A 55820-nucleotide genomic window follows, 5' to 3' on the forward strand; every position below is an offset into this window, starting at 1 on the left:
GTTTTTTTTATGTCTCTGGAGACAGCCTTACGCCGCCGTCGCCAGCTTCTCCACCACCGGTTCCAGCGCGGCAGGACGGCAGCCATAGGCCGCCAGGCGGCCTTGCGCGCCTTCGGCCAGGTCCAGGTCGTACGGCAGGCGGCCGGCGACCAGCCACAGTTTGTCTTGCGGCAGCGCCGCCAGCAAGCGCCGCTGGCCTTCGACGAACATGGCGTTATAGGTTTGCACGACGATTTGCCGCGCGCCTTCGGCGAACGCGATCGCGCCGTTCACTTCCTGTTCCAGCGCTTCGGCCGACAAGGCGTATTCGCGCACGTCCAGTCCCGCCTGCCGCAAGGCCGGCAGCATCGAGCTGCGCGCTTCCTTGTTGCGGCCCAGCGCCACTTCATCGATCTCGCTGCGCGAACGCACTTCGACGGTGATCAGCGTCACCGGCAGCGCCGGGTCGAGCGGCCGGAAATCGCCTTGCACGTGCAGCGCGGCCTTTTGCAGTTTTTTCGACAGCGCCACCGCTTCCGGTTTCATCAGGTGCTGCGGCTCGACCGGACGATCGCGCCATGCCGACACCGCCTTGACCTGCTTCAGTTTTTGCACCCGCCGCAGCGCTTCATCGATGCGTGCTATCGCGATCTCGCCCTGCTCGACCGCTTTCAGCACGGTATCGATGGCGGCTTGCTGCTGTTCTTCGCGGTGCGAAATCAGCACGATGTCGGCGCCGGCCTGCAAGGTCGCGATGGCGCCTTGCGGGATGCCGATGCCTTCCGAAATCGCCGCCATTTCGAGGCAGTCGGAAATCACCACGCCCTGGTAGCCCATTTCGCCGCGCAGCAAATCGGTCAGCACGGCCTTGGACAGCGTGGCCGGCAGCGAGGTGTCCGGTTCGAACGCCGGGAACACCACGTGGGCGGTCATGATGGCGTCGACGCCGTTGGCGATCGCCGCCTTGAACGGGCTCAGTTCGACCGCGTGCAGGCGCGCCTTGTCGTGCGGCACCAGCGCCATCGCGTAATGGGTGTCGATGGCGGTGTCGCCATGGCCGGGGAAGTGCTTGGCGGTGACGATGACGCCGGATTCCTGCTGGCCGCGCATCGCCGCCATGCCGTATTTGATGACGGTTTCCGGCTCTTCGCCGTAGGCGCGCACGCCGATGACGGGATTGAGGCGGTTGTTGTTCACGTCGAGCACCGGCGCCAGCAGCATGTTGATGCCGATCTGGCGCATCTCGTCGCCGCTGATGAAGTTCATCTGTTCGCAATCCTCGACCGAACCGGCTTGCTGGAACGCCATCGCGGCCGGGATCGGCGTGACGCCCTGCTCGATGCGCATCACCATGCCGCCTTCCTGGTCGAGCGCGATCAGCAGCGGCACGTCGCTGACTTCGGCATTGATTTCCTGCAGCTCGCGGCACAGCGCGGACACTTGGGCCGGCGTGTGCACGTTGCGGCGGAACAGGATCACGCCGCCGATCTTTTGCTGCCGTATCAATTGCCTGATATGGTCGTTGGCCTGCAAGGCGTCAAAACCCACCATGAACAACTGCCCGACTTTTTGCTGCAACCCCTGTGCCATGATCAAACTCCTCCGGTATCCATTTATGATTATCCAAACAAAAAAACATTAATCCTGCCAGCCGCGCAGGCCCAGCAACCGTTCGCCCAGCGGGCTCAGTTGCGCCGCCTGGTATTTTGTCTGCTCCCAGCGGCGCGGGTCGCCGTGCAGGCTGTAGCCTTGCGGCGCCAGCCGTTCCGACCATGAGCGCACCCGCCAATTACGTAATTCCTGATTATCCTGTTGCGCCGGCATCATCGAAATGTATTGCGCCATGCGCACCTTGTCGCGCGACGTGTTTTGCCGGATGCCGTGGCACAGTTTGCTGTTGAAGATCAGCAGGTCGCCTTTTTCCAGCGCCACCGGCACATGCTCCAGGTCCGCCACATCGGGCCGGTACCAATCCCACTTGTCCGGCTGCGCCAGGCGCCATGCCCGGTAGTTGCGGAACAGCTCCGGAATGCAGACAAAACCGCCGACTTCGGGATCGGTCTGGTCGCTGACCGACAGCACGCCCTGGACGTTTTGCGGATCGGTGTCCGGGTCGTAATCCCAGTGCATGAAGCTCTTGAATTCAAAGCCCGGCTCCGGCGGCAAATTAAAATTCATGCGGTCGATCGATACCCACAGCTCGCGCGTGCCCCACACATCGGCAAACGCGTCATGCACCCGCGGCGTCTGGCGCGCATCCCACAGATACTGGTGATTATATAGCTCGATCATGCCGGCGTTGAAACTGAGCTCGGTTCTTTTGAGGCGCGCTTTTTCTGCCGGATACCAGGTGCGCTGGTCGGCCGGGTCCATCTCTTCGAATTCCCACACCAGCTGTTCCAGCCGCGCGATCTTTTCCGCTTCCACCGCCTGCTTGACGACGAGGTAGCCGTTGTCGCGCCAGAATGCCCAGTCGGCGTCGGACAGCACGCGCAGCGGACCGCCATCGGTCCGCTGGTTCAGCCGGAATTCCTGTTTCGCCACCGTCGACAGATTGCGTTCGGCGATGCTGTTCTTGTCGATGCTATCAATGGTGTGGTCCATCCGCTGCTCCATTCATCAAAAACCGTTTTTAAAATTCATCGTATTCAAGCAAATGCAGCCGGTCGAAAAACAAGGGGTACGCATAATCGAAGATGCCGCTGCTGCGGAAGCCTTTTTTCAGGTAGACCTGCAAGGCGTCGCTGTTTTCCCACACGGTCAGCACGATGCGCTGGCTGTTTTTTTCGCGTGCGCGGCGTTCGATTTCCTTCAGCATGATGTTGAACCAGCCCTGTCCGCGGCAGTGTTCGGCGACCGCCAGGCTGGCCACGAAAAAATCGCCGTCGCGCGCATGGGCCGCGATGAAGGCGTCGTAGGCGTCGTCCATCGGCTTCATCTCGTCGCGGTAGTGCGACACGCTGCCGACGTTGCCGAATTCGGCCAGGGTGGCGGCGGTAAAGAAACCGCTGAAGCGGTGCGCGCCGTCGAACAGGCCGGTGAGCTGGTCCAGGTAGGGATCGACATTCTGGCGCCGCTGCAATTGTCGCAGCGGCAGGTTCAGCTTGTTGCCGAACGAGCAGTATTCCAGATAGCTGGTTGAAAACAGCAGGCTGGCGATGTGGTTTTTATGCTCGTCGGCCAGGCTGCGGCCCGGCTTGAAAATCGCGGTGTCAGAGGACATGGAAAATCGGCGGTCAGGAGGGATCGTAGGCGCGCGCGCCGGAGCGGCCGCCGAGCTGCGGGTGTAAATGCCGCTGCCGTTCGCGGCCCTTGGTCTTGGACCAGAAATTGCCGCGCCGGATGCGCTCGGCATTCTTGCTGACCAGGTAGGCGCCAAACAGTGCATTGATGCGGTCCAGTTTTTCGTCGTGCGACAGGAAGGAATAATAGTGGCAGCTTGCCGGCTCGGCGCGCAGTTGCGGCGCGTACGCCATGCGCGGCACTTCCTCGCTGAAGCAGACGTCGGCGATCCGCTCCAGGTCGTGGATATGCTCCAGCTTCCAGTCCAGCCTGTCGAGTGCGGCCATGCATTTGTCGTAGCTGTGGCGTTCTTGCGGGTTCAGCGGCACGGCGGCGTTGGTGAAGGCGTCGACCACCAGCCGCATGCCGTGCAAGCCGCTGATGATGATATCTTTTTTCTGGTCGTGCAGCACCGAGTACGACTGCGCCAGGTCGTGGCAGGCGATAAAGCTGCGCCCCATGCCCTGGCGCCACACGCCATAGGTGGCGTCGTGCAGCAGCGCCGCATAGGCCCGGGCCGCGCCGGCATCGCGCTTTTTATCGGGTGCAGGCAGCGCCATCGCTTGTAACTGCCGGCGCATCTGGCCGACCATGGCGGCGACGGCGGGATCGTGTTTTTTTGCGATCAGCACGCCATTTTCATCGTGGTACAGATTCATCCAGCTGAGCTGGCATGGCTGCGCGGCGCCGCCATCCTGCGCCGGCAGCAAGTCCATATAGTCCGGCACTTCCGGCTTGGACAGGAAGATGGTGGCTGATTTATGCGGCATGGTGTCGGCGTCGAGATACAGGCCGCCGCATTCGCGCAAGACCAGCAGCCTGAAAAAATCGGCCAGGTTGACGTAGTATTTTTTTGCGTGCAATTCATCCAGCAGGCCGAGGATTTCGGGACACAGGCCGCTGGCCAGCGCGCGCAGCGAACGGACCGCATGCAGATGCCGGCCGGCCGCGTACGCGCCTATCGTGCAGCAAGGCGGGGTGCTGTCCAGGCTGGCTACAAACAGCGCATCGCCCTGCAATTGGCGCGCATCCCAGACCCACAGGATACTCTCGTAGCGGACGTCATGGATGGCCGACACTTCATCGATGGCGCCGTCCCACAGCTTGATCGCTTCCAGCGCGATGGACGGCGGCGGGCCGCCCATCCAGATGCGCTGGATGACTTTTTCATCCGGCGCCAGCGGCCGGGCCGGAATGCCCAGCAGCGAAGAGATGTTGCCGGCGTCGAAGCGGCTGAAATTGGAGCGCACGAATTTTTGCAGCCGCCGCAAGTGCTTGTTGTAGATATCGCGCGCGGCGCGCAGCCGTGTATCGCCTTGCCACTCCAGCTGTTTGCATACCAGAAAATCGGACTTCAGGTTCCGGATCAAGACTTCATACTCAAGATCGAAGTAACTCATTCGGCTCTTTTCCAAAGTGTAGATACTCGGCGCTTACACGGCGGCCTGGGGCAGTGCTTCCGGCCGCGGCTGGTGTTGTTGAACGAAACGCATCAGGCACACAAAAATCACCAGGCCCAGCGGCACATTGAACAGCGCGTAGGAGCCCAGCGAGTAATCGAACTGTTCGCCGACCAGGTTGTAGACCACCAGCCCGCCCGAGATATAGATGCAGTACAGCAGGCTCATGGCGGACGAGGTCAGGCTCATCGATTCGCCGGTGGCGGTCAGCGCAATGCGGATCAGCGCGCCATTGAACAAGCCGAAGCCGGCCGAAAAAATGAACATGCCTATGATGAACAGATGGCCGTGTTGCCACGCCAGGCCGGCCAGCATGAAACCCAGCAAGGCCAGCGCCGCGCCCTGGCGTATCAGGCGCGTCAGCGACAATTTGTCGCCCAGGCGCTGGATGCCGATGCTGCTGACGATGAAGCCGGAAAAAATCACGCACTGGTACACGATGTAGGTGGTATACGACGCTTTCATGTGCTCCAGCACGATCACCGGCGACAAGCCGATCCACGCGGTCAGCGGCGTAATCGAAATGCCGGCGACAAAAATGCCGAACATGAATTTCTTGTTGCTGAAGATGGCCAGATAACTTTTCCTGACCGTCTTGAAGTTGAACTGGCCGGCCGCGATGGCGCCGGCCGGCATGAATTTGTACAGCCCGATCCAGGCAATGCTCCCCAGCCCCAGCGACACGCCGAATACGTATTGCCACGGCAGCACGCTGATGATGCCGCTGCCGACCACCGGGCCGATCAATGGTGCGAACACCGTGGTATTGGACAGTATCGTGGTCAGTTTCACCGCCGCGCTGTCGTCGAACAGTTCGTGGATCATCGCGTAGCCGATGAAGATGAAGCACGAGCCCATGCCCTGGAAGAAGCGGGCGGTCAGGAATTGTTCGATGCTGTGGACAAATGGAATCACCAGCGTGGCCAGCAAGAACAGGGCGTTACCGAACAGCATGACCTTGCGCTTGCCGACCCGGTCGGCGATCGGTCCGAGGAAGATTTGCAGCATGCTGCCGCCGAGCACGTACAAGCTCAGCGAAAAAACGATGTTGCTGTTGGACGCGTTGAAGTCGCGCACCACTTGCAGCATGGCGGGCATGATCATGTCGTTGGACAGGTAGACAGTGAGCTCGTACAGGATAAAAAACATGGAAAAATACAAGAGGTGTCTTCTTTTTTCAAACATGTTTTTGCCTAAAAGATAATGTCAACTATCGTGATAAACCTGATCCATGCAGTCGGCCCGACCTGCAATTGGCATGCAATATTGCTCAATTTGGTATTGGACTGGATTCAATGATACATGAATTGGTCGCAAAGTGGTATTAATTTGGTTTGTGCTGTGGCATGATGAAATATTGCATTTTAAGCAAAAATTTCATGGGGTGGAGCGCTGGGACAGGGAGTAGATGGCCGGCATCCTGCCGGCCATTGATGCGGTGTTACTGCGGGGTTTTACTGCGCAGGCTGTGCCGTGAGGACCTTACTTCAGCGGGCAGAACGATTCGGCTTGCGCCATCGGCCAGTACAGGCCGAACACCGGCGGCAGGTTGGCGATCTGGTTCGGATCGAGCAATTGGCCGGCATCCAGGTAGGGCAGCAGCGCCGACGCCAGCTTGACCTGGTTCGGCGAAATGCGCCGCACCAGGTGGTGCGGTTTCAGGTCTTGCGGATGGGACAGGCCGGCGGCGGCGATCAGTTCGGCCAGTGCCTTCATGGTGTTCTGGTGGAAGTGCGCCACCCGCGCGCTTTTGTCGTCCACCACCAGCGCGCGCTGGCGCAGCGGGTCCTGGGTCGCCACGCCGGTCGGGCAGCGGTCAGTGTGGCAGCTTTGCGACTGGATGCAGCCGAGCGCGAACATGAAGCCGCGCGCCGAGTTGCACCAGTCGGCGCCCAGCGCCAGCAGCCGCGCGATGTCGAAGGCGGTGATGATCTTGCCGGAGACGCCGATCTTGATCTTGTCGCGCAGGTTGGCGCCGACCAGCGTGTTATGCACCAGCAGCAGCGCTTCTTGCAGCGGCGTGCCGACGTGGTCGGTGAATTCCACCGGCGCCGCGCCGGTGCCGCCCTCGCTGCCGTCGACCACGATGAAGTCGGGCGTGATGCCGCTGGCCAGCATGGCCTTGACGATGCCGAAAAACTCCCACGGGTGGCCGATGGCCAGCTTGAAGCCGGTCGGCTTGCCGCCCGACAGCGTGCGCAGGCGCTCGATGAAGGCCAGCATTTCCAGCGGCGTCGAGAAGGCGCTGTGGCTGGATGGCGAAATGCAATCCTCGCCGACCATCACGCCGCGCGTGGTGGCGATTTCGATCGTCACTTTCGGCCCCGGCAATACGCCGCCGTGGCCCGGCTTGGCGCCTTGCGACATCTTCAGTTCGATCATCCTGACTTGCGGCGAGGTCGCGTTGGCCACGAATTTTTCTTCCGAAAACGTGCCGTCCGGATTGCGGCAGCCGAAGTAGCCGGAACCGATTTCCCACACCAGGTCGCCGCCGTGCTGGCGGTGGTAGGGACTGATGCTGCCTTCGCCGGTATCGTGCATGAAACCGCCGCTGCGGGCGCCGGCGTTCAGCGCCAGGATGGCGTTGGCCGACAGCGCGCCGAAGCTCATCGCCGAAATATTGAACACGCTGGCCGAATACGGCTGGGCGCGCGGGCAGTCGGGATGGTTGCCGATGTCGATACGGAAGTTGTGGTCGGCCAGCCTGGCCGGCATGATCGAATGGTTGATCCATTCATAGCCGGCCTGGTAGACGTCGAGCTGGGTGCCGAACGGGCGCTTGTCGGTCTCGACCTTGGCGCGCTGGTAGACGATGCTGCGCTGGTTGCGCGAAAACGGCGCCGCCTCGGTATCGTCTTCCAGCAGGTATTGGCGGATTTCAGGGCGGATGCTTTCAAACAGAAAGCGGAAGTGCGCCAGGATCGGGTAGTTGCGGCGCAGCGCGCGGCGGGTTTGCAGCAGGTCGCTGATGCCCAGCACGGTCAGCGCGCCGGCCAGCAGCGGCAGCCAGTAATCATCGACAAGAAACAGGGAGAGTGCGAAGGTGGCTGCCGAGATAAAAAAAGCCAGGTAGCGGACAGAAAAAAAAGACATGGGCACTCCGGTAAAGGTCAGGCGGACACAAGCGAGTGTACCGCCGATTACCGGAGTCTGCCACGAGACTCCCCGGAGTGGTTAGCGCTGTTCGGCCGCGCGGATGCGGGCGATGCGCTCGGCGCCGGACGGATGGCTCGACACATACGGCGCCACTCCACCGCCCAGCTGTTCCAGTTCGGTGAATACCCGGACCAGGTGTTCCAGCGCAATGCCATTCTTTTGCAGCACCGCGATGGCGTAACTGTCGGCTTCGTTTTCGATATCGCGCGAATATTTCGAGTCCAGCATCAGCGTCGGCGCGGCGCTGATCAGCGCGGACACGTCGCCGAACAGCAAGGTAGTGGCGGCGGCGACCACTGAGCCCTGGATCACGCGGCGGCTCAGGTGGCGTTCGTGCAGATGGCCCAATTCATGGGCCAGCACGCCCATTAGCGCATCGTCGTCGGGCAGCAGGCGCACCATTTCATCGGTCATGACGATGTCGCCGGACGGCAGCGCAAACGCGTTCGGACCGATCTTGCTCTTGCGGAAGACGATGCGGTGCGACGAGATCTGGTCATCCGGCAAGGACAGGAGCCGGAAGCGGCCGGTCAATTGCTGCTGGCGCACCGCGCTTAATGCCGATGGCTGGAACACGTGCTGGTCGAGCAATTCCAGCATGCCCTGGCCCAGCTGGCGTTCCAGCCGTTCCGGCAAGGCCCGCGCCAGCCGGTCGGATGCTTGCGGCAAGATGAAAACATAGCCCAGCAGCAGCACCAGAATCGCGCCGCCCAAGGCCAGCAGGGCGCCGCGCCAGCTTTGCTGCATGCGCACGGTCCAGCTGTCGCGGTAACCGGTGGCGTGCAGCAATTCGAGGAAAGCCGCCTTGTCGCTGACTTCCAGGTAGGCGCCGTCCGGGAAGGTCACCTTGCGCGCCGCGTGGCTGCTGCGCTCCGACACCCGCATCTGTTGCAGCGGCGTGCTGCGCCGCAGCTCGCCGTCGACCACCACCTTGCCGTCGACCACGCTCAGGCTGACGTGGTACAGGCGCGAGGTCTTGCCGTCGAAGTAGCGCGCCGCCAGTGCCGAGGGCGTGGCGGCGGGGCGCAAGGTTTCCGTCTGCATCGTCAGATCGACAGGTCGAAGTCCAGCAAATCGACCATGCCTTCGCCGGCCGCGCCGACCTGTTGTTCGGTATCGCTGACGAAGGCATCCAGGCTGCCGCTGACATTCAGCGTGACCGATTCCAGGCGGTATTTCAGCCAGCGCACCTGGGCGAACGGCGTGAACAGGCCCAGCGTGAACACCACGCCGAGCAAGTTGGTCAGCAAGATGACGGTGCTGCGGCCCCACTGCAGGTTCGACTTGAATTGATGCTGCTGCAAGCGGGTATGATTCCAGATCAGGTTTTGTATCATGGTCAGGAACAGCGGCACCACCGTCAACATCCAGGCGTAAAAGACCAGCATGGCGATGATGATCGGGCCGGCGGCCGCGGCCGGATTGCCGGATGCCCTGGCGCTGGTCAGCGCGCTGACCAGGCCGAGCAGGAACATGCCGACAGTGCCAGCCAGTATCATGCCCAGCAACACGGCATAGGCCTTGTAAAAGCCGCCCACGCTGCCATTGAAGGAAAAAAGGCTGGTGCCGAAACGGCTTTCGGTATGCTGGAATTGCTTCAGGCGCTGATGCACGAACGGCGTCAGCAAACCGAGGGTCAGCAGGTTCAGGAACGGCAGCAGCAAGAACACCGTGTAGGCCTGGCGCGCGCTGCCGCCGAAACCGAAGCGGATGCCGCGGTAGCTGGAATTGTAGAGCTTGAATTGCAGGCTGCGCCAGATCAGCCACGGCAGCGCGGCGGCCATCACCAGCACCATCACGATGCTGGCCCGGATCGAGATTTGCGGCGCGATGCTGTACAGCAGGAATAGCAGCAGCGCGGCGATGCGGCCTTTCAGGATCGCGACCGGATTGCCGTGGTAGTCGAAGCTGCCGCCGGCCAGCTCGGTGCTGGAGTAGAAATACTGGTTGCGCCTGACCTTGGCCCAGGCGGAATAAATCCCCAAGGTGACGATCGACAGCAGCAAATTGACGATCCAGATGCGGAAATATTCGCCGCCGCTGGCGTTGAAAGTGATCGGGGTCGAGGTGATGGCGCTAGTGTCTGACTCTTTACGCAACAGATTATCCACGCTGTTCCTTTGGGATAGAGGAAATAGGAGACGGACAAGATGACAATGTACTGTCAGATTGTCAATTGCAATATTTGTATAAAGCAATGATTGGAATCAAGAGGAAGAGTTTTTCGCGGTTTTCAGCACTGTGCGGGGCGCACGCTGCGATGCGGCTTATACTGGGTCTTTACGTTTTGATACTTCACCAGGAAAAACGCCATGATCGTGGTCCACCATTTGAATAATTCGCGCTCCCAGCGCGTGCTCTGGCTGCTGGAAGAGCTGGGCCTGGAATACGACATCCAGCGCTACCAGCGCGACCCGAAGACGATGCTGGCGCCGGCTGCGCTGCGCGCCGTCCATCCGCTGGGCAAGTCGCCGGTGATCACCGACGGCGGATTGACGCTGGCCGAGTCGGGCGCCATCGTCGAATACCTGGTCGAGTCTTACGGCCGCGGCCGGCTGGTTCCCGCAGCCGGCACGCCGGAGCGGCTGCGCTGGCGCTACTGGCTGCATTTCGCCGAAGGCAGCGCGATGCCGCCGTTGCTGATGAAGCTGGTGTTCGACAAAGTCGAAAGCGGGCCGATGCCGTTTTTCGTGCGGCCGATCGCGCGCGCCATCGCGCACAAGGTCAAGAGCGGCTTCATCAATCCGAATATCAGGCAGCAGCTCGATTATATGGAAAGCGAGCTGTCCGGCCGGCAGTGGTTTGCCGGCGACGAATTTTCGGCGGCCGACATCCAGATGAGTTTCCCGCTCGAAGCGGCCGCCGCGCGCGGCGGATTGGGCGACGGCCGGCCGAAACTGATGGACTTCCTGGACCGCATCCACGCGCGTCCCGCCTACCAGCGCGCGCTGGAGCGGGGCGGGCCGTATGAGTTGATGCAGTAAAGCCTGCCAGGCCCATCGGATTGCCCGCGTCAGGTTTATTCGGGCAGGCGGCGCTTGGTTTGACTTTCATGTTTTTGTCGTTACTCTCAGTTTCATCGATTCCGCTGTTGACGATACGAGGAAAAACCGATGCCGAAAAAATCTGCAACCAGGCCGTTAGCGCCGCCAACTTCCAGCCAACAGCGCGACTCCATCAGCCAGGATGATGCGCATGGCTTGCCATCGCCAGCGGCGGCGCCGGTGAAACCCGTGCGCGTCCGCTCCAGGCCGGACAATTCCAAGGTCTTGCTGTCGGTGCGCTACAGCCCCGAAGTGGTGGCTTACTTCAAGGCCACCGGCGAAGGCTGGCAAGCGCGCATGGACGATGTGCTGCGCGACTACGTGGTGCGCCAGTCGCGCCAGTTATATTAGGAGCGGGCCTGCTATCGAGTTCAAGATCGGGCGGCGCCGGCTGGCGATACGTTAAAATGATCAATTGAACCAGTCATTGATCTCCCAGCATGGCCAGACTCCTCGCTATCGACGGCTTGAATATCGTACGCCGCGTCTATGAAGCCAGTCCCGAACCCGATTCCGACCTGAAGGCCGACATCGCGCTGCGGCACGCGCTGTCGTCGTTCCGCACCCTGATCAACGACCACGAACCGACCCATGTGCTGCCGGCGTTCGACTTTGGCGGGCCGACCTGGCGCCACGCGCTGTATGCCGGTTACCGCGAAGGCCGCCAGCCGATGCCGCAAGTGCTGCGCGATGCGCTGCCCGGCTTTTACGACACGCTGGCCAGCTTCGGCCTGCATGTGGTCACCATACCCGAAGTCGAGGCCGACGATGTGATCGGCACCGCCGTCACGCGCTGGCTGCACCAGGGCCGCGGCGCGGCCGTGATCGCCACCACCGACAAGGATTTGCACGGCTTGATCGCGCAGGGCGCGCTGGTGTGGGACCATTTCAAGGGCGAGTGGCACGACGCCGCGTGGGTCGAGCGCAAGTTCGGCGTGCCGCCCGAGCAGTTGCCGGACTTGCTGGCGCTGATGGGCGACGCCACCGACAGCATTCCCGGCGTGTCCAAGGTCGGCTTGAAGACGGGCGCCAAGCTGTTGCGCGCCTACGGCTCGCTGGACGCGGTGATGGCCGGCGCCGGGATCCTGCCGGGCCAGCTGGGAGAAAGCCTGCGGAAAGACCGCGAAATACTGTATCTTTCTCGTCAGCTTGTACAATTGAAAACGGATGTGCTGCTGGGCGTGACGTGGAACAAGCTGGCCTGGGACAAACCCTGAGCGTCATGCCGCCAGCCGCGCCGCCAGACTATAGAAAAACAGATCAACCAGGGGTTACTCATGATGTTAAAGGCAGTCCTGATCGATAGCAGCGCGGTGGCGCGCGGTTTGCTGAACACGGTCTTGAGCGATGGCGGTTACGATGTCTGCGGCCAGACCCATACCAGCGCGCTGGGCCTGGCGCTGATGGTCAAGCATCAGCCGCATTTCGTCTGCATCGCGCGCGAGCAGGTGGAAGACGGCAGCAATGTGGTGCAGACGATACGCGAGACCTACCCGAAGACGCTGATCTTCATGATTTCGGGCGGCATCGACGCGGCCAGCCTGCAGGCGGCCCACGCCAGCGGCGTCAGCGGCTTCATCGTCAAGCCGTTCAATGCCGATACGGTGTTGAAAACCATCCGCAACACGGTGATCGCGATGGTGCGCAAGCAGCAGGCGCTGAGCGCCGCCGCTGCGGAAAACAAACAGGCCGGCCAGCTGTAGCGAGCGGCATGGCGCCAAGCCCAATCAATCAGGAAATTGCGGTATAGTGGACGGCAAGCTGAATACCGCCGCCGTGCATGCCACGCCGGTGTTCATCGTCCACCGATATTGAAGCGCTGACCTGGAAATAAAGCATGTACGCCGCCGCCTGGCCTCCATCGATGCATTGAACGTCCCCCGCGGGAGTGGCTGCGCGGCCTGACTGCCGCGCAGCGCTGCTGCCTCTTGCCGTTCCCGCCCACGCGGGCCGGCTGATTCGCTTCGTCCCTGCTGTTTCGCCGCCTGCCGGCGGGGGGATGCGGCTGACCGTTCTTCATCCTGGATACAGACATGCAATTTTTCAATACCCTGCTGGCGCGCGCCATCCCTTGGCTTCCCCGCGCGGCGATTCATGCCATCTCGCGCCGCTACATCGCCGGCGACACGCTGGCCGATGCGCTTGCGCGCGTGCGACGGCTCAATGCCGAAGGCTTTCGCGTCACGCTTGACGTGCTGGGCGAAACCGTCTCGGCCTTGCGGCAGGCCGACGCCACGGCCATGGAATATATCGATATGCTCGAAGCCATTGCCGCCGATGGCTTGCAGGCGACCGTTTCCATCAAACCCAGCGCGCTGGGGCTCTTGCTCGATACGGCACATTGCGAACGCCTGGTCCGGCGCATTCTCGCTTCAGCGCAGGCGCACGGGAATTGCGTGTGCATCGACATGGAAGATGTGCGCTGCACCCAGCTGGAAATCGATTTGTTCCTGCGCCTGCAACGCGACCATGACAACGTCAGCCTGGCCTTGCAGGCCTATTTGCAACGCACCTACCAGGACATCGAGATACTCGCGTCCACTGGCAGCAGCCTGCGCATTTGCAAAGGCATCTATGTGGAAGAGCGTCGCCACCTGGTCGACCTGGCCTGGCATGACCGGCGCGCCATCAACGCCCATTACCTGAACCATGTGGCGCGCTGTTTCGACGCCGGCAGTTTCGTCGCCATCGCCACCCATGACGCCGCGCTGGCCGGACAAGTCATCGCGCTGGCCCGCAGCAAGGGGATCGACCGTACCCGCTTCGAGTTTCAGTTGCTGCTGGGCGTGTGCGAGCCTTTGCGCGACCGGTTGCGCGATCTGGGCTACAGCGTATGCATCTATGTCCCATTTGGCGCGGACTGGTACGGTTACAGCACCCGCAGGCTGAAGGAAAACCCCGCCATCGCCGGTCACGTGGCCAGGGCGCTGATCGGGTTCCGAGACCGGCAGGAATAGGTTCTTAGCGGCGGTTCATTTCAGGCGGCGCTGGCGCCGCTGATGATGCCGCCGCCGAGGCACACGTCGCCGTCATACAGCACGGCCGACTGGCCCGGCGTGACGGCCCATTGCGCATCGCTGAAGTTCAGCGCGAAATTGCCGTCGTCAAGCGGCGCGATGGCGCACGCCACGTCGGCCTGGCGGTAGCGGGTCTTGGCCGACAGGCTGCCGGCTTGCGGCGCGGCGCCGGCGATCCAGCTGGCCTGGTCGGCGCTCAGCGCCGCCGACAGCAGCCACGGATGGTCGTGGCCCTGCACCACGTACAGCGTGTTGTTGACGATATCCTTGCGCGCCACATACCACGCGTCGCTGCTGCCGTCGGCGTTCTGGTACGACTTGACGCCGCCGATGCCGATGCCCTTGCGCTGGCCCAGCGTATAAAAACTCAAGCCGACATGTTCGCCGACGGTCTTGCCGTCGTCGGTTTTCATCGGCCCCGGCTGGTACGACAGGTAGCGGTTCAGGAATTCGCGGAACGGCCGTTCGCCGATGAAGCAGATGCCGGTCGAATCCTTTTTCTGGGCGTTCGGCAAGCCGAGTTTTTCGGCGATCTTGCGCACTTCGGTCTTCGGGATTTCGCCGAGCGGGAACAGCGTCTTCGACAATTGCGCCTGGTTCAGGCGGTGCAGGAAATAACTCTGGTCCTTGCTGGCGTCGACCGCCTTCAGCAATTCGAACTTGTCGCCATTCTGGCGCACGCGGGCATAGTGGCCGGTGGCGATCAGGTCGGCGCCCAGGTGCATGGCATGGTCGAGGAAGGCCTTGAACTTGATTTCAGCGTTGCACAGCACGTCCGGGTTCGGCGTGCGGCCGGCCTGGTATTCGCGCAGGAAGTCGGCGAACACGCGGTCCTTGTATTCGGAGGCGAAGTTGACCGCCTCGATATCGACGCCGATCACGTCGGCCACGCTGGCCGCGTCGATCCAGTCCTGGCGCGTCGAGCAGTATTCCGAATCGTCGTCGTCTTCCCAGTTTTTCATGAACAGGCCGACCACGTCGTAGCCTTGTTCCTTCAGCATCCACGCCGCGACCGAGGAATCGACCCCGCCCGACATGCCGATCACGACTTTTTTCTTGCTCATCTTGCTTTCCAGTGTACTTGGTTGATTCCGTGATGCTTCAATTTTTAAAGATGGTTGAATACCGAACCATGGGTATGCAGCAGCCCCAGCGGCGCGCGCTTGCCGGCCAGGTATTCATCGACGCATTGCAGCATCAGCGGGCTGCGGTGGCGTTCCTGGCACGCGGCCATGTCATCGCGCGACATCCACAAGGTGCGGATGATGCCCTGGTCCAGCGGCCGGTCGTGGCGCATGCCGACTTCGCCGCAAAAGGTGAAGCGCAGATAGGTCACGTCCTCGCCGGTGCGCACCGACTTGTAGCGCGACATGTACATGCCGACCAGCGCGGTCGGCGTGAAATCGTGCGCCGTCTCTTCCAGCGTTTCGCGGATCACCGCCTGTTCCAGCGATTCGAACGGGTCGAGATGGCCGGCCGGCTGGTTCAGGCGCACGCCTTCGCTGGTTTCTTCTTCGATCAGTAAAAACAGGCCGTCGCGCTCGATGATGGCGGCGACAGTGACAGAGGGTTTCCAGATTCTCGGCATGATCCATCCTTGAAAGAGCCGACATTTTATCTTGTTCTGCGTATCAAGTTCGCCACGCCATGCGCTGCAGAGTGCACGATTTGATCAATGTCTATGTTTTGGCAGTCAAATCTTGCATGTAATTCACAACTAATAGTTGTTAATCAATCAGCTTTGTGATGGCTAGTGCGATGTATCGCAGGCTTTTACACTGGTCTTCCTGGTTTCCCGGCTGAAAATTGATGCGGCTGCGGCGGAAGAGGGGAGCGTACTGCGGAATATGCAATTTTCTTGATAAATAACAATGTTTGTACGGATAAATGACAGGTGTGCACGCGTCATGCTGTTGCCTGTTACAGTAAATCAATACGCTGTGCGGCGGCTGCGGTTTTTTGACGTCAGCCCTGCATCCATGCGCCCTGCTGTGATGCGATGGCGACAGCAGGGGGGATAAATCTTGCCTGGGAAATAGGTGTTTAGGTCTAAAAGTTGCAGACCCAGCAAGGTTTTTGCGCCGGGTTTACGTGGTAGATTCTATCTGGTCAGTTTATTAATTTTTGGAGGCACTTCATGAGAATAGGCATACCGGCCGAAACGCGGCCGGGTGAAACCCGGGTCGCCGCGACGCCCGAGACAGTCAAGAAACTTGCAGTCAAGCACCAGATTATCGTCCAGGCCGGCGCCGGCCTGGCGGCCTCCGTCACCGATGACGCGTATCTCGCGGCCGGCGCGCACATCGGCGGCGCTGCCGAGGCGTTCGCTGCCGACATCGTCTTGAAGGTGCGCGCGCCGGATGCCGGCGAACGGACGCTGATGAGCAAAGGCAGCGTGCTGATCGGCATGCTCAATCCCTTCGACCAGGACAATATCCAGGCGATGGCGGCGGCCGGCCTGTCCGCGTTCGCGCTGGAAGCCGTGCCGCGCATCACCCGCGCGCAATCGATGGACGTGCTGTCGTCGCAAGCCAATATCGCCGGTTACAAGGCGGTGCTGCTGGCGGCCAATACCTACCAGCGTTTCATGCCGATGCTGATGACCGCGGCCGGCACCGTCAAGGCGGCGCGCGTGCTGATCATGGGCGTCGGCGTGGCCGGCCTGCAGGCGATCGCCACCGCCAAGCGGCTCGGCGCCGTGATCGAGGCGTCCGACGTGCGCCCGCCGGTCAAGGAGCAGGTCGAGTCGCTGGGCGCCAAGTTCATCGACGTGCCGTTCCTGACCGACGAGGAAAGGGAAATCGCCAAGGGCGCCGGCGGCTACGCCCGTTCGATGCCGGCCGACTGGATGCGGCGCCAGGCCGAACTGGTGCATGAACGCGCCAAGCTGGCCGACATCATCATCACCACCGCGCTGATCCCGGGCCGCCCGGCGCCGGTGCTGATTTCCGAAGCAACCGTCAAGGCCATGAAACCCGGTTCGGTGATCGTCGACCTGGCCGTGTCGCAGGGCGGCAATTGCCCGCTGTCGGAATTGAACCGCAGCGTAGTCAAGCACGGCGTCCACATCATCGGCGAGCCGGACCTGGCGACGCTGGTGGCGGCCGACGCGTCGGCGCTGTATGCGCGCAATGTGCTCGACTTCCTCAAGCTGATCATCGACAAGGAAGACCAGCTGGTGATCGACCGCGAGGACGAGATCATCAAGGCCAGCCTGGTCAGCCACGGCGGCGAAGCGCTGCGCACATAAAAGGACAATCATGGAAATCAGTCATACCGTCATCAATCTCATTATTTTCGTGCTGGCGATCTACGTCGGCTACCACGTGGTCTGGACCGTCACGCCGGCGCTGCACACGCCGCTGATGGCCGTCACCAACGCCATTTCGGCGATCATCATCGTCGGCGCGATGCTGGCCGCCGGCCTGACCGAGGGCCTGGTCGGCCAGGTCGCCGGCACCGTCGCCGTCGCGCTGGCGGCGGTGAATGTGTTCGGCGGCTTCCTGGTCACCCAGCGCATGCTGGAAATGTTCCGCAAAAAAGAGCCGAAAACCCCGGCCGCCAAACAGGGAGGCCAGCCATGAACATGGAATTCATTTCAATCAACCTGGTGACGATGATGTACCTGATCGCCTCGGTGTGCTTCATCCAGGCCTTGAAAGGCTTGTCGTCGCCGGCCACGGCGCGCCAGGGCAACGCCTTCGGCATGACCGGCATGGCGATCGCGGCGGTTACCACGGTGGCGCTGATCCTCAAGCTCAAGTCGCACTTGCCGAGCGGCGGCATCGGCTTCGGCCTGGTGGTGCTCGGCATCGTGGTCGGCGGCGCGATCGGCGCCTACCTGGCCAGGAAGGTCGAAATGACCAAGATGCCGGAACTGGTGGCGGCGATGCACTCGCTGATCGGCCTGGCCGCGGTATGCATCGCGGTGGCGGCCGTATCGGAACCGTGGGCCTTCAGCATCGCCGCGCACGGCGAGGCGCTGCCGATCGGCAACCGCTTCGAGCTGTTCATCGGTACGTTTGTCGGCGCGGTGACCTTTTCCGGTTCGGTGATCGCCTTCGGTAAGCTGTCCGGCAAATACAAGTTCCGTTTGTTCCAGGGCAAGCCGGTCAGCTTCAAGGGCCAGCATCTGCTGAACCTGCTGCTGGCGCTGCTGATGATCGCGCTCGGCCTGGTCTTCTGCTTCGCACCGGGTAATGAACCGGCGTGGACGCCGTTCATCGTCATGGCGCTGATCGCCTTTGCGCTGGGCGTGCTGATCATCATCCCGATCGGCGGCGCCGACATGCCGGTGGTGGTGTCGATGCTGAACTCGTACTCCGGCTGGGCCGCGGCCGGCATCGGTTTTTCGCTGAATAACGCGATGCTGATCATCGCCGGTTCGCTGGTCGGATCGAGCGGCGCGATCCTGTCCTACATCATGTGCAAGGCGATGAACCGTTCGTTCTTCAACGTGATCCTGGGCGGCTTCGGCGGCGATGCGGCCGATGCCGGCCCGGCCGGCGCGCAAGAACAGCGGCCGGTCAAGTCCGGTTCGGCCGACGACGCCGCCTTCATCATGAGCAATGCCGAAACCGTCATCATCGTGCCGGGTTATGGCCTGGCGGTGGCGCGCGCCCAGCATTCGCTGAAGGAACTGGTGGAAAAGCTGACCCACAAGGGCGTCACCGTGAAATACGCGATCCACCCGGTGGCGGGGCGCATGCCGGGCCATATGAACGTGCTGCTGGCGGAAGCCGAAGTGCCGTACGACCAGGTGTTCGAGATGGAGGACATCAACGGCGAATTCGGCCAGGCCGACGTGGTGCTGGTGCTGGGTGCGAACGACGTGGTCAACCCGGCCGCCAAGGACCCGAAATCGCCGATCGCCGGCATGCCGATCCTGGAAGCCTATAAAGCCAAGAGCATCATCGTCAACAAGCGTTCGATGGCGTCCGGTTATGCCGGGCTGGATAACGATCTGTTCTACCAGGCCAATACCATGATGGTGTTTGGCGACGCCAAGAAAGTCATCGAAGACATGGTCAAGGCTGTCGAGTAAAAAAAGCAGCCTCAGGCAAGCCGCATGGACCCGCCGGGCCATGCGGCTTTTTTACTGAATGATTTAGCGGCGGCCGTACATCATCAGTTCGGCCAGCGTCTTGCGCGCCACAGGCAGGCTGTCGATCAGGCCGAGCGACAGTCCCAGCAGTGCCTGGCCCGGCGTGTTGCCGGCGAAAATGCGCGCCATGGCGTCGGTCAGCCTGACCGTCAACTGGCGGTCGGCGCTGCGCAACTGCGTGTACTGTTGCAACTGCTCCGGCGTGGCACGGCCAGCCAGCAGGCGCGCCAGCACGGCGGCGTCGCGCAAGCCCAGGTTCAAGCCCTGGCCCGCCACTGGATGCAGCGTTTGCGCGGCATTGCCGATGGCGGCGCCGCGCCGGGTAAAAGACGCCCCGCTATTGAGGCCGAGCGGATAGGCGACCCGCTTCGAGGTCCCGGTAAAGCGGCCCACGCGTTCGCCGAACGCCGTTCCCAGCTCTGCCAGGAAAGCGCCATCGTCCAGCGCCAGCAGGCGTTGCGCGGTGTCCGGCCGCACGCACCAGACCAGCGCATAGGCGTCGCCTTGCGGCAGCAGCGCCAGCGGGCCTTCATCGGTAAAACGTTCATAGGCGCGGTGCGCGATCATCGCGCTGGCCTGGACCTGCGCGATGATCGCGCTCTGGCCATAGTCGCGCCGCACGCTGCCTTCGCGCTGGGCGCCGAACAGGCCGCCTTCGGCTTGCACCAGCAAGCCGGTTTCCAGCGCAGGCCGGTTTTCCAGCACCAGCGTCACGCTGTGTTCGTGTTCGGTACTGCCCTCGACGCGCGCCGGACGTAGTTCGGTCACGCCGAGTTGCCGGCACACAGCGCCCAGCGCCGTCACCAGCGCGCCGTAGCGCGCCACATAGCCGAGCGCCGGCAACTGGTGGTCGTCGCGTTCGATCATGCTGCGCCCGAAATGGCCGCGGCGCGATACGTGGATCTGGTGGATCGCCGTCGCTTCGATCGGCCACACGCCGATTTCTTCGAGGAGTTGCCGGCTGCCGTGCGACAGCGCGATCGAGCGCGGATCGTTGCCGGCCTGGGCCACGGTCCTGGCGTCGACCAGCGCGATGCGCTGCGCGGCGTGGCCGCGGCGCACCAGCAGCGCCGCCAGCGCCATGCCGACCGGGCCGGCGCCGCAGATGGCGATGTCGATGTCGGGCGTCGTCATGCTGGCGCCGCTCCAGACATCAGCTGCTCGATCGCGGCCACGCTTTTCGGCGCGCTGCTCAAGACCCGGTAACCGTCTTCGGTGACCAGCACGTCGTCTTCGATGCGGATGCCGATGTGCCAGTACTGTTCCGGCACGCCCGGCGCCGGCCGCACATAGATGCCCGGCTCGACCGTCAGCACCATGCCGGCGCGCAGCGCGCGCGACGGCTTGCCGGCCGCTGCCGTATCGCGGTAGGCGCCGACGTCGTGCACGTCCATGCCCAGCCAGTGGCCGGTGCCGTGCATATAAAACTGCAGGTAATGTTTGTTGGCGATGACGTCCTGCACACCGCCGGTCTGGGCGCGGTCGAGCAAGCCCAGGTCCAGCATGCCTTGGGCCAGCACCAGCAGCGCCGCGTCGTGGATACCCTGGTAGGGCTGGCCCGGCTTGATCGCGTCCAGCGCCGCCTGCTGCGCCGCCAGCACCAGTTGGTACAGCGCTTTTTGCGGCGCGGTAAAGCGCCCGTTGGCCGGGTAGGTGCGGGTGATGTCGGATGCGTAGCCGTCCAGTTCGCAGCCGGCGTCGATCAATACCAGGTCGCCGTCATGGATCGTCGCGTTGTTGGCGTTGTAATGCAGGATGCAGGCGTTCGGGCCGGCCGCGACGATGGAATTGTAGGCCGGGAACTGGGCGCCGTTGCGGCGGAATTCGTACAGCAATTCCGCCTCGACCGCATATTCGGCCATGCCGGGACGGGTGGCCCGCATCGCGCGCGCGTGGGCCGCGCTGGAAATGTCGGCGGCGCGCTGCATGATCGCCTGTTCGGTGTGGTCCTTGATCAGCCGCATTTCATCGAGCAAGCCGTTCAATTCATACATCGCGGCCGGCGCGCTGATGCCGCTGCGCACCTGGCGCCGCACGTTTTGCAGCCACACTTTCACTTGTCCGTCGAGGCTGCCGCCCAGCGCGTAATACAGCGCCGGCGCATCGGCCAGCAGGCGCGCCATTTCGGTGTCGAGTTCCTCGATATTGAACGCGGCGTCGAAACCGAAGGCGCTGCGCGCCGCTTCCGGGCCATGCCGGTAGCCATCCCAGATTTCACGCTCGGTATTCTTCGGGCGGCAAAACAGGATGCTGCGCGCCGGAGTCGCCGCAGTGGCGGCCAGCAGCACGATCGCGCTGTCCGGCTCGTTGAAGCCGGACAGGTAATAAAAATAGCTGTCGTGGCGGTAGGGATAGTCGCAATCGCTGTTGCGCTGCACTTCGGGCGCGGTCGGTATCACCGCGACGGCGCCCGGCGCCATGTGCGCCATCAGGCGCGCGCGCCGCTCGAGGTAGGGGAGGATGTCAGGACTCATGAGGCCATGCCGCGATTGAGTGCGGCCAATTGTGCCACCGTGCCGACATTGGTCCAGTCGCCCTCGTAAATCTCGCCGCCGACGCGGCCTTGCCCGATATGCTGGCGCAGCAGCGGTCCCAGCTTGGCGTGCGTGCCGGCTGCGATGCCGTCGAACATTTCCATGCGATAGACGCCGATATTGGCGAAGGTCCACGACGGCTGGCCGTCATTGGTGACCGAATACAGATTCAGGCCGAAGTCGCCATCCGGATGAAAGTCGGGATTCCTGACCAGGTAAATCCACGCGATGTCGCGTTCCTCGGCGGTGTAGGGATGGCCCAGCACGTCGCTGTCGGCCAGCACGTCCTTGACTTGGGCGAAGTCGAAGTACGGGCAATAGATATCGCCGGAAATCGCCAGGAACGGTTCTTCGCCCAGCAAATGGCGCGCCTTGGCGACGGCGCCGGCGGTTTCCAGGCCGGTGCCTTCGGCCGAATACTGGATGGCGGCGCCGAACTGGCTGCCGTCGCCGAGGACTTGCTCGAATTGCTCGCCCAGGTGGGCGTGGTTGATGACGATCTCGGTGATGCCGGCCCGAACCAGGTTCAGGATATGCCAGGCGATCAGCGGCCTCCCGCGCACGCTCAGCAGCGGCTTCGGGCAAGTATCGGTCAGCGGACGCATCCGCTCGCCGCGACCGGCGGCGAAAATCAGGGCTTTCATGTTGGTGCTCGCATTCTGTGCTGGTGATCAGGATGCGGGGCGCGCCGCCCCGCATAGGCGAAAGAAATCAGAAGGTGTAGCCGACTTGCGGCGCCTTGTTTTCCAGCGCATCGAGCAAGCGTACCAGAGGTTTCAGTTCGATGTAGCGGTTGGCGGTCTTGCGTACGTAGTCGAGCACGGTCGGCAAGTCGCCCATGTAGACATCCTTGCCGTCGCGGTAATTCAGGCGCGCGAACAGGCCGAGGATTTTCAGGTGGCGTTGCAGCGCCATGAATTCGAAGTCGCGGTAAAACGCATCGATGTCCGGATTGACCGGCAAACCGAGTTTCTTGGCTTGTTGCCAATAACGGATTACCCAGTCGAGCACCATTTCTTCATCCCATTGGATATACGCGTCGCGCAGCAGCGAGGCGAGGTCGTAGGTGACCGGGCCGAAGACCGCATCCTGGAAGTCGATGATGCCGGGATTGCCTTCGTCCATCCACATCAGGTTGCGCGAATGGTAGTCGCGGTGCATGAATACTTGCTGCTGGGCCAGCACATTGGCGGTGATCGCTTCGAACACGGCATTCAGCTGGATGGCCTGGGCGTCGGTCAGGCTGGCGCCCAGGTGCTTGCCGATAAACCATTCCGGGAACAGATTCATTTCGCGCAAGATGAAGGCGCGGTCGAATGCCGGCAACAGACCGGGCTGGCTGGCCAGCTGGATTTTCATCAGCGCGTCCAGCGCCTCGGCGTACAGCACGCTGGCGTTGTCGTGGTCCAGCACTTGCAGGTACGTGCTGGTGCCGAGGTCGGACAGCAGCAAAAAGCCGTTGGCGACATCTTCGGCAATAATTTCCGGCACCGATACGCCGACGCTTTTCAGCAAACCGGCGACCTGGATAAAGGCCGGCACATTTTCACGTTCCGGCGGCGCATCGACGGCGATCAGGGTCGCACCGTGCAATTCTTGCGAAGATGGCAAGACGTCGACGCGGAAGTAGCGGCGGAAGCTGGCGTCGCTGGACGCCGGGCGGGCCGAGCCGATGGCCACCAGGTTAAGCGAGCTCAACCATGCGTTCAACAGGGCCAGGCGGGTATCGGAACCTGCCGCCGTAGCAGGGGAATTAGGGGGAGTGGACATTTAACGGCCTGTGGAATCGGGTTGATGTTGAAGATTCCCATATAATAAGGGATTGAAATCAAAAAATCGCCTGTTATGGTGTTTCACTCCGACTTTTCATGAGCTGGTTTACGGCCCCCCCCAAAACGCAGCGCTGGGCTTTTGCCTTCAGCGCGCTCGTCACCGCCACCGCGGTGCCTATCCACGCCCAGGCGCAGCAGAGAGCCAAGTCGTCGGCTGCCAAGCCGGTCCATGTCGTCGACGAGAATGCCCCGACCGTATTGCAGGCCGAGGAAATTACCGGCCGTCCCGAGCGTGAACTGAACTTGACGGAAAACGCCGAGGTGACGCGCGACAAGACCCGTTTGACGTCGGACACGGCGTGCTACAAGCAGGTCGAGGATCAAGTCGATGCCGACGGCAATGTGAAAATGTGGCGCTTCGGCGACCATTACACCGGCGACACGCTGAAACTGAATATGGACACCGGCAAGGGCTACTTGCTCAAGCCAACCTACAAGATGGAAGTGGGCAATGGCCAGGGCCATGCCGACCGCGTCGATTTCATCAGCCAGGAAGAGGCGCAAGTCGTCAACGGTACTTACAGCACGTGCGAGGGGCCGAATCCGGACTGGTATCTGCGCTCCAGCACGCTGGACCTGGATACCGGACGCGATGTCGGCACCGGCAAGAATACCATCATTTATTTCAAGGGCGTACCCATCCTCGGCACGCCGGCGATCTCGTTTTCGCTGTCGGGCGCGCGCCGTTCCGGCTGGCTGGCGCCGACCCCGGGTTTTGCGTCGAAGAACGGTTTTGAACTGACGGTACCGTATTACTTCAATATCGCGCCGAACCGCGATTTGACCATCTTGCCGCACTATATACAGCGGCGCGGCTTGCAGTTGGGCGCGGATGCTCGTTATCTCGGAGAAACTTCCGCCGGCTTGTACCGGGGCGAAACGTATGTCGAGTTCTTGCCCAACGATAAACTGACCCAGACCAACCGCTATCTGATCAAGTCGAACCATTTGCAGGACCTGGCCCCGGGCTGGACCTACTCGTGGGATATCAATACCGCGTCGGATAATAATTACCCCAACGATTTCTCGAAGAACGTGGCCGGCAGCGCCGAGCGCCAGTTGCTGCGCGAATTGCGCAGCGAATACCGCACCGAAAACTGGAGCCTGACGGTACGCGCGCAAAACTATCAGGTGTTGCAAGATCCCGCCGCGGCGGAAGATCCCAACCTGAGGGTGACGCGCCCGTACGACCGTTTGCCGTCGGTCAATTTCCATGCCGGACAATTCGATGCGTTCGGCGGCTTCGACTGGTCGTTCGACAGCGAACTGACGCGTTTCTGGCATCCTGAGTCTGTGCGCGGCAATCGCCTGGTGGCGGTGCCGCAAGTGTCGTATCCGATCATCCGCCCCGGTTATTTCATCACGCCGAAAGTGATGCTGAGCGCCAGCGCCTACCAGCTCGATTACCACGGCATCGACGGCAGCGCCGGCAAGCCGACGTCGCCGAGCAGCGCGATACCGACCGTGTCGCTGGACAGCGGCCTGGTGTTCGAACGGCCGAGCACGATCTTTGGCGGCGTGGGCGGCACGCAAACGCTGGAACCGCGTTTATTCTATGTCTACACGCCATACCGCGACCAAAGTACTCAGCCGAACTTCGACACCGCCGACGCCGGCTTTAACCTGACCCAGATTTTCAGTGAAAACCGTTTCATCGGCAGCGACCGTATCGGCGATGCCAACCAGGTCACTGCGGCGCTGGTGTCGCGTTTCTTGCAGCAAGACGGCGTCGAGCGCCTGCGCCTGACCTTTGGCCAGCGTTTTTATTTCAACCAGCAGCGTGTGCAATTGGGCGATGGCCCACCGCCGGATAGCGTCACGCATTCGGATATCTTGCTGGCCGCCACAGGCAAGGTCTCCGAAACCTGGACCGTGGACAGCCTGGTTCAGTACAATGCCAGCGATAGCCGCTTGATGAACGGAACCCTGACGACGCAGTATCAGCCTGCGCCGAAGAAAGTATTAAACTTCAGTTACCGTTATCTGCGCGACAGTTTCAAGAATATTGAAGTGTCGTCGCAATGGCCATTGTCGAACCGCCTGTACGGCGTCGGCCGGGTCAGTTATTCGGTGCTCGACAAGCGTTTGCTGGAAAGCCTGGTCGCACTCGAATACAAGGGCGATTGCTGGGTGTTCCGGATGGGTGCGCAACGTTTCGTGACGTCCGCAAAAACCGTTTCGACGCCAATCTTTTTCCAATTGGAATTGAATGGCTTGTCCAGCAACTTGGGTGTCGGCGCCAATGGATTGGAAACTTTCAGTAAAACCGTCCCTGGTTATCAGCCATTGAACCCGCCTATCCGTTAAGATCTGGCCTGTCGGCGCGCGCCGTCTGTTTGACGGTGCTGCGCCGCGGCGGTTTTTTTATTCACTTGAACTCATGAGCGCTCTACACATTATGCGGAATGCCAGTATGCACCAACTTAAAATTGCAGCGGTCTTGCTGTGCGCCCTGTCCGGCGCGACAGCCACGAGTGTCTGGGCGCAAGATGCGCAAGCGGCGGCGCCGGCCGCCCCGACTGCGGCGCCTGTCAAGGCACCCGCTACGGCGCCCGCTACGGCGCCCGCTACGGCCGCCAGCGCTACCGCCGCGCCGGTCAAGGGTTTTACGCCGCCGGGTTCAAGCAATACCAAAACCATCGATTCCATCGTCGCCGTCGTCAATGACGACGTGATCACGCGCAACGAGCTGGATACCCGCGTCAAAACCGTGCAGCAGCGCATGAAGGAGAAAAACGTGCCGTTGCCGGAAATGGCGGACCTGAAGCGTCAATTGCTGGAACGCATGATCGTCGAAATGGCGCAAATGCAACTGGCCAAGGAAATGGGCGTGCGCGTCGATGACCAGACGCTGGACCGCGCGATTGGCCGTATTGCTGAACAGCAAAAACTGACGGTGCAGGATTTGCGTAACCAGATGGAAAAAGAAGGCACGACCTTTGCTGCTTTCCGTGAAGAAATTCGTAACGAAATCATCATGCAGCGCCTGCGCGAGCATGAAGTCGACGCCAAGATCCAGATTTCCGACGCCGAAGTGGACGATTTCCTGGCCGCTGAAAAAGCCGCCGCCAGCGAACAGGTGGAAATGAACCTGTCGCAAATCATGGTGCGCATCCCGGAAAACTCGACGCCCGAGCAAATCGCCGCGCGCCGCGCGCGCGCCGAAGAAGTGATGCGCCAATTGCGCACCGGCGCCGACTTCGCCAAGATGGCCGGCACCTATTCCGATGCCGGCGACGCACTGAAGGGCGGCGAAATCGGCTGGCGCAATAGCGACCGCCTGCCGCCGCTGTTCGCCGAAGCGCTGGGCAAGCTGAAGCCGGGCCAGGTCACGCCGATTATCAAAAGCACCACCGGTTTCCATATCCTGAAACTGGTCGATCGGCGCACCGCGGCCGACGCCCAGGCCGCCGCCGCCGTGCAGCAAACCCATGCGCGCCACATCCTGATCAAGGTCACGCCGACCATGACGGCGTATGACGCCAAGCGCAAGCTGGTCGACTTGAAAGAGCGCCTCGATCACAAGGCCGCCACCTTTGAGGAATTGGCGCGGCTGTTCAGCAACGACGGCAGCGCCAGCAAGGGCGGCGACCTGGGCTGGCTGTATCCGGGCGATACCGTGCCGGAATTCGAGGCGGCGATGAATGCGCTGAAACCGGGCGAAGTCAGCGAACCGATCGAAAGCAGTTTCGGTTTCCACCTGATCCAGGTGCTGGAACGCAAGAGCGATGATGTATCGAAAGAGAAACAGCGTAATGCGGCGCGCAATGCGATCCGCGACCGCAAGCTGGAAGACGCGACCGAAGACTGGGCGCGCCAGGTGCGCGACCGCGCCTACGTCGAATTCCGCAACGATGACAGCAAGTAATTTGCCATGACGAGCGTGTCGTATCCGGTCATGCGGGCCGCAGTGCGCCCGGTGGTGGCGATCACCTGCGGTGAGCCGGCCGGCATCGGTCCGGAAATTTCGATCCGCGCCGCCTGGGCCATGCGCGATGAAGTCAATTGCGTATTACTCGGCGACGCCGCCTTGCTGGCGCTGACGGCCAGCCTGATCGATCCCGGGATCCGGCTGGCGGCGTTGTCGCTGCAAGCGGTGCGCAACGGCGGCTTGCCGCATTTCGGCCCGCAGCGCATCGCCGTGGTCGATATCCCGACTTCGACCAACGTGATTCCCGGTCTGCTGGACAAGGAAAACGGCCGCGCCGTGCTGGCCACGCTGGATGCCGCGATCGAAGGCATCCAGGCTGGCTGGTTCAGCGCGATGGTCACCGCGCCATTGCAAAAAAGCACCATCAACGATGCCGGCGTGGCTTTTTCGGGCCATACCGAATACCTGGCCGAAAAAACCGGCACGCAACAGGTGGTGATGATGCTGGCCGGCCAGCCCGGCTATGGCGCGCCGTATCTGCGGGTGGCGCTGGCGACCACCCACTTGGCGCTGAAAGACGTGCCGGCCGCGATTACCCAGAACAGCCTGGCGACCACGCTCGATATCATTCACCACGATTTGCAGACCAAGTTCGGCATCGCCGCACCACGCATCCTGGTCACCGGCCTGAACCCGCATGCGGGCGAGGGCGGTTACCTGGGACGCGAAGAAATCGATGTCATCATCCCGGCGCTGGACGCGGCGCGCGCGCGCGGCATCGATGCGCGCGGCCCCTATCCGGCCGACACCCTGTTCCAGCCAAAATACCTGGCCGATGCCGATTGCGTGCTGGCCATGTACCACGACCAGGGCTTGCCGGTCTTGAAGCACGCCACCTTCGGCAACGGCATCAACGTCACGCTCGGCTTGCCGCTGATACGCACCTCGGTCGATCACGGCACCGCACTCGACCTGGCCGCCCAAGGGCTGGGCCTGGCCGACTGTTCCAGCATGGAGGCGGCGATCCGGGCCGCGCTCGACATGGTGCTGGCCAGCCAGGCCCCGGCCACCCGCGCAGGCTGATACCCCGCCTGCGTTTCACCGCATACACCAGAAGAACCTCTTATGAAACACATTGCCCGCAAACGCTTCGGCCAGAACTTCCTGCATGACCGCTTCGTACTCGACGACATTACCGCCGCCATCGCGCCGCTACAAGATGACAGCATGGTCGAGATCGGCCCTGGCCTGGGCGCGATGACCGAACAATTGCTCCGGCATGTGAACCGGATGCACGTGGTGGAGCTGGACCGCGACTTGATCGTGCGCCTGGAAAAAGCGTTCAATCCGGCCAAGCTGACGATTCATTCCGGCGATGCGCTGAAATTCGATTTTGCGCAACTCCCGGTGGCCGCAGGCAAGAAGCTGCGCATCGTCGGCAATTTGCCGTACAACATTTCCAGTCCGCTACTCTTCCATCTGGCAACGTTTGCGCCGCTGGTGCAAGACCAGCATTTCATGTTGCAAAAGGAAGTCGTCGAACGCATGGTCGCCGAGCCTGGCAGCAAGGCTTACGGCCGTTTGTCGGTGATGCTGCAATGGCGTTATGACATGTCGCTGCTGTTCATCGTGCCGCCGACCGCCTTCGATCCGCCGCCGAAAGTCGAATCGGCGATCGTGCGCATGATTCCGGTCGCCGAACGTTTGCCATGCGACCAGGAAACCTTGGAGGCGGTGGTGCTGAAAGCGTTTTCGCAACGCCGCAAGGTGATCCGCAATTGCCTGGCAGGCATGTTCACCGAGCAGCAAATTATCGCGGCCGGCATCGATCCGACCATGCGCCCGGAAACCGTCGGCCTGGAGCAATACGTGGCGCTGGCGAACCTGTTGCAGCCCGTGTAGTTCAGTACCACTGATTGACGCGCTTCAAATCCTGGCGCAGCGCTGAAAAACAATGGTCGATATGCTGGTTGCGGCTGACCTCGTTACGCCGCATCAGCGCCACCTTGCGTTTCGAGGTCGGCGCGCGCAGCGGCGCCACGTGCAGCTCGCCGTCGCGCAAGAAGGTGGTGTACAGGCTGGGCATGATGCCGACCGCGATGCCTGCCCGCACCACGCCGTACAGCGATTCGCTGTGCAGCATGTGGTACAGGCTGGACGGCTTCAAGCCGTGCTGGTGCAGCGCATTCGATGCGAATTCCCAGATGCTGCCCTTGGTAAAGACGACGATCTCTTCGCCCGCCAATTGTTCCCAGCGCACCTCCTGCAGCACCGCCAGCCGGTGCAGCCGCGCCGTCACCAGCACCAGTTCATCCTCGAACAGGCTGACGCTTTCCAGCGCGACCGATCCCGGCACTTCAATGCCGACGCAAAAATCCAGCTGACCCGAATACAGCGCGTTCAGCAAGCCGTCGTTCGGCATGTCCGACAAGACGATCTCGACCGTGTCGCCATGCAGCTCGCTGTAGCGCGCCACGGCGGTCGCGGTCAGCGCCATCGCCGACGGAATCGCGCCGATCCGGATGCGGTGCCGGCCGCTGCCGATGGCGCGCTGGATGTCGGCAAAGGTGTTGCTGGCGGTATTCAACAAATGCGTCGCATAGTCGAGGGCAAGTTTTCCTTCGCGTGTCAACTCCAGTTGGTGCGTTGTGCGATTAAACAACTTATTACCAAGTTGATTTTCCAGTAATTTTATCGATGCGCTCAGCGCCGGCTGGGTCACGCACAATTCTTGTGCAGCCTTACTGAAGCTATTCACCCGGGAAAGTGTGACAAATGCTTGTAAATGGCGCAGGGAGATTTTTTTGGTGAGCTCGTGCATGTTTTGTTTATTAAAAAAAGTAATGGATTTATAAAAATAAACAAATTTTGTTATCCCGCAATTTACCATATTCTGAGCCCATCTCAGCTTGTCATGCAATTAACAGTTGTTGACCAGCGATGAACGCGGCGCCGACATCCTCGGCCGTATGCCGGTCATCAGATAAAGACAAGCGGATTAATCAATCTATTTTAATTTTGGACGGGGCGGCGATGAACAAGTTGATGACTGGAACGATGGTAGTGGGGGGCTTGCTGGCGCTGCAAAGCTCGGGCGCCGCGATGGCGCAAAGCAATGTGCAAGTCTACGGCCTGTTGTCGGCCGGTATCGGCTACACCTCGGATGAAAACGGCCATGCGCTGACGCACGCCCTGAGCGGCACCAACCAGAATCCGCGCATCGGCTTTCGCGGCCAGGAAGACCTGGGCGACGGCAACAAGGCGATCTTCGTCCTGGAAAACGGTTTCAACGTGATGACCGGCACCGCCTCGCAAAGCGGCCGCCTGTTCGGCCGCCAGTCGCTGGTCGGCCTCAGCAGCAACGACAAGGGGACGCTGACGCTGGGCCGCCAATATGAAGCGGTCAAGGATTACCTGGGTCCGGTGGTGATCGCCAGTAACGGCGTGCACATCGGCGACAACGACAATGGCTACAACAATCTGCGGGTACAGAACGCCGTCAAATATGTCAGCCCGAACCTGAAAAACTTTTCCTTCACCGGCCTGTACGGCTTCAGCGAAAACGCCGAGAACGACGTCCGCAACCGCGTCTACAGCTTGGGCGCCGGCTACAAGGTCGATGCGTTCAGCTGGGCGCTGGCGTATTCCAAACTCGAATATCCGAACAACCCGGCTGCGCCGAATGGCGCGATCGGCAACGATTACGCCAGTTCATTGCTGATTTTCGACAAGAGCGCGCTGAAAGGCGGCGCCGGCGTGCGCGACCAGGCCATCGCCGGCACCGGCGGTTTTTACAATGTCGGCCGTACCAAGTTCGGCATGTTGTATACCAATGTCCGCTATCACTATCTGGACCAAAGCAACCTGACGCTGCAAAACATCGACCTGAACGTCAACCACCGCATCACCGAAGCGCTGAACCTGGGCGCGTCCTACTTCTTTACCACCGGCAAATACGATGTGATCAACAAGGAGCCGAAATGGCACCAGGTCAATTTCCAGGCCGATTATTTCCTGTCCAAGCGCACTGACGTGGCCGTCACGTGGAGTTATCAGAAAGCCGCCGGCGATGCGACTTTCGCCCGCGTATTCGGTTTTGGCGCGTCGCAAGGGAAGACACAGAGCGTGGTCATCGTCGGCATGCGGCACTATTTCTAAGCGCCTATAATTTCCGTGGTAGCACTGATCCCCCACATCAAAGGAAGCATCTTGAAAAAAACGTTATTAGCGATGAGCCTAGGTCTCGGCATGTTGGCCGGCGCCGCCCACGCGGAAAAACGCGAACTGGTCATTTCGGCGTATCCGATCGCCCAGCCCCTGTTCATGAAATATGTCTACCAGCCATTCAAGGAAAAGTGCGGCTGCGAAATCAAGGTCGAGACCGGCAATAACGCCGACCGTATCGCCAAGCTGGACATGAACCGCAATAACCCGGTGATCGACCTGGTGCTGCTGTCCGATTCGGGCATGCTGGAAGCGGCCAGGAAAAACCTGGTCCAGCCGCTCGATTATTCGAAGCTGAAAAACTACAGCCAGTTGTACGATGTCGCGAAAAATCCGATCGGCGGCAACCTGGCGGTCGGCTACACGCTGTATTCGGTCGGCCTGGTGTACCGCACCGACAAGACCGCGCCGCTGGCGTCGTGGAAAGACCTGTGGCGCGCCGACTTGAAGGGCCGCGTCGCCTTCCCCGACGTCAGCACCACCCAGGGGCCGCTGATGCTGCACATGGCCGACCTGGCCTGGGGCGGCAAGACGCCGGACTACGCCACCGGTTTCCAGAAAATCGTCGCCATCAAGCCGAACGTGGTGACCTTCTCGAAAAACAGCGCCCAGCTGGCCGCGCTGTTCGCCCAGGATGAAATCTGGGCCGCGCCGGTGGCGCGTTTCACCTGGTCGCAAATGATGAAGACCGGCTTGCCGCTGCGCTGGAGCGTACCGGCCGAAGGCCAGGCCGCGGGCATGAACGTGATGGGCATCGTCGCCAAATCGAAGAATGCCGACCTGGCTTACCAGTTGATGGACTTCTGGCTGTCGAAGGACGTGCAAACCGCGCTGGCGACCAACCTGGTCGATTCGCCGGTCAACAAGGAAGTGCGTTTGTCGCCGGCCGCCGCGGAATTCAATACCTACGGCGCGGACCAGATCAAGTCGCTCAAATTCGTCAAGCCGGAATTGATCCTGCAGCAGCGTTCCGCCTGGATCGCGCAATGGAACAAGGCCATGAGCCAGTAGAGCGCCCGGCAAGACGTCCATGGCGGCGTTGCATTGCCTTGCCCTGAGCGTCTTGTCAGGCGCTCAGGGTGGCGGATTTTTTTGCATGGTTGAAGGGAGTGGCATGTTTGTTGATCAAAAAAAGCGCGCCGGCATGCTGCTGGTGCTGCCCGCGCTGATTTTTGTCGTGGTCTGTTTTTTGCTGCCGGTGCTGGCCTTGCTGGCCGAGGCGTTCCGCGTCGGCGACGGCGGCCTGCAATGGGGGCTGGACCGGTTTATCGCGTTCTTTTCACAAGACTATAACCGCACCATTTTCTGGCGCACGCTGCGCATCGCCGCGCTGGTCACGCTGGCCTCGGTGCTGCTCGGCTATCCGGCCGCGCAGGCGATCGCCAAGGTGTCGCCGCGCTGGCGCGGGCTGGTGGTCGGCATGATGATCCTGCCGCTGATGGTGTCGCCGATCGCGCGCACCTACGCATGGATCGTGCTGCTGGGCCGTAACGGTGCCGTCAACGCGGCGCTGGTCGGCATGGGTTTCACCGACGAGCCGCTGCGCATCCTGTTCACCGAATTCGCGGTCTTCGTCGGCTTGCTGCAATTGCTGCTGCCGCTGATGCTGATGTCGCTGGCCGGCGCGCTGGAAAACCTGCCGCGCGACGTCGGCCCGGCAGCCGCCACGCTGGGCGCCAGCCCGTGGCAGGTATTTTGCAAAGTCACCTTGCCGCTGACCCAGGAGGGCCTGGTGGTCGGCGGCACGCTGGTATTTACCGGCTGCGTCACCGCCTATGTCACGCCGGCGCTGCTGGGCGGCACCAAGGTGCTGATGCTGGAAACCCTGTTGTATCAAAAAGTCAGCGTGGAAAGCGATTTCGGCGCGGCCAACGTGATCGCGGTGATCCTGGTCGCCATGACGCTGCTGGTCAACGCCGCCTTGAAACGCATTTCGTCTAGCCGGAGTTCCGTATGAAACAAAGTCTGTTGTCGCGCCTGATGCTATGGCTGGTGTTCCTGTTCTTGCTGGGGCCGTTCGCCATCGTCGTGCTGGCCGGTTTCAGCGGCGGCGAGACGCTGGCCTTCCCGCCGCCGTCGTATTCGCTGCGCTGGATTGCCGAAGTGTGGGCCGCGCCGGAATTCCGCCGCGCGTTCCAGACCAGCCTGGAAATCGGCCTGATCGCCACCGTCGCCGCGCTGGCCCTGGGGATCCCGGTCGCGTATGCCTTTTCGCGCATGCCGCCGCCCGGCATCGGCGTGATCCGCCAGGTCTTGACGTCGCCGCTGATCATCCCGGCGATCCTGGTCGGCCTCGGCTTGCTGAATCACCTGGTGCTGACGATTAACGCGCCGGTCTACCTGGGCCTGCTGATCGGGCATACCGCGCTGCTGATCCCGTATGCGGTGCGGGTGGTGTACGCCAGCCTGGTCAACCTGCGGGTCGATATCGAGGACGCCGCCATCACGCTGGGCGCGTCGCGTCCGCGCACCTTCTTCATGATCGTGCTGCCGAATATCCGCAACGCCGTCATCGCGGCCTTTTTCCTCGCCTTCGTCACCTCGTTCAACCAGGTGCCGGTGTCGCTGTTCCTGACCGGCCCCGGCATCACGACTTTGCCGATCGAAATGCTGGGCCATATGGAAAACAGCTTCGACCCGTCGATCGCCGCCATCTCCACCTTGCTGGTCTTGTTCACCATGGCTTTCGTGATGGTGACCGAGAAGGTGCTGGGCATTTCAAAATACATGTAAGGACACCATGAGTTATCTGGAACTGCATAAGCTGACCCTCGGTTACGCCAAGAACACCACCTCCGTCAAAGACCTCGACCTGAACGTCGAGAAAGGCGAGCTGATTTCGCTGCTCGGCCCCAGCGGCTGCGGCAAGACCACCACCATGCGCGCGATCGCCGGCCTGATGCCGATGCAATCGGGCCGCATCGTGCTGGACGGCCGCGAGATCGGCAAGCTGGCGCCGAACAAGCGCAATATCGGCATGGTGTTCCAGTCGTACGCGCTGTTTCCCCATTTGAATGTGTTCGACAACGTCGCCTTCGGCCTGCGCCTGCGCAAGGTGCCGCAGCAAATCCTGCGCGGCAAGGTCGAGGCGGTCATCGCGGCGGTCGGCCTGAGCGGCTTTGAAACCCGCTTGCCGGCCCAGATGTCGGGCGGCCAGCAGCAGCGCGTGGCGCTGGCGCGCGCCATCGTGGTCGAGCCTGACTTACTGCTGCTCGACGAGCCGCTGTCGAACCTGGACGCCAAGCTGCGGGTGCAGATGCGCGCCGAATTGCGCCGCATCCAGCGCGAGCTGGGCATCACCATGCTGTACGTGACGCACGACCAGGAAGAAGCGCTGGCGCTGTCCGACCGCATCGTCGTCATGAATGGCGGCCGCATCGAACAGCTGGCCGTGCCCGAAGCTGTGTTCAATACGCCGGCCAGCCGTTTTGTGGCCAACTTCATGGGCTTTGAAAACCTGTTCGACTACCGCGACGGCGCGCTGCACCACGACGGCAGCAGCCTGCCCTACAGCGCCCCGGTGCTGCCTGGCACCAAGGTGCTGGGCTGGCGTCCGGACCGGGTGCTGGTGTGCGGGCTGGGCGATCCGGCCGGCCAGTACACCGGCGTGGTGGCGGCGCGCGGCTTCCTCGGCGACACCGTCGAATACCTGCTGCAAACCGCGATCGGCACCGTCAAGGGCATTTCCGCCGCCGGCGGCCCGGCCTGGCCGGAAGGCACCGAAGTGATGTTCGCGCTGCCGGCCAGCGGCGCCTTGTGTTTGACCGCCTGAACCGGCGCCACACCATCCGACAGGAGAATTCCATGGGCAAGACGCTGAAAAAAATATGGCTGGACACCGATCCCGGTTTCGACGATTGGCTGACCATGCTGCTGCTGGGCTCCAACCGCGACATCGAGTGGCTGGGCGTCAGCGTGGTGGCCGGCAATGCGCCGCTGGCCATCACGTACGACAATGCCGGACGCATCAAGGCGAATGACTTGCTGACGGTGCCGATCTATGCCGGCTGCGACCAGCCGCTCAGCGGCGCGATCGAGACCGCGCAATGCATCCTCGGCGACAGCGGCATGCCGACCACCGGCGCGACGCTGCCGCCGGCCGCCGCGATCGACGAGGGCCGCCACGCGGTCGATGCGCTGATCGACGCGGTGCGCAGCCATCCGGGCCAGATCACCTTGCTGGCGATCGCGCCGATGACCAACCTGGCCACCGCGCTGGCGCGCGCGCCCGACATCGCCGGCAAGATCGTCGAAATCGTCATGATGGGCGGCTCCAGCGACCAGGGCAACCACACCGCGGCGGCCGAGTTCAATATCTACGCCGATCCGGAAGCGGCCGACCAGGTGTTCCGCGCCGGCATACCGATGCGCATGTTCGGCCTGAACCTGTGCCGCCAGCTGCTGGTCACCGGCGCCCATGTCGGGCAGCTGCGCGCGCTGGGCACGCCGCGCGCGCTGCTGCTGGCCGGCTACCTGGAAGCGTATGTGCGCATCCGCAGCAGCGACGGTTCGGTGCCGATGCCGATGTACGACCCGGTGGTGGCGCTGTACCTGGAAGCGCCGGAATTGTTCCAGTTCCGCCCGGCGCATGTGGCGATCGAATTGAACGGCACGCTGACGCGCGGCATGACGGTATGCGAATTCCGCGTGCCGAAGCGCGCCGTCATCAACACCCAGGTGGCCGATATCGCCGACGGGCCGGCCGCGATCGCCTTGCTGATGCGCCGCCTGAGCGGCATCCTGGCTTGAGCCATTTACTTGATCCACTGACTAACGAAGCACTCACCAAGCGAGTTTCATGAGCACCCTAGCCGTCCCCGTCGCCACACCGTTAAGCGTTGAACAGTTCTTGCGCGCCATGCCCAAGCTGGAATTGCATTGCCATTTATTCGGCACGGTGCGACAGACGACCTTCCGGGACTTGGCGGCCAAGACCGGCGATATCGTCACGCCGGCCGAGATCGACGCTTTTTATACCCGCGGCGACAAGCCGGTCGGCGTGCTGCGGGTGTTGCGCGCGCTCGACGCGCACCTGATCGTGGCGCCGGACGACCTGCACCGCATCGCCTATGAATACCTGCAGGACGTGCACAGCCACGGCGTGCTGTATGCCGAGTTTTTCTGGAACCCGACCGGTACCGTGCGCGTGTCCGGCATCGGCTACAACGCGGCGCAGGACGCCATCGTCGCGGCGATCCGCGATGCGCAGCGCGACTTCGGCGTCATTGGCCGGCTGATCCCCAGCATCGACCGCGAAGCCAGCCCGGAAGAGGCGGTGCAGGTGGTCGAATGGATGAAGGCGCACCGCGCGCCGGAAGTGATCGGCATCGGCATCGATTACCGCGAAAACGAGCGGCCGCCGGAATTGTTCGCCGAAGCCTACCGCAGCGCGCGCGCCGCCGGTTTCAAATGCACCGCGCACGCCGGCGAATTCGGCATGCCGTGGAATAATGTGCAGACCGCCATCGACTTGCTGCAAGTGGACCGGGTCGACCACGGCTACACCATCGTCGACCGCCCCGAGCTGGCCCGGCGCTGCGTCGAACGCGGGCTGGTGTTCACGGTGGTGCCGACCAATTCCTATTATTTGCGCATGCTGGCGCCGGAGCGCTGGGCGCTCGACCATCCGATCCGGGCGATGGCGAAGCTGGGCTTGAAGCTGCACCCGAATACCGACGACCCGACGCTGCATCATGTGACGCCGACCGGCGCCTGGATGATGATGCGGCAATTCGGTTTCGGCCTGGACGACATGCGCGGCTTCATGCTGAACGGCCTCGATGGCGCATGGATCGACGACAGCACCCGGCGCGACTGGCGCGCCGATTTCAGCAGCCGCTTCGATGCGCTGCGCAGCCAGGTCGCCGACTAAGAGCCTATCCCAGTAGATGAATACGTCCCCTGCTGGCGCCCCTCAGCAGCGGGGACTGCGTTGATCGTCGTCGCGTGGCGGACCACGCTTGCTCCTCACGCCTGGTCCGCGCTCCCGATGCGCGGCCAGAACAAGACGCTCACTACCGGGATAGGCTCTAGGATTGAGCTTGTTCGCCGAGCAGCAGCAGCGACGGGAACGCCCGCTGCGGGCAGGCCGGCCGTTCGCACACCTTGCAGCCGGTGCCGATCGGCGTCGCGGCGGACGGGTCTTGCAGGTCGAGGCCCTTGGAATACACCAGCCGGTGCGCCTGCGAAATGTCGCAGCCGAGCGCCACCGCGAAGGTCTTGCCGGGCGCCCGGAATCCGGCCGGGGCGGTGCTGACCTGGCGCGCGACCCATAAATAGGTGCAGCCGTCCGGCATGCGCGCCACCTGCGTCAGCACCCTGGTCGGGTGGTTGAACGCTTCATACACGATCCACAGCGGACACGTGCCGCCGACCCGCGAAAAATGGAAGTCGGTGGCCGACTGTCGCTTCGATACATTGCCGGCCCGGTCGACCCGCACGAAAAAGAACGGCAAGCCGGCGGCGCCGGGGCGCTGCATGGTGCTGAGGCGGTGGCACACCGCTTCGAAACCGACGCCGAACTGGTGCGCCAGCCGTTCGATATCGTAGGCGCAGTTTTCCGCCGCCTGCAAGAAGCGCTGGTAGGGCATCAGCAGCGCGCCGGCGAAATAATTGGAGAACGCCAGCCGGGCGCTGCCGCGCGCCGCGTCGCCGGACAGGTTCGCGGCTTGCACCAGCGCATCGATCAGCGCGGCTTGCTCAAGCAGGCTGATCAGAGCCGCCATCTGGAACGCGCGCTGGCCGGCCGTCAGCGTATCGGGCAGCCACAGGATTTTTTGCGCGGCGTGGTAGCGGTGCTTGCGGGTCATGCCGGCATCGCTGTCGGTGTTTTGCACCGTCACGCCATGCACCGTGGCCAGCCGCAGCTGCAAGGCTTCGGCGCCGTCGCACGCTTGCGCCACCTGTTCGGCGGCCTGGTCCAGCTGGTCGATATAGTTTTGCCGGCGGTTCAGGTATTCGCGCACTTCTTCATCGGTCGACGGCGTCATCCAGTCGGTCCCGCGGCCGCCGTCGTCGAGCCGCGCGGCCAGCGTGTCGGCGCGTTCCGCCATGGCCCGGTAGCGCCGGTGCAGCAGCAGGATAGAACGGGCCAGCGACGGCATGTTTTCCACCAGCATTTTCAATTCAGCCATCGAGGTCGGTTCGGCGTCCGGCAATTCGCCGAACACGTCGCGCACGTCGGCGACCAGGCCGGCGCTGTCGTGTTCCGAAAAAATCTGCGGATCGACGCCGAGCACGCTGCCGATGCGCAGCAGGATCGGCACCGTCAGCGGGCGCTGGTTGCGCTCCATCTGGTTCAGATAGCTGGGCGAAATATCGAGCGCCTTGGCCAGCGCCACTTGCGTCATGCGGCGCTCTTCGCGCAGGCGTTGCAAGCGCACGCCCATGAATACCTTGGCCATGATTAATCTCCTGATGATCGAAAACAGCGGCTTGCGAATTTACAAAATTCGCAGATTAACAAGCTGTGCTTCGCATTATCTCGCATTTTCACGTCTTTACTGTGTTGCTCTTTGTGCGAATAATGCGAAAGAACCGTATCGATAGTTACGCAGCATCCACCGGAGACAGAAAACATGACAGCCCAGAATAGCCGCGCCATCCCGACCGTACCGTTATTGATCAATGGCGAGTGGGTCGAATCGAACAGCAAGATATGGCGCGACGTGGTCAACCCGGCCACCCAGGAAGTGCTGGCGCGGGTGCCGTTCGCCACCAGCGACGAAGTGGCGGCCGCGGTCGCCGCCGCGCACGGCGCCTTCAAGACGTGGCGCAAGACGCCGATCGGCACGCGCGCCCGGATTTTCCTGAAATTGCAGCAATTGATACGCGACAACATGGCCGAGCTGGCCGCGACGCTGACCGCCGAGCAGGGCAAGACCTTGCTGGACGCCGAGGGCGACCTGTTCCGCGGCCTGGAAGTGGTCGAGCACGCCGCCAATATCGGCACGCTGCAAATGGGCGAGTTCGCGCAAAACGTCGCCGGCGGCGTCGATACCTATAGCGTGATGCAGCCGCTGGGCGTGTGCGCCGGCATTACGCCCTTCAATTTCCCGGCCATGATACCGCTGTGGATGTTCCCGATGGCGATTGCTTGCGGCAATACCTTTGTGTTGAAACCGTCCGAGCAAGATCCGCTGGTGACCGAAAAACTGGTGCGGCTGGCCTTGCAGGCCGGCATTCCAGCCGGCGTGCTGAACCTGGTGCATGGCGGCGAAGACGTGGTCAACGCGCTGTGCGACCATCCCGACATCAAGGCGATTTCCTTTGTCGGCTCCAGCAAGGTCGGCACCCATGTCTACCAGCGCGCCAGCCTGAACGGCAAGCGGGCGCAATGCATGATGGGCGCCAAGAACCATGCGGTGGTGTTGCCGGATGCAAACAAGGAACAAACCCTGAACCAGTTGCTCGGCGCCGGTTTCGGCGCGGCCGGCCAGCGCTGCATGGCGGCGTCGGTGGCGGTGCTGGTCGGCGAGGCGCGCGACTGGCTGGCGGAATTGAGCGCCAAGGCGCAGACCTTGAAAGTCGGCGCCGGCAAGGATAATCCCGATCTCGGCCCGCTGATTTCCTGCGCCGCCAAGGAGCGCGTGTGCGGCTTGATCGCCAAGGGCGTCGAACAGGGCGCCGTGCTGACGCTGGATGGCCGCGGCGTCAAGGTTGAAGGCTATCCTGACGGTAACTTCGTCGGTCCGACCATCTTGTCCGGCGTCAAGCCCGGCATGGCCGTGTATGACCAGGAAATCTTTGGCCCGGTCTTGATCGTGGTCGAGGTCGATACGCTGGATCAAGCGATCGCCCTCGTCAACGCCAATCCGAACGGCAATGGCACGGCGCTGTTCACACAGAGCGGCGCGGCGGCGCGTTACTTCCAGGAAGAAATCGACGTCGGCCAGGTTGGCATCAACGTGCCGATCCCGGTGCCGGTGCCGCTGTTCAGCTTTACCGGTTCACGCGGCTCCAAGCTGGGCGACCTGGGGCCGTACGGCAAGCAAGTGGTGCTGTTTTACACGCAGACGCAAACGGTCACCCAGCGCTGGTTCGCCGACAGCGCGTCGGTCGGCAAGGTCAATACCACCATCAGCCTCAAGTAAGCGGCTTGAAACAAACGGCTGGAGAACATCATGGATTTTGCATTGACTGACGAGCAGCGCGCATTCCAGCAAGCCGCGCGCGACTTTGCCGCCGGCGAACTGGCGCCGCACGCGGCGCAGTGGGACGCCGCGTCCATCTTCCCGCGCGACACCATCGCCAGGGCTGGCGAGATGGGCTTTTGCGGCTTGTACACGCCGCAGCGCTGGGGCGGCCTCGGCTTGTCGCGGCTGGACGCGGCCATCGTGTTCGAGGAGCTGGCCGCCGGCTGCACCTCGACCACGGCCTATATCACGATCCACAATATGGTGACGTGGATGTTGTCGCGCTGGGGCAATCAAGCGCTCTGCGACGCGTGGGTGCCGTTGCTGGCCAGCGGACAAAAGCTGGGCAGTTATTGCCTGACAGAACCGCATGCCGGTTCCGACGCGGCTTCGCTGCGCACCAGGGCGAAAAAAGACGGCGACCATTATGTGCTCGACGGCGCCAAGGCCTTTATTTCAGGCGCCGGCCAGACCGACTTGCTGATCGTCATGGCGCGCACCGGCGCGGACGGCGCCGGCGGCATTTCAGCGTTTGCCGTGCCGGCCGATTTGCCGGGCATCGCGTATGGCAAGAAAGAAGAAAAGATGGGCTGGAATAGCCAGCCTACCCGCACCATCAATTTCGACCAGGTCCGGGTGCCCGCCATCAACTTGCTGGGCGCCGAGGGCGAGGGTTTTGCGATCGCGATGAAAGGACTGGATGGCGGGCGCATCAATATCGCCAGCTGTTCGGTCGGCACCGCCCAGGCGGCGCTGGAACGGGCCCAGGCTTATATGAAGGAACGCACCCAGTTCGGCCGCGAACTGGCGCAATTCCAGGCGCTGCAATTCAAGCTGGCCGACATGCTGACCGAACTGGTCGCGGCGCGCCAGATGGTGCGCCTGGCGGCCTGGAAACTCGATAGCGGCAGCCCGGACGCCAGCGCCTATTGCGCGATGGCCAAGCGCTTCGCCACCGACGCCGGCTTCATGGTCGCGAATGAGGCGCTGCAATTGCATGGCGGATATGGTTATATACGCGAGTACCCATTGGAACGCCATGTGCGCGACAACCGGGTCCATCAAATCCTGGAAGGGACCAATGAAATCATGCGCCTGATTATCGCCCGGGCGATCTTGAAGGACGGCGCCACCGAGACCTTACGATGACTAAAACCTATACCAATTTAATCCTGGAACGGCGCGAGCATACCGCCATCGTCACGCTGAACAATCCGCCGGCCCATACCTGGACGCTGGCCAGCCTGGCCTCGCTGGCCGGGCTGGTGGCCGACTTGAATGCCGACCCGGCAATCTATGCGCTGGTCATCACCGGCGACGGTCCCAAGTTTTTCTCGGCCGGCGCCGACTTGAACCTGTTTGCCGACGGCGACAAGGGCACGGCGGCCGAGATGGCGCAGACCTTTGGCCGCGCGTTTGAGGCGTTGTCGGCCTTCCGTGGCGTCAGCATCGCCGCCATCAACGGGTATGCGATGGGGGGCGGACTGGAATGCGCGCTGGCTTGCGATATCCGGATTGCCGAAGAGCATGCGCAGATGGCCTTGCCGGAAGCATCGGTCGGCTTGCTGCCCTGCGCCGGCGGCACGCAGAATTTGCCGTGGCTGGTCGGCGAAGGCTGGGCCAAGCGCATGATCTTGTGCGGCGAGCGGGTCGGCGCGGCGCAGGCGCTGACTATCGGCCTGGTCGAGGAAGTCGTGCCGGCAGGGCAGGGCTTGGCCAAGGCGCTGGCATTGGCGGCCAGGGTGGCGCGCCAAAGCCCGGGCAGCGTGACAGCCTGCAAGACGCTGATCCAGGGGGCGCGCAGCAATCCCTTGGCGCAATCGCTGCCGCTGGAGCGTGAATTGTTCGTCGGCCTGTTCGATACCCAGGATCAAAAAGAAGGCGTGTCGGCTTTCCTGGACAAACGCCAGGCGGAGTGGTCCAATGGCTGATACCGGCGACAACAATCTGACGGTGCGCATCGAACAGCGCGATTGTCCCGGCGGCATGAAGCTGGGTCTGATCACGCTCGACGCGCCCAAGTCGCTGCATGCGCTGACGCTGGACATGATACGCGCCATCGATGGCGCGCTGCTCAAGTGGGCCGACGATACGGCCATCGCCTGCGTGGTCTTGCAATCGAGCACAGACAAGGCGTTTTGCGCCGGCGGCGACGTGCGCAGCTTGCGCAACGCCATCGTCGCCGATCCGGCCCTTATGCCGAACCCGGACGCGCTGGCGTTCTTCAGCGAAGAATACCGGCTCGACCAGCGCATCCACGGGTACGCCAAGCCGGTGCTGGTATGGGGCGGCGGCATCGTCATGGGCGGCGGCCTCGGCTTGATGGCCGGCGCCAGCCACAAGGTAGTCACCGAAAGCACCCGCATCGCGATGCCGGAAATGAGCATCGGCCTGTTCCCGGATGTCGGCGGCAGCTGGTTCCTGGGCCGCATGCCGGGGCGCAGCGGCTTGTTCCTCGGCCTGACCGGCGCCGTCATGAATGCCGGCGATGCGCTGTTCAGCGGCTTGGGCGATTATTTCCTGCAACAGTCGGACCGCTCCATGCTGCTCGATGCGCTGGCGCTGACCCAGTGGCATGCCGATGCGGCGGTTAACCATGTCGCGCTGGACCGCTTGCTGCGCGGTTTCAGCGCACCGCCGGCGATGATGCCGGCCTCCGAAGTGGCGGCCAACTTCGAGGCGATCCAGGCGATGACGGTGTCGCGTTCCTTGGCCGACGTGCACGCCGCGATCAGTGCGTATGACGGGCCGTCGCCATGGCTGCAAACAGCGGCCAGGTCGCTGGCCGGCGGCGCTCCCGTATCGGCCGCGCTGGTATGGGAAATGCGCCGCCGTACCCGTCACATGAGCCTGGCTGAAGTGTTCCAGTTGGAATTGATTGTTGCGGTGCAATGTTGTGCACATCCGGATTTTGCCGAAGGCGTGCGTGCCTTGCTGATCGATAAGGATAACCGGCCGTGCTGGTTGCCGGCGACGTTGGCGGAAGTGAGCCAGGAGTATCTCGACGAGTATTTCCAGGCGCCCTGGGTAAATTAATCCAATCACAACGGAGAAAAGAGATGCAAAACATCGCCTTCATAGGCTTGGGCAATATGGGTGCGCCGATGGCGCGCAATTTGCTGGCCGCCGGTTTCAAGGTCAGCGTATTCGACCTGGCGCCGGCCGCCGTGGCCGCGCTGGCGCAGGCGGGCGCCACGGCGGCGGGGTCGGCCGCCGACGCGGTGCGCCAGGCCGATGCCGTGATCACCATGTTGCCAGCCAATCAGCACGTGCAAGACTTGTATCTGGCGGCTGGCGGTGTGCTCGATACGGCGGCGCCCGGGGCCTTGCTGATCGATTGCAGCACCATCGCCGCAGATGTCGCGCGGCAAGTATCCGACGCGGCGCAGGCGCGCGGTTTCGCGATGCTCGATGCGCCCGTGTCCGGCGGCACCGCCGGCGCGGCGGCCGGCACCTTGACGTTTATCGTCGGCGGCGCAGCGGAGGCGCTGGAGCGCGCGCGGCCGCTGCTGGAAAAAATGGGCAAGAATATTTTCCATGCGGGCGGCGCCGGCGCCGGCCAGGTGGCCAAGATTTGCAACAACATGTTGCTGGGTATCTTGATGGCGGGCACCGCGGAAGCGCTGAACCTGGGCGTGGCCCATGGCCTGGATCCGAAAGTGCTGTCCGACATCATGGCCAAGAGTTCCGGCCGCAACTGGACGCTGGAAGTGTATAACCCGTGGCCGGGCGTGATGGAGACGGCGCCCGCGTCGCGCAATTACAGCGGCGGTTTCGGCACCGCGCTGATGTTGAAAGATCTGGGCCTGGCCCAGCAATCGGCGTTGTCGGCCCATGCGGCGACGCCGCTGGGCGGTTTGACGCGGCAACTGTTCCAGATGCACCAGCAAAACGGCCATGGCCAGCTGGACTTTTCCAGCATCGTGCAACTGTTTCATCCAGTGATAGACCAGTCGTCCGGCAAGAAGCTTTAAAACAGGCAAAAAAAAGCCCGCTGGTGAAAGCGGGCTAAATCCAATTCTTGGAAGAGTTGGAGGAGACAGATGCATTATGCTGCGTTGCCGCATATAACACCAATTTATCTTTCACATACCAAATATAAGGCATGGTGATATCTTGCCTGTCTGATCCATTCCGGCGCCGTGCGCCGGAGGTGATTGATCATTTTGGCACGCAGGCGACGCCGACGTTGGTGACTGCCGCTTCACCCATGGTGCCGGTGCCGTTGGTGACGCTGCACGTCAGGCCTGGTGGCTGGGTCACCACGCCGACGCTGTAGAACGTGCCAAACGGTACCTTGTCGGCGAACGTGAAGGTAGTCGCGGCCGCCGCCGGCAAGACGGTGGTGGTATTACTGCCATTGCCCAGTTCCAGGCCGGCCACGGTCAGGCCGGTGATGGTGCCGCCCAGCGCATAGCTGTTTTGCACGCAGATAAAGGGAACCAGAATCGATGGGAATTGGCCGGCCGAACCCGACGCGGGGGAGGGCGGCGGGGTGACGCTGTTCAGATCCACGCCGCAGGTCATGTGCTGTGGCTGGGTCTGTACGACAATATTGTATTCCGTGCCATAGTCTATGCTTTTCGGGAAGGTGAACGAGGTGGCGCCGACCGGCAGCGATACCGTGTCGCCATTGTTGGCCATCACCAGGCCGGGATTGTTCAAATTGCGGATCGTACCGTTGACGCTGAACGATGCTTTACCGCCGCAAGCGCTCAGCGCCACGCTGATCAGCAGCGCCACCAGGGGGCGCAGGCAGGATAATTTCATGTATTTCTCCAGATATAAAAATGTAAGGGAGCAAGCGGTAAGGAAACAAGTACCGCCGGCGCCGCCGGGGCGCCGCGACAAGCCGCTGATATTATGGGGTGGTGCAACTTACTTGCAGGTTGTTGACGTTGGCCGAGCCCAGGCGGCCCACGCCATTGGCGATCGAGCAAGTCTGGCCGTCAGGCTGGTGCAGCACGGTGACGGTGTACGCGGAGCCGTCGCCGACAGTGCCGCCGAAAGTGAAGTTGGTGGCGTTGGCCGGCGGGCTGGTGGCATCTGCGCCATTGACCAGGATCAAACCGTTGGTGGTCAAGCCGGTAATGGTGCCGCCCAGGGTGTACTGGTCGGTCAGGCAACTGACGATCACCGTATTGACATTGAAATTGTTGGCCTTGCCTTGGCCATTGGTGACGGTGCATTTCGCGCCGGTCGGCTGTTGCTGGACCTGCACGTTGTAGGTGGCGTCGCTGCCGATCAGGTCGTTGAACACAAAGGTGGTGGCGCCGGAGGAGACCGTGACCGTTGACGCGCCGTTGGACAAGATCAAGCCGGTCTTGGCCAGGCCAGTGATGGCGCCACCCAGATACAGATTGCCGCTGCCGCCGCCACATGCCGCCAGGCTCAGTGCGCATGCCGCCGCCACGATCGGGCGCAGATACAAACTTTTCATAAATTCTCCAAAAACAGGTAAGGACGCGCAACGCCGACACTTGCGCAGTTTGATATACATTAACAATTGGCGTCTATTTTAGTCTATCTGGTTCGGCGATTGATCTCCTCTTGTATCTCCCTGTAACAAATTATCTATTGCCACGGCGAGAGGCGGCACCATGGGCGCGGCCCAAGGGCGTGGCCCAAGGGCGAAGCTTTTATGCGCTGCCTCGGATAAATGCGACAATACGTTTTATGCAGGTTCGCCGCACCTTTCCTTTTGACCCGATGAGATCCATGACCCATGTCCGCCCCAAAGCCATCTTGTTCGACCTCGACGATACGCTGTGGCCGATCGGCCCGGTCATCGAACGGGCGGAAACGCTGTTGCATGATTGGCTGACATTGCATGCGCCACGGGTGGCGCAACAGTTTTCGATCCGTGAACTGCGCCGGCGCAGGCTGGCCTTGCTGGCGGAACAGCCGCATTTCCATATCGACCTGGGCGCTTTGCGCCGCGCCGGCTTGCTGGAAGTATTCGCGCTGGCCGGTGAAGATGTGGCCAAGGTGGATGCCGCGATGGCGCTGTTCATGGCGGCGCGCAATGTCGTCACGCCTTACGGCGATGTGTTGCCGGGCCTGCAGCGCTTGAAGGATCAATTGTTGCTTGGTTCGATATCGAATGGCGTTGCCGACCTTGAAGTGATCGGCATGGCCCACCATTTCAAGGTATCGCTGGCGGCGTGCGATTTCGGCCGGGCCAAGCCGGATGCGGCGATTTTCCTGGCCGCCTGCGCAGCGCTGGGGGTTGCGCCGCACGAGGCGATTTATGTCGGCGACGACTTGCGGCTGGATGTCGCGGGTGCGCAAAACGCCGGCATGCGGGCGGTCTGGATGAACCGCGCCGGCAGCGACGCGCATCTGGCGGCGGGCATCGTGCCGGATGCGATGTGCGCCTCATTCGATGAGTTGATCGCGTGGCTCGCAGTCGAACTGCAAGATTGATGTGCCGTCATCGCGTTGAAAGTGCATAATATGCTTACTTTAGTAGCAAAACAGAACAGTCTTTACCCGCGCATCTGGCGAGAATAAACCTATGCAACTCGATATCCGAGCCAAAACACTCTTGAAAGCCCTGGTCGAACGGTATATCGCCGACGGCCAGCCGGTAGGGTCGCGCGCGCTGTCGAAAATTTCCGGCCTGGATGTGTCGCCGGCCACTATCCGCAACATCATGGCCGACCTGGAAGAACTGGGTTATGTCTCCAGCCCGCACACCTCGGCCGGCCGGATTCCGACCCCGCGCGGCTACCGCATCTTTGTCGACACGCTGTTGACGGTGCAGCATATCGATGAACAGTCGGTCGAGTCGCGCATGCGGCTGCAGCAATTGCAGCAGCCGCAAAAGATGATCGCCAACGCGGCGCAAATGCTGTCGTCGCTGTCGCAATTCGCCGGCGTGGTGCTGAGTCCGCGGCGCGAATCGGTGTTCCAGCAAATCGAATTTCTGCGCCTGTCTGAAAAACGCATCTTGCTGGTGATCGTCGGTCCGACCGGCGACGTGCAAAACCGCTTGCTGCTGACCGAGGCCGACTATACACCGGCGCAACTGATACAGTCGGCCAACTACATCAACCAGAATTACGGCGGCCTGTCGTTCGACGACGTGCGCATCCGCCTGCAAGCCGAGTTGCGCCAGTTGCGCGACGATATGGGCAGTTTGATGCAGGTGGCGGTGGAAGCGGGCAGCGAAGTGATGGCCGACCATAGCGACGACATGGTGATCGCCGGCGAACGCAATTTGCTCAGTGTCAGCGACCTGTCGTCGAACATGACGTCGCTGCGCCAGATGTTCGACATGTTCGAACAAAAGACCGGCTTGATGCAGCTGCTGGATGTGTCGAGCAAGGCGACCGGGGTGCAGATTTTCATCGGCGGCGAATCGAACCTGGTGCCGATGGATGAAATGAGCGTGGTCACCGCGCCGTATGGCGTCAACGGCAAGATCGTCGGCACGCTGGGCGTGATCGGACCGACCCGGATGGCCTACGAGCGCGTGATACCGATTGTCGATATCACCGCCAAACTCCTATCGAACGCGCTCAGCCATCATTAACGCAGAGAGCGACCGGCTTAACGCGGAGAGCGGCCGGCCGGCACCTTTGCGGTGCCGGCCGGCCCGAGTCAGGCCGGCTTGTGCGGGCAGGCGGTCTTGGTGCAATTGCCATAGATCGCCAACGCGTGTTCGGCGATCTTGAAACCGCGCTCTTCCGCCACGCGCTGCTGGCGCACTTCGATCTCTTCATCGAAGAATTCCTCGACCCGGCCGCAATCGAGGCAGACCAGGTGGTCATGGTGCGAACCTTCGTTGAGTTCGAAAATCGCCTTGCCGGTTTCGAAATGATTCCTGTTCAGCAAACCTGCTTGCTCGAACTGTGTCAGTACGCGGTACACTGTTGCTAAACCGACATCCATGTTGTCGGCCAACAGAATTTTGTAGACGTCTTCCGCGGTCAGGTGGCGTACCGGGCTGCTCTGGAAAATATCGAGTATTTTCAGTCGTGGAAGAGTGGCTTTCAGGCCGCTGGCCTTGAGGTCGCTAGGATTGTTACTCATGTTTGTTGCTCGTATGTGGGTCAGGTGCTTTATCATATAGCGTTTTAGCCGGGAGCGCCTAGCCTCCTGTTCATCAAATTGAGGTCACTTATGCGCGTAACACAGGATTTATCGCCGTCTTTCTTGCACCGTATCCAATTCAAGGCGCCGCTACTCGCCGCCGTGATGTGCGCTGTGCTGGCTGTCTCCGGCTGCGCGGGGCGTAGTGTGCTGGGCGAAAAACCGGCCGCCACCACCGTCGGCGGCCCCGAGGTCGTGCCTGAAAATGGCGCGCAGACCACCACCGTCACCAAGTTGCAGAAATTTCTGTGGTTTTTCTCGCCATATCGTCCTGTGATCCAGCAAGGCAACTTCATTTCCGAAGAAATGCTGGCGCAAATCAAGGCCGGCATGACACGCGACCAGGTGCGTTTTGTCCTGGGCACGCCATTGCTGCAAGATATTTTCCACGCCGACCGCTGGGATTACCCATTCCGCCTGGCCAAGGGCAATGGCGAGCTGACCACTAGCCGGGTCGTGATTTTCTTCGATAAAGACGGCAAGGTTGCGCGTTTCGAGGGCGGTAATCTGCCAACCGAGAAAGAATACATTGCACGCATCGCCGGTCCGGCGCCAGTGATCGAGAAGAAAGACCAGCCAGCCGCCGCACCGGCACCCGCCGCCGCGCCAGCTGCTATGACTGCGCCAGCGGCAAGCACCTCGGGTGAAACCGTGCCGGCCGCGCCGGTCGTGCCAGTGACGCCGCCGGCAACCCCGGCAGCCGAGCCGGCAACGCAGCCCGCGCCGCAGCCAGCCGTGCAACCCGTTAAATAAAAGAATCAGCAGAGAACAGCATGAGTGAATTGAAAATTGCAATCGCCGGCGCCAGCGGGCGCATGGGCCGCATCCTGATTGAATCCGTCGACAATGCGCCGGACGCGATCCTGGCCGGCGCGCTCGATATCGCCGCCGCGCCTGGCATCGGCCAGGACGCCGCCGCCTTCCTCGGCAAGCCGGCCGGCGTCCTGATCGAATCCGACCTGGCCAAAGGCCTGGCCGGCGCCGATTACCTGATCGACTTCACCCGTCCGGAAGGCACGCTGCAACATTTGGCGTATTGCGCCGAACACGGCATCAAGATGATCATCGGCACCACCGGTTTCGACGCGGCCGGCAAGGCGGCGATCGCCGCCGCCGCCGAAAAGACCGCCATCATGTTCGCGCCGAACATGAGCGTCGGCGTCAACGTGACCTTGAAATTGCTGGAGCTGGCCGCCAAGAGCTTGTCCGAAGGCTACGACATCGAAATCATCGAAGCGCATCACCGCCACAAGGTCGATGCGCCGTCGGGCACCGCGCTGCAAATGGGCGAAGTGGTGGCTGGCGCGCTGGGCCGCGACTTGAAGGAATGCGCCGTCTACGGCCGCGAAGGCGTGACCGGCGAACGCGATCCGTCGACCATCGGTTTTGCCACCATCCGTGGCGGCGATGTCGTCGGCGACCATACCGTGCTGTTTGCCGGTATCGGCGAACGCATCGAAATCAGCCATAAATCGAGCAGCCGCGCGACGTATGCGCAAGGTGCCTTGCGCGCCGCCCGCTTCCTGGCCGACAAGCCGACCGGCCTGTTCGACATGCAAGACGTGCTGTCGCTGAAATAAGCCTTCACCACTGCCATGAACCCCGCGCCAGGCCATCCATTCAGTCTGGCGCAATACTGGGCCCAGGGCGACGCCATCAGCCATGCGGTTGCCTGGCTGTTGCTGTGCATGTCCTTGGCCAGCTGGTATCTGATCTTCGCCAAAAGCTGGAGTGCGTGGCGCATCCGCCGCAGCGCCGGCACGCTCGACGCTTTCTGGGATGCGCCCGGCTTGGACGATGGACTGGTCGTGCTCGGCCTTACCGACAAGGAAAAGATTTATCTGCCGCTGGCCGTGCAAGGCGCTGCGCTATCGCAGCGCGGCGCCGGCACGCTGGGCGCCGGGCTGGAGCGCGATGAACAGCTGACCCAGGTGCTGCGGCTGGCGCTGCACCGTTCCACCCAGCGCCTGGAGAGCGGCCTGGCCGTGCTGGCGTCGATCGGCGCCACCGCGCCGTTTGTCGGGCTGCTGGGCACGGTATGGGGTATTTACCGCGCGCTGGCCAGCTTGTCGGGACGTGGCGCCGCGCAACTCGAACACCTGGTCGGCCCGGTCGGCGAAGCGCTGATCATGACCGCGATCGGTTTGACGGTTGCGATCCCGGCGGTATTGGCCTATAACGGTTTACAGCGCGTGAACCGCCTGACGCTGGCCGAACTGGATGCCTTCGCGTTCGACTTGCACGCTTGTTTGCGCAGTGCCAATCAGCGCCCGTAAGGATGGACATGGCATTCGGCTCCTTCAGCAAACACCAGCCGCAGCCGCTGATGGCCGACATCAATGTCACGCCGATGGTGGACGTGATGCTGGTGCTGCTGGTGATTTTCATCATCGCCGCGCCGGTGTTGACGCAGGCGCTGCAACTGGACTTGCCGCAGGTACAGCCGTCAGCGGCAAGCCAGCCGGCGGCCGTGGTCAGCGTGTCGATTGATCGCCAAGGCAGGATATTCTGGAATAATGTAGTGCTGGCGCCGGAAGAACTCGGCATGCGCCTGCAGCAAGCCGCAACACTGGCGCCGCAACCGACATTGCAGTTGCGCGCCGATAAGGACACCCGTTATGAAGTGGTGGCGCGAGTCATGGCGCAAGCCCAGTCCAGCGGCTTGAGCCGGCTGGCTTTCGTCACCGATGCCGTTGAAGCATCTTTACAAGAAAAGAAATGATATGCCTAGTGCTGTATTGAATGGTAAGGACATTAGCGACTGGAGCAGTTTTCATGCTCAATCGAAGACCGCTTTCGGTTTCCCCGAGTTTTACGGCAACAGCATGGATGCCTGGGTCGATTGCCTCAGTTATTTGCGCGACGCAGACGGCATGAGCACATTCCGCCTGAAAGCCAATGAAGTGCTGGAAATCGTCGTGCAAGATGCCGCGCTGATGCGGCAGCAAGCGCCCGATATCCTGGAAGAAGTCACGTTCTGCATCGGCGGCATCAATGAGCGGTATGAAGACTATGGCGAAAAACCGGCCCTGAAGCTGGTTTTGCGCTAATCCTCAATGGAAGGCGGCGATGCCCGTGATCGCCCTGCCGATGATCAAGGCATGCACATCGTGCGTGCCTTCGTAGGTATTCACCACTTCCAGGTTGACCAAATGGCGGATCACGCCGAACTCGTCTGAAATGCCATTGCCGCCCATCATGTCGCGCGCCATGCGGGCGATCTCCAAAGCCTTGCCGCAACTGTTGCGTTTCATGATGGACGTGATTTCGACCGCCGCGCTGCCTTCATCCTTCATGCGTCCCAGACGCAAACAGCCTTGCAAGCCCAGTGTGATGTCGGTCAGCATGTCGGCCAGTTTCTTCTGGATCAGCTGGTTGGCGGCCAAGGGACGGCCGAATTGCACGCGGTCGAGGGTGTATTGGCGCGCTTTTTCATAACAATCCTCGGCTGCCCCCAAGGCGCCCCAGGCGATGCCGTAACGGGCGCTGTTCAGGCAGGTGAACGGGCCTTTCAAGCCGCGCACGTCGGGGAAGGCGTTTTCTTCCGGGCAAAAAACCTCATCCATGACGATTTCGCCGGTGATGCTGGTGCGCAAGCCGACCTTGCCGTGGATTTCAGGCGCGCTTAAACCTTTCCAGCCTTTTTCCAGCACGAAACCGCGGATCGCGCCTTCGTCATCCTTGGCCCACACCACGAACACGTCGGCGATCGGGCTGTTGGTGATCCACATCTTGGCGCCGCTCAGGCTGTAGCCGCCCGGCACCTTTTTAGCGCGCGTCACCATGCTGCCGGGATCGGAACCGTGGTTCGGCTCGGTCAGGCCGAAGCAGCCTATCCATGCGCCGCTCGCCAGCTTCGGCAAGTATTTTTGCTTGGTCGCTTGATTGCCGAAGGCATGGATCGGCACCATCACCAGCGACGATTGCACGCTCATCATCGAACGGTAGCCGGAATCGATGCGCTCCACTTCGCGCGCCGCCAGGCCGTAGCACACATAGTTCAGGCCGGCGCCGCCGTACGCTTCCGGGATGGTGCTGCCCAGCAAACCCAGTTCGCCCATTTCGCGGAAGATCGACGCATCGGTGCGCGCGTGGCGGAACGATTCCAGCACGCGCGGCGCCAGGCTGCCCTGGCAATAATCGCGCGCCGCTGCGCGCACCGCGCGTTCATCGGCAGTCAGTTGTTCGTCGAGTAATAAGGGGGATTGCCAGTCGAAAACGGTTTTGCTCATGATGGTGTCGGTCGCTACATTGAATGTGGCTCATATTAGGTTTTCGGCATACCTTGCGCAAACGATTTATTTGCACCCAGATATGCATATAAAGCATATCTTGCGGCATACTCGGTGCTTCCCACGCTACCGTTCCCCACGATGACACGCAAAATCCCGATGCTGCAGGCGCTGCACTGTTTCGAGGCGGCGGCGCGCCATCAAAGTTATACCCACGCGGCGCGCGAATTGTCGCTGACGCAGAGCGCCGTATCGCGCCAGATTTCGTCGCTGGAAGCCTTTCTTGGAGTGCAACTGTTTCAGCGCACCCGGCATGGCGTGCTGCTGACGCCGCCCGGCGCCGCGTATGCGCGCCAAATCGCGGCCCGGCTCGACGGCCTGGAACGCGACACGCTCGATGCGATGGCGCGCCAGGGCGGCGGCGCGGCGTTGCGCCTCGCGTCGGTGCCGACCTTCGCCACCCGCTGGCTGATGCCGCGCCTGTCCGGGCTGGCACTGGAACATCCGGACATCACCGTGCATATCGACGCCTTCACCCGGCCTTTCATGTTCGCCGACACCGAGTACGACGCCGCGCTGTACGCCGGCACGCCGGAGCAGCTGGCCAAATGGCCGGGCACCCGGACCGCGCTGTTGATGATGGAAGATATCGTGCCGGTGGCCAGCCCGCGCCTGCTGGCCGGGCGTGCCGGCTGGCGGCCGGGGGAGATCGCCGCCTTGCCGCTGTTACAGCAAAGCACGCGCCCGGAAGCGTGGCGCCAATGGTTCGACGCGATGCAAGTCGGCGCCGAGCTGGCGCTGCACGGCCCGCGCTACGAATTATTCTCGATGCTGGCGATGGCCGCCGCCCAGGGGCTGGGCGTGGCGCTGCTGCCGCGCATGTTGGTCGAAGCGGAGCTGGCGCGCGGCGAGCTGGCCATCGTCTGCGACCGGCCGCTGCGCGGCCAGCGGGCGTATTATCTGATCACGCCCGAGGCGGTCCAGGAAAAAGCCGCGGTGACCCAATTTCGGCTGTGGCTGCAACAGCAAGGCATGCACAATGGCGGCGACGTTCAGCGCACCGCCGACGCATCGAAGTGAGGATTGTCGATCAATCCCAGCTGGTTGCCGAACGGGTCCAGCAATTCCACCGTGCGGATGCCGTCGCCGACGTCGGTGAGCGGGTGGTGCAGCGTCGCGCCCAGCGCCAGGATGCGGACCACCTCCTGTTCGATGCCGTCGACGCCCCAGTAGGCGATGCTGCCCTGCGTGCCCGGCTCGCCGCCCGGCAGCAGGCCGAGTTCAAAACCGCCGATCGCAAAACCGACATAAAACGGCTGGTCGAAATATGGCGCGCAGCCGAACACGTCGGCATACCACGCCTTCGCTTGCGCCAGGTCGGCAACCGGGTAGGTAACGGTGCGTAATCCCTTGATCATGCTGTGCTCCCCGTGATTGATAAAAGAATCATGTTGCCATAAAAGCCGGCCGCTACGTGGTCAACATGATAAAAAAGGCTGGCGGCGCCATTTTCAGGCGGGTTTCTCCCGCTTGCTGCTACCAAGCGGGGCTGAACCAGTATAATGTCCGGTTCATATTCACTTTTGGCCGGGCCACGCTGGCCGCACAACATCATGCAAGATAAATATAGTCCCGCCGACGTCGAACAAGCCGCGCAATCCCACTGGAAGGCGATCGACGCCTACAAAGCCGTCGAACACGATCCGCGTTTCCCCAAGGGGAAGTACTATGCCTGCTCGATGCTGCCTTACCCTTCGGGCAAGCTGCACATGGGCCACGTGCGCAACTATACGATCAATGATGTGATGTACCGCTACCTGCGCATGAACGGCTACAACGTGCTGATGCCGATGGGCTGGGATGCGTTCGGCATGCCTGCGGAAAACGCGGCGATGGCCAACCAGGTGCCGCCGGCGCAATGGACCTATTCGAACATCGCGCACATGAAGCAGCAGATGGAATCGATGGGGCTGGCGATCGACTGGTCGCGTGAAATGACCGCCTGCACGCCTGAATACTACAAATGGAACCAGTGGATGTTCCTCAAGATGCTGGAAAAAGGCATCATCTACAAAAAGACCGGCACCGTGAACTGGGACCCGATCGACCAGACCGTGCTGGCCAACGAACAAGTGGTCGATGGCAAGGGCTGGCGTTCCGGCGCGGTCATCGAAAAACGCGAAATCCCGATGTATTACGCGCGCATCACCGACTACGCCGATGAATTGCTGGCCTATGTCGACGACAAGCTGCCGGGCTGGCCGGAGCGCGTGCGCATCATGCAGACCAACTGGATCGGCAAGTCGACCGGCGTGCGCTTCGCTTTCCCGCACCAGATCAAGGACGCCAGCGGCGCGCTGATCGGCGACGGCAAGCTGTATGTCTTCACCACCCGTCCGGACACCGTCATGGGCGTGACCTTCTGCGCCGTGGCGGCCGAGCACCCGCTGGCGATCCACGCCGCGCAAACGAATGCCGAACTGGCCGCCTTCAACGCCGAGTGCAAGCTGGGTTCCGTGATCGAAGCGGACATGGCGACGATGGAGAAGAAGGGCATGCCGACCGGCCTGTTCGTCACCCATCCGTTGACCGGCGCGCAAGTGGAAGTCTGGGTCGGCAACTACGTGCTGATCACCTACGGCGACGGCGCCGTGATGGGCGTGCCGGCGCACGACGAGCGCGACTTCGGCTTCGCCAAAAAATACAATCTGCCGATCAGGCAAGTGGTCGACGTCAAGGGCCAGGAATTCTCGACCGGCGCCTGGCAGGAATGGTATGGCAGCAAGGATGGCGTGTGCATCGCCTCGGGCAAATACGACGGCCTGCATTTTGCGTCCGCCGTCGATGCGGTGGC

At 62.1% G+C, this 55820-nt stretch carries 54 protein-coding genes (1 of these 54 cut by a window edge); 33 read left to right on the top strand and 21 right to left on the bottom strand.

Going from position 1 to position 55820, the window contains the following annotated elements:
- Positions 1-27: 27 nt before the first annotated feature.
- The 8 genes from nagZ to GJA_RS01720 form a co-directional block, all read right to left on the bottom strand.
- Entirely contained in the window at positions 28-1569 is a 1542-nt protein-coding gene (gene nagZ / locus GJA_RS01685) for a beta-N-acetylhexosaminidase (protein ID WP_038498339.1), read from the bottom strand.
- A gap of 48 nt (positions 1570-1617) precedes the next feature.
- Positions 1618-2583 (bottom strand): phytanoyl-CoA dioxygenase family protein, encoded by a 966-nt coding sequence (locus GJA_RS01690; protein WP_197539771.1) that lies wholly within the window; start codon positions 2581-2583, stop codon positions 1618-1620.
- A gap of 28 nt (positions 2584-2611) precedes the next feature.
- Positions 2612-3202 carry a GNAT family N-acetyltransferase gene (locus tag GJA_RS25930; protein ID WP_051780138.1) on the bottom strand — a complete coding sequence of 197 codons (591 nt, stop codon included), beginning with the start codon at positions 3200-3202 and terminating at the stop codon, positions 2612-2614.
- A 13-nt stretch (positions 3203-3215) separates the two neighbouring features.
- Positions 3216-4661 carry a glycosyltransferase gene (locus GJA_RS01700; RefSeq protein ID WP_038488087.1) on the bottom strand — a complete coding sequence of 482 codons (1446 nt, stop codon included), beginning with the start codon at positions 4659-4661 and terminating at the stop codon, positions 3216-3218.
- 33 nt (positions 4662-4694) lie between these two features.
- Entirely contained in the window at positions 4695-5870 is a 1176-nt protein-coding gene (locus tag GJA_RS01705; protein WP_242404420.1) for an MFS transporter, read from the bottom strand.
- A 333-nt stretch (positions 5871-6203) separates the two neighbouring features.
- Complete coding sequence (locus GJA_RS01710; RefSeq protein WP_038488089.1) at positions 6204-7814, bottom strand: FMN-binding glutamate synthase family protein; 1611 nt, start codon at positions 7812-7814, stop codon at positions 6204-6206.
- An 81-nt stretch (positions 7815-7895) separates the two neighbouring features.
- Positions 7896-8921 carry a M48 family metallopeptidase gene (locus tag GJA_RS01715; protein WP_051780142.1) on the bottom strand — a complete coding sequence of 342 codons (1026 nt, stop codon included), beginning with the start codon at positions 8919-8921 and terminating at the stop codon, positions 7896-7898.
- Positions 8922-8923: 2 nt separating this feature from the next.
- Positions 8924-9976 carry a YjgN family protein gene (locus GJA_RS01720; RefSeq protein WP_038498351.1) on the bottom strand — a complete coding sequence of 351 codons (1053 nt, stop codon included), beginning with the start codon at positions 9974-9976 and terminating at the stop codon, positions 8924-8926.
- Between the two features lie 213 nt (positions 9977-10189).
- Between GJA_RS01720 and GJA_RS01725 the strand changes: the two genes are divergently transcribed.
- From GJA_RS01725 to GJA_RS01745, 5 genes are all read left to right on the top strand, one after another.
- Entirely contained in the window at positions 10190-10861 is a 672-nt protein-coding gene (locus GJA_RS01725) for a glutathione S-transferase (protein WP_038488092.1), read from the top strand.
- Between the two features lie 129 nt (positions 10862-10990).
- Positions 10991-11272 (top strand): BrnA antitoxin family protein, encoded by a 282-nt coding sequence (locus GJA_RS01730; RefSeq protein WP_038488095.1) that lies wholly within the window; start codon positions 10991-10993, stop codon positions 11270-11272.
- 89 nt (positions 11273-11361) lie between these two features.
- Complete coding sequence (locus GJA_RS01735) at positions 11362-12138, top strand: 5'-3' exonuclease (RefSeq protein ID WP_038488098.1); 777 nt, start codon at positions 11362-11364, stop codon at positions 12136-12138.
- A gap of 63 nt (positions 12139-12201) precedes the next feature.
- Positions 12202-12624, top strand: coding sequence for an ANTAR domain-containing response regulator (locus GJA_RS01740; RefSeq protein WP_038498355.1), 423 nt, complete (start codon positions 12202-12204; stop codon positions 12622-12624).
- Positions 12625-12954: 330 nt separating this feature from the next.
- On the top strand, positions 12955-13878 hold the full coding sequence (locus GJA_RS01745) for a proline dehydrogenase family protein (protein ID WP_038488101.1): 924 nt from the start codon (positions 12955-12957) through the stop codon (positions 13876-13878).
- Positions 13879-13898: 20 nt separating this feature from the next.
- On the opposite strand, the gene mnmA is transcribed toward GJA_RS01745, so the two are convergent.
- Complete coding sequence (gene mnmA, locus GJA_RS01750) at positions 13899-15002, bottom strand: tRNA 2-thiouridine(34) synthase MnmA (RefSeq protein WP_038488104.1); 1104 nt, start codon at positions 15000-15002, stop codon at positions 13899-13901.
- A 44-nt stretch (positions 15003-15046) separates the two neighbouring features.
- On the bottom strand, positions 15047-15526 hold the full coding sequence (locus GJA_RS01755) for an NUDIX hydrolase (RefSeq protein ID WP_038488107.1): 480 nt from the start codon (positions 15524-15526) through the stop codon (positions 15047-15049).
- A 549-nt stretch (positions 15527-16075) separates the two neighbouring features.
- On the opposite strand from GJA_RS01755, the gene GJA_RS01760 reads away from it, so the two are divergent.
- Genes GJA_RS01760 through GJA_RS01770 form a run of 3 tightly spaced genes read left to right on the top strand, consistent with a single transcriptional unit; the run spans position 16076 to position 18982 of the window.
- Positions 16076-17188: a Re/Si-specific NAD(P)(+) transhydrogenase subunit alpha gene (locus GJA_RS01760; RefSeq protein WP_038488110.1), complete on the top strand. Its 1113-nt coding sequence runs from the start codon at positions 16076-16078 to the stop codon at positions 17186-17188.
- A 10-nt stretch (positions 17189-17198) separates the two neighbouring features.
- Positions 17199-17522, top strand: a complete 324-nt coding sequence (locus GJA_RS01765; RefSeq protein ID WP_038488113.1) for an NAD(P) transhydrogenase subunit alpha part 2 — start codon at positions 17199-17201, stop codon at positions 17520-17522.
- A gap of 2 nt (positions 17523-17524) precedes the next feature.
- Complete coding sequence (locus GJA_RS01770; RefSeq protein ID WP_038488116.1) at positions 17525-18982, top strand: NAD(P)(+) transhydrogenase (Re/Si-specific) subunit beta; 1458 nt, start codon at positions 17525-17527, stop codon at positions 18980-18982.
- 63 nt (positions 18983-19045) lie between these two features.
- On the opposite strand, the gene GJA_RS01775 is transcribed toward GJA_RS01770, so the two are convergent.
- The 4 genes from GJA_RS01775 to GJA_RS01790 form a co-directional block, all read right to left on the bottom strand.
- Positions 19046-20176: an FAD-dependent monooxygenase gene (locus GJA_RS01775; protein WP_038488119.1), complete on the bottom strand. Its 1131-nt coding sequence runs from the start codon at positions 20174-20176 to the stop codon at positions 19046-19048.
- Entirely contained in the window at positions 20173-21516 is a 1344-nt protein-coding gene (locus GJA_RS01780) for an aminopeptidase P N-terminal domain-containing protein (protein WP_038488122.1), read from the bottom strand. Before GJA_RS01780 ends, GJA_RS01775 begins: the two co-directional genes overlap by 4 nt.
- Positions 21513-22220 carry an N-acetylmuramate alpha-1-phosphate uridylyltransferase MurU gene (murU, locus tag GJA_RS01785; RefSeq protein ID WP_038488125.1) on the bottom strand — a complete coding sequence of 236 codons (708 nt, stop codon included), beginning with the start codon at positions 22218-22220 and terminating at the stop codon, positions 21513-21515. Before murU ends, GJA_RS01780 begins: the two co-directional genes overlap by 4 nt.
- 67 nt (positions 22221-22287) lie before the next feature.
- Positions 22288-23346 (bottom strand): aminoglycoside phosphotransferase family protein, encoded by a 1059-nt coding sequence (locus tag GJA_RS01790; protein WP_038488128.1) that lies wholly within the window; start codon positions 23344-23346, stop codon positions 22288-22290.
- A 98-nt stretch (positions 23347-23444) separates the two neighbouring features.
- On the opposite strand from GJA_RS01790, the gene GJA_RS01795 reads away from it, so the two are divergent.
- The 4 genes from GJA_RS01795 to rsmA all read left to right on the top strand — a co-directional run bounded on the left by GJA_RS01795 (position 23445) and on the right by rsmA (position 29181).
- Positions 23445-25715, top strand: coding sequence for an LPS-assembly protein LptD (locus GJA_RS01795; RefSeq protein ID WP_038488130.1), 2271 nt, complete (start codon positions 23445-23447; stop codon positions 25713-25715).
- 106 nt (positions 25716-25821) lie between these two features.
- Complete coding sequence (locus GJA_RS01800) at positions 25822-27276, top strand: peptidylprolyl isomerase (protein WP_242404421.1); 1455 nt, start codon at positions 25822-25824, stop codon at positions 27274-27276.
- Between the two features lie 6 nt (positions 27277-27282).
- Entirely contained in the window at positions 27283-28362 is a 1080-nt protein-coding gene (pdxA, locus tag GJA_RS01805) for a 4-hydroxythreonine-4-phosphate dehydrogenase PdxA (protein WP_242404422.1), read from the top strand.
- Between the two features lie 42 nt (positions 28363-28404).
- Positions 28405-29181 (top strand): 16S rRNA (adenine(1518)-N(6)/adenine(1519)-N(6))-dimethyltransferase RsmA, encoded by a 777-nt coding sequence (gene rsmA, locus GJA_RS01810; RefSeq protein ID WP_038488136.1) that lies wholly within the window; start codon positions 28405-28407, stop codon positions 29179-29181.
- A gap of 1 nt (position 29182) precedes the next feature.
- Here the strand turns inward: rsmA and GJA_RS01815 are convergent, their stop codons facing one another.
- Positions 29183-30100 (bottom strand): LysR family transcriptional regulator, encoded by a 918-nt coding sequence (locus GJA_RS01815; protein WP_038488139.1) that lies wholly within the window; start codon positions 30098-30100, stop codon positions 29183-29185.
- 224 nt (positions 30101-30324) lie between these two features.
- Between GJA_RS01815 and GJA_RS01820 the strand changes: the two genes are divergently transcribed.
- The 7 genes from GJA_RS01820 (at position 30325) to GJA_RS01850 (ending at position 37375) form a co-directional block, all read left to right on the top strand.
- The gene (locus GJA_RS01820; protein WP_038498361.1) at positions 30325-31437 is read left to right on the top strand and encodes a porin; all 1113 of its coding nucleotides are present in this window, start codon (positions 30325-30327) and stop codon (positions 31435-31437) included.
- Positions 31438-31488: 51 nt separating this feature from the next.
- Positions 31489-32514 (top strand): ABC transporter substrate-binding protein, encoded by a 1026-nt coding sequence (locus GJA_RS01825; protein ID WP_038488142.1) that lies wholly within the window; start codon positions 31489-31491, stop codon positions 32512-32514.
- 103 nt (positions 32515-32617) lie between these two features.
- Positions 32618-33460, top strand: a complete 843-nt coding sequence (locus tag GJA_RS01830; RefSeq protein WP_038488145.1) for an ABC transporter permease — start codon at positions 32618-32620, stop codon at positions 33458-33460.
- The gene (locus GJA_RS01835) at positions 33457-34236 is read left to right on the top strand and encodes an ABC transporter permease (RefSeq protein ID WP_038488147.1); all 780 of its coding nucleotides are present in this window, start codon (positions 33457-33459) and stop codon (positions 34234-34236) included. The genes GJA_RS01830 and GJA_RS01835 overlap by 4 nt, the downstream gene beginning before the upstream one ends.
- 7 nt (positions 34237-34243) lie before the next feature.
- Positions 34244-35275 carry an ABC transporter ATP-binding protein gene (locus GJA_RS01840; protein WP_038488150.1) on the top strand — a complete coding sequence of 344 codons (1032 nt, stop codon included), beginning with the start codon at positions 34244-34246 and terminating at the stop codon, positions 35273-35275.
- A gap of 32 nt (positions 35276-35307) precedes the next feature.
- Entirely contained in the window at positions 35308-36252 is a 945-nt protein-coding gene (locus tag GJA_RS01845; RefSeq protein WP_242404423.1) for a nucleoside hydrolase, read from the top strand.
- Between the two features lie 49 nt (positions 36253-36301).
- Complete coding sequence (locus tag GJA_RS01850) at positions 36302-37375, top strand: adenosine deaminase family protein (protein ID WP_038488153.1); 1074 nt, start codon at positions 36302-36304, stop codon at positions 37373-37375.
- Between the two features lie 157 nt (positions 37376-37532).
- Here the strand turns inward: GJA_RS01850 and GJA_RS01855 are convergent, their stop codons facing one another.
- On the bottom strand, positions 37533-38906 hold the full coding sequence (locus GJA_RS01855) for a short-chain fatty acyl-CoA regulator family protein (RefSeq protein ID WP_038488157.1): 1374 nt from the start codon (positions 38904-38906) through the stop codon (positions 37533-37535).
- 174 nt (positions 38907-39080) lie between these two features.
- On the opposite strand from GJA_RS01855, the gene GJA_RS01860 reads away from it, so the two are divergent.
- Genes GJA_RS01860 through mmsB form a run of 5 tightly spaced genes read left to right on the top strand, consistent with a single transcriptional unit; the run spans position 39081 to position 44611 of the window.
- The gene (locus GJA_RS01860) at positions 39081-40595 is read left to right on the top strand and encodes a CoA-acylating methylmalonate-semialdehyde dehydrogenase (RefSeq protein WP_038488159.1); all 1515 of its coding nucleotides are present in this window, start codon (positions 39081-39083) and stop codon (positions 40593-40595) included.
- A gap of 30 nt (positions 40596-40625) precedes the next feature.
- Positions 40626-41786: an acyl-CoA dehydrogenase family protein gene (locus GJA_RS01865; RefSeq protein ID WP_038488161.1), complete on the top strand. Its 1161-nt coding sequence runs from the start codon at positions 40626-40628 to the stop codon at positions 41784-41786.
- A complete protein-coding gene (locus tag GJA_RS01870) occupies positions 41783-42568 on the top strand; it encodes an enoyl-CoA hydratase (protein WP_038488162.1) in 786 nt (261 codons plus the stop codon). The genes GJA_RS01865 and GJA_RS01870 overlap by 4 nt, the downstream gene beginning before the upstream one ends.
- Positions 42561-43673, top strand: a complete 1113-nt coding sequence (locus GJA_RS01875) for an enoyl-CoA hydratase/isomerase family protein (protein ID WP_051780148.1) — start codon at positions 42561-42563, stop codon at positions 43671-43673. The genes GJA_RS01870 and GJA_RS01875 overlap by 8 nt, the downstream gene beginning before the upstream one ends.
- A 23-nt stretch (positions 43674-43696) precedes the next feature.
- Positions 43697-44611: a 3-hydroxyisobutyrate dehydrogenase gene (mmsB, locus tag GJA_RS01880; protein WP_038488163.1), complete on the top strand. Its 915-nt coding sequence runs from the start codon at positions 43697-43699 to the stop codon at positions 44609-44611.
- 187 nt (positions 44612-44798) lie between these two features.
- On the opposite strand, the gene GJA_RS01885 is transcribed toward mmsB, so the two are convergent.
- Together GJA_RS01885 and GJA_RS01890 are read right to left on the bottom strand one after the other, a co-directional pair.
- Positions 44799-45407: a hypothetical protein gene (locus GJA_RS01885; protein ID WP_038488164.1), complete on the bottom strand. Its 609-nt coding sequence runs from the start codon at positions 45405-45407 to the stop codon at positions 44799-44801.
- A 91-nt stretch (positions 45408-45498) separates the two neighbouring features.
- Positions 45499-46077, bottom strand: coding sequence for a hypothetical protein (locus tag GJA_RS01890; protein ID WP_051780150.1), 579 nt, complete (start codon positions 46075-46077; stop codon positions 45499-45501).
- A 278-nt stretch (positions 46078-46355) separates the two neighbouring features.
- Between GJA_RS01890 and GJA_RS01895 the strand changes: the two genes are divergently transcribed.
- Positions 46356-47063 carry an HAD family hydrolase gene (locus GJA_RS01895; RefSeq protein ID WP_038488167.1) on the top strand — a complete coding sequence of 236 codons (708 nt, stop codon included), beginning with the start codon at positions 46356-46358 and terminating at the stop codon, positions 47061-47063.
- 91 nt (positions 47064-47154) lie between these two features.
- Complete coding sequence (hrcA, locus tag GJA_RS01900; protein WP_038488170.1) at positions 47155-48174, top strand: heat-inducible transcriptional repressor HrcA; 1020 nt, start codon at positions 47155-47157, stop codon at positions 48172-48174.
- A gap of 68 nt (positions 48175-48242) precedes the next feature.
- Here the strand turns inward: hrcA and fur are convergent, their stop codons facing one another.
- Positions 48243-48674, bottom strand: coding sequence for a ferric iron uptake transcriptional regulator (fur, locus tag GJA_RS01905; RefSeq protein WP_038488173.1), 432 nt, complete (start codon positions 48672-48674; stop codon positions 48243-48245).
- Positions 48675-48797: 123 nt separating this feature from the next.
- Here fur and GJA_RS01910 point away from each other — a divergent pair, with 123 nt between their 5' ends.
- From GJA_RS01910 to GJA_RS01930, 5 genes are read left to right on the top strand one after another with little or no spacing between them, the layout of a single operon-like run.
- Positions 48798-49487: an outer membrane protein assembly factor BamE gene (locus GJA_RS01910; RefSeq protein WP_422567897.1), complete on the top strand. Its 690-nt coding sequence runs from the start codon at positions 48798-48800 to the stop codon at positions 49485-49487.
- A 20-nt stretch (positions 49488-49507) separates the two neighbouring features.
- Positions 49508-50314: a 4-hydroxy-tetrahydrodipicolinate reductase gene (gene dapB, locus GJA_RS01915; RefSeq protein ID WP_038488176.1), complete on the top strand. Its 807-nt coding sequence runs from the start codon at positions 49508-49510 to the stop codon at positions 50312-50314.
- Positions 50315-50329: 15 nt separating this feature from the next.
- On the top strand, positions 50330-51010 hold the full coding sequence (locus tag GJA_RS01920) for a MotA/TolQ/ExbB proton channel family protein (RefSeq protein ID WP_038488179.1): 681 nt from the start codon (positions 50330-50332) through the stop codon (positions 51008-51010).
- An 8-nt stretch (positions 51011-51018) separates the two neighbouring features.
- The gene (locus GJA_RS01925; RefSeq protein ID WP_038498376.1) at positions 51019-51456 is read left to right on the top strand and encodes an ExbD/TolR family protein; all 438 of its coding nucleotides are present in this window, start codon (positions 51019-51021) and stop codon (positions 51454-51456) included.
- A gap of 1 nt (position 51457) precedes the next feature.
- Positions 51458-51784, top strand: a complete 327-nt coding sequence (locus GJA_RS01930; RefSeq protein WP_038488182.1) for a barstar family protein — start codon at positions 51458-51460, stop codon at positions 51782-51784.
- Between the two features lie 3 nt (positions 51785-51787).
- Here GJA_RS01930 and GJA_RS01935 read toward each other — a convergent pair whose 3' ends face one another.
- The gene (locus GJA_RS01935; protein WP_038488185.1) at positions 51788-52966 is read right to left on the bottom strand and encodes an acyl-CoA dehydrogenase; all 1179 of its coding nucleotides are present in this window, start codon (positions 52964-52966) and stop codon (positions 51788-51790) included.
- Between the two features lie 141 nt (positions 52967-53107).
- Between GJA_RS01935 and GJA_RS01940 the strand changes: the two genes are divergently transcribed.
- Positions 53108-54046 (top strand): LysR substrate-binding domain-containing protein, encoded by a 939-nt coding sequence (locus tag GJA_RS01940; RefSeq protein WP_051780152.1) that lies wholly within the window; start codon positions 53108-53110, stop codon positions 54044-54046.
- Here the strand turns inward: GJA_RS01940 and GJA_RS01945 are convergent.
- Complete coding sequence (locus GJA_RS01945) at positions 54019-54384, bottom strand: VOC family protein (RefSeq protein WP_038488188.1); 366 nt, start codon at positions 54382-54384, stop codon at positions 54019-54021. The two genes, GJA_RS01940 and GJA_RS01945, sit on opposite strands and share 28 nt — an antisense overlap.
- A 195-nt stretch (positions 54385-54579) precedes the next feature.
- Between GJA_RS01945 and leuS the strand changes: the two genes are divergently transcribed.
- A protein-coding gene (gene leuS, locus GJA_RS01950) for a leucine--tRNA ligase (RefSeq protein WP_038498380.1) crosses the window boundary here: on the top strand, positions 54580-55820 show its 5' portion. The gene runs 1399 nt beyond the window's last position; 1241 of the gene's 2640 nt are visible here — the first part of the coding sequence; it begins with the start codon at positions 54580-54582; its stop codon lies off the right edge, out of view.

The organism is Janthinobacterium agaricidamnosum NBRC 102515 = DSM 9628 (assembly GCF_000723165.1).
GTDB lineage: Bacteria > Pseudomonadota > Gammaproteobacteria > Burkholderiales > Burkholderiaceae_D > Janthinobacterium > Janthinobacterium agaricidamnosum.

Excerpts from the sequence above, each read along its gene's own strand:
- GJA_RS01790 (WP_038488128.1), bottom strand. The coding sequence starts at position 23,346 with ATGTCCACTCCCCCTAATTCCCCTGCTACGGCGGCAGGTTCCGATACC.
- GJA_RS01875 (WP_051780148.1), top strand. The coding sequence starts at position 42,561 with ATGGCTGATACCGGCGACAACAATCTGACGGTGCGCATCGAACAGCGC.
- GJA_RS01815 (WP_038488139.1), bottom strand. The coding sequence starts at position 30,100 with ATGCACGAGCTCACCAAAAAAATCTCCCTGCGCCATTTACAAGCATTT.
- mnmA (WP_038488104.1), bottom strand. The coding sequence starts at position 15,002 with ATGAGCAAGAAAAAAGTCGTGATCGGCATGTCGGGCGGGGTCGATTCC.
- GJA_RS01835 (WP_038488147.1), top strand. The coding sequence starts at position 33,457 with ATGAAACAAAGTCTGTTGTCGCGCCTGATGCTATGGCTGGTGTTCCTG.
- GJA_RS01765 (WP_038488113.1), top strand. The coding sequence starts at position 17,199 with ATGGAAATCAGTCATACCGTCATCAATCTCATTATTTTCGTGCTGGCG.
- GJA_RS01775 (WP_038488119.1), bottom strand. The coding sequence starts at position 20,176 with ATGACGACGCCCGACATCGACATCGCCATCTGCGGCGCCGGCCCGGTC.
- rsmA (WP_038488136.1), top strand. The coding sequence starts at position 28,405 with ATGAAACACATTGCCCGCAAACGCTTCGGCCAGAACTTCCTGCATGAC.
- hrcA (WP_038488170.1), top strand. The coding sequence starts at position 47,155 with ATGCAACTCGATATCCGAGCCAAAACACTCTTGAAAGCCCTGGTCGAA.
- GJA_RS01845 (WP_242404423.1), top strand. The coding sequence starts at position 35,308 with ATGGGCAAGACGCTGAAAAAAATATGGCTGGACACCGATCCCGGTTTC.
- GJA_RS01935 (WP_038488185.1), bottom strand. The coding sequence starts at position 52,966 with ATGAGCAAAACCGTTTTCGACTGGCAATCCCCCTTATTACTCGACGAA.
- GJA_RS01700 (WP_038488087.1), bottom strand. The coding sequence starts at position 4,661 with ATGAGTTACTTCGATCTTGAGTATGAAGTCTTGATCCGGAACCTGAAG.
- murU (WP_038488125.1), bottom strand. The coding sequence starts at position 22,220 with ATGAAAGCCCTGATTTTCGCCGCCGGTCGCGGCGAGCGGATGCGTCCG.
- GJA_RS01830 (WP_038488145.1), top strand. The coding sequence starts at position 32,618 with ATGTTTGTTGATCAAAAAAAGCGCGCCGGCATGCTGCTGGTGCTGCCC.
- GJA_RS01780 (WP_038488122.1), bottom strand. The coding sequence starts at position 21,516 with ATGAGTCCTGACATCCTCCCCTACCTCGAGCGGCGCGCGCGCCTGATG.
- GJA_RS01855 (WP_038488157.1), bottom strand. The coding sequence starts at position 38,906 with ATGGCCAAGGTATTCATGGGCGTGCGCTTGCAACGCCTGCGCGAAGAG.
- GJA_RS01795 (WP_038488130.1), top strand. The coding sequence starts at position 23,445 with ATGAGCTGGTTTACGGCCCCCCCCAAAACGCAGCGCTGGGCTTTTGCC.
- GJA_RS01705 (WP_242404420.1), bottom strand. The coding sequence starts at position 5,870 with ATGTTTTTTATCCTGTACGAGCTCACTGTCTACCTGTCCAACGACATG.
- GJA_RS01760 (WP_038488110.1), top strand. The coding sequence starts at position 16,076 with ATGAGAATAGGCATACCGGCCGAAACGCGGCCGGGTGAAACCCGGGTC.
- GJA_RS01800 (WP_242404421.1), top strand. The coding sequence starts at position 25,822 with ATGCACCAACTTAAAATTGCAGCGGTCTTGCTGTGCGCCCTGTCCGGC.
- GJA_RS01865 (WP_038488161.1), top strand. The coding sequence starts at position 40,626 with ATGGATTTTGCATTGACTGACGAGCAGCGCGCATTCCAGCAAGCCGCG.
- fur (WP_038488173.1), bottom strand. The coding sequence starts at position 48,674 with ATGAGTAACAATCCTAGCGACCTCAAGGCCAGCGGCCTGAAAGCCACT.
- GJA_RS01770 (WP_038488116.1), top strand. The coding sequence starts at position 17,525 with ATGGAATTCATTTCAATCAACCTGGTGACGATGATGTACCTGATCGCC.
- GJA_RS01860 (WP_038488159.1), top strand. The coding sequence starts at position 39,081 with ATGACAGCCCAGAATAGCCGCGCCATCCCGACCGTACCGTTATTGATC.
- GJA_RS01820 (WP_038498361.1), top strand. The coding sequence starts at position 30,325 with ATGACTGGAACGATGGTAGTGGGGGGCTTGCTGGCGCTGCAAAGCTCG.
- GJA_RS01945 (WP_038488188.1), bottom strand. The coding sequence starts at position 54,384 with ATGATCAAGGGATTACGCACCGTTACCTACCCGGTTGCCGACCTGGCG.
- GJA_RS01870 (WP_038488162.1), top strand. The coding sequence starts at position 41,783 with ATGACTAAAACCTATACCAATTTAATCCTGGAACGGCGCGAGCATACC.
- GJA_RS01745 (WP_038488101.1), top strand. The coding sequence starts at position 12,955 with ATGCAATTTTTCAATACCCTGCTGGCGCGCGCCATCCCTTGGCTTCCC.
- GJA_RS01920 (WP_038488179.1), top strand. The coding sequence starts at position 50,330 with ATGAACCCCGCGCCAGGCCATCCATTCAGTCTGGCGCAATACTGGGCC.
- nagZ (WP_038498339.1), bottom strand. The coding sequence starts at position 1,569 with ATGGCACAGGGGTTGCAGCAAAAAGTCGGGCAGTTGTTCATGGTGGGT.
- GJA_RS01710 (WP_038488089.1), bottom strand. The coding sequence starts at position 7,814 with ATGTCTTTTTTTTCTGTCCGCTACCTGGCTTTTTTTATCTCGGCAGCC.
- mmsB (WP_038488163.1), top strand. The coding sequence starts at position 43,697 with ATGCAAAACATCGCCTTCATAGGCTTGGGCAATATGGGTGCGCCGATG.
- GJA_RS01735 (WP_038488098.1), top strand. The coding sequence starts at position 11,362 with ATGGCCAGACTCCTCGCTATCGACGGCTTGAATATCGTACGCCGCGTC.
- GJA_RS01895 (WP_038488167.1), top strand. The coding sequence starts at position 46,356 with ATGACCCATGTCCGCCCCAAAGCCATCTTGTTCGACCTCGACGATACG.
- pdxA (WP_242404422.1), top strand. The coding sequence starts at position 27,283 with ATGACGAGCGTGTCGTATCCGGTCATGCGGGCCGCAGTGCGCCCGGTG.
- GJA_RS01690 (WP_197539771.1), bottom strand. The coding sequence starts at position 2,583 with ATGGACCACACCATTGATAGCATCGACAAGAACAGCATCGCCGAACGC.
- GJA_RS01725 (WP_038488092.1), top strand. The coding sequence starts at position 10,190 with ATGATCGTGGTCCACCATTTGAATAATTCGCGCTCCCAGCGCGTGCTC.
- GJA_RS25930 (WP_051780138.1), bottom strand. The coding sequence starts at position 3,202 with ATGTCCTCTGACACCGCGATTTTCAAGCCGGGCCGCAGCCTGGCCGAC.
- GJA_RS01940 (WP_051780152.1), top strand. The coding sequence starts at position 53,108 with ATGACACGCAAAATCCCGATGCTGCAGGCGCTGCACTGTTTCGAGGCG.
- dapB (WP_038488176.1), top strand. The coding sequence starts at position 49,508 with ATGAGTGAATTGAAAATTGCAATCGCCGGCGCCAGCGGGCGCATGGGC.
- GJA_RS01890 (WP_051780150.1), bottom strand. The coding sequence starts at position 46,077 with ATGAAAAGTTTGTATCTGCGCCCGATCGTGGCGGCGGCATGCGCACTG.
- GJA_RS01715 (WP_051780142.1), bottom strand. The coding sequence starts at position 8,921 with ATGCAGACGGAAACCTTGCGCCCCGCCGCCACGCCCTCGGCACTGGCG.
- GJA_RS01930 (WP_038488182.1), top strand. The coding sequence starts at position 51,458 with ATGCCTAGTGCTGTATTGAATGGTAAGGACATTAGCGACTGGAGCAGT.
- GJA_RS01755 (WP_038488107.1), bottom strand. The coding sequence starts at position 15,526 with ATGCCGAGAATCTGGAAACCCTCTGTCACTGTCGCCGCCATCATCGAG.
- GJA_RS01740 (WP_038498355.1), top strand. The coding sequence starts at position 12,202 with ATGTTAAAGGCAGTCCTGATCGATAGCAGCGCGGTGGCGCGCGGTTTG.
- GJA_RS01885 (WP_038488164.1), bottom strand. The coding sequence starts at position 45,407 with ATGAAATTATCCTGCCTGCGCCCCCTGGTGGCGCTGCTGATCAGCGTG.
- GJA_RS01850 (WP_038488153.1), top strand. The coding sequence starts at position 36,302 with ATGAGCACCCTAGCCGTCCCCGTCGCCACACCGTTAAGCGTTGAACAG.
- GJA_RS01840 (WP_038488150.1), top strand. The coding sequence starts at position 34,244 with ATGAGTTATCTGGAACTGCATAAGCTGACCCTCGGTTACGCCAAGAAC.
- GJA_RS01730 (WP_038488095.1), top strand. The coding sequence starts at position 10,991 with ATGCCGAAAAAATCTGCAACCAGGCCGTTAGCGCCGCCAACTTCCAGC.
- GJA_RS01925 (WP_038498376.1), top strand. The coding sequence starts at position 51,019 with ATGGCATTCGGCTCCTTCAGCAAACACCAGCCGCAGCCGCTGATGGCC.